Raw genomic sequence first — 56,454 nt, 5'->3', positions numbered from 1 at the left:
GATCGGTGCCGGCCGGCACGTCGTGCTGGTACTCAGCGAAGCCTACTTCAAGTCCGAGTATTGCATGTACGAGTTGTGTCGGATTCATGATCACGGCGACGTCCGCAAGCGGATGAAGCCGCTTGTGCTGACGGGGACGAGCTTCCACAAACCGATCGATCGGGGCCGCTACCTCAAACACTGGGAAACCGAAACGGCCAATCTTGAGAAGGAGCTTGACGGGCTCACGGACCCCAAGTACACGCTGAAGTTACGCCAGGCCCTCGATGGCTACGCGGACTTCCGTCGACGGATGGACGAGCTCCTTTACATGCTCGCCGACATAAACAGCCTGCGTGAGGATGTCCATCTCGATTCAGACTTCGCCGCCCTCCTCGACCGTATCGCGCCACAGTTAACCGGTAAACCGGACGATCTATTTCGCGCCCGAATCACCGACGAAATTCGCGGCATTCTCGCCGCCAACGCCCGCCTGAGCAACGCTCTGCGAGCGGCACTTCGCGAAGCCGGTACGGAGCCATCGTCTGACCTGTCCACGGACCTATGCGCCGAGGACCTCGAACGTGCACTCGAAGACCTGCTGTTTCCGGCAACGAGAAGTTTGCTGGCTGCGCTCGATTCCCGCCAACCGGAGTTCGCCGACACCTGGGAGGCGGCGAAATCCGTGCTCGCCTGGTTGGCCCTGCTCGCCGTGGATAGCGCGTGCCTCGGACAGGCGGAGAGAAGCGCTCTGGCGACAGGCAGACTGGGTTTTGAAATCGTCGTCGAGACCCCTCTCGGTGTTGAACTGGTCAGTTCCCGCTACCGCCAGATCGCCCCCAGGCTGCGCGTGCCGAAGGGCAACTCCGACGTTGTCGGAAAAGAATTGATTCCGGAGCCGTCATACGAAACCGGCTGGGGAGAGGACGCCGCGCTCGCCGCACTGCTGCTCGAGATCTGGGCACACGTTTTCCCCGAAGAGCTGCGCTCGGCGCTATCAGCGCACGACTTGCGCAAGTTGAACAGCGCACTGCGTATTCGCGACAAGCAGAAAACCCACCACCATTACATTCCGGTTCCGGCCGAGCAGGCATCGCGACTTTGCCGGCCTGACTTCTACCGGAAACTCCTGGATAAACTACCGGCGATCAAGGTGATCTTTTTCAGATCCTCGGGCGGCCCTCCGGCCCTCCTGGTGAGTGATGAAATTGATTTGATGATGATCATTCGAGAATTCCTGACCATTCCCGACAACCTGGCCCAAAGACGATGAACACCAAAGCCATACCCGAAATCACCCTCGACTCGATTCCCCTGCCCCAACGCGGTTCGTGGCCGGCGTCAGTTCACTGCTTCGACGCGGAAACAGTATGGGCCGTGCGCGCCGCGCTGGCGGCGCAGCGACCCTTGCTGGTGCGCGGCGAACCCGGCTCGGGCAAGAGCCAGTTGGCGCGCGCGGCGGCCGAGGTGCTGGGCCGGCTGTTCGTTGCCGAGGTGGTGCACGCGCGCAGCGAGAGCCAGGATCTGCAGTGGCGCTTCGACGCGCTCGGCCGGCTCGGCGACGCGCAGGCGATGGGCGCCGGCAGCCACTCGCCCGAGGAAGTCCGGCAACGCCTCGCGCAACGCAACTACCTCAGCCCCGGCGCGCTGTGGTGGGTTTTCGACTGGCAGTCGGCGCTGAAGCAACACCAACTCGGCGGTCAGCAGAGCGTGCAACCGCAGCCACCGCTCCGGCTGGACACCCGAAAACGGCAGCGTGCTGCTGATCGACGAGATCGACAAGGCCGAAGCCGACCTGCCCAACGGCCTTCTCGAAACACTCGGCAACGGCGCCTTCACCGTCCCCTGGCTGGAGCAAGCGGTGAGCGCGCCGCCGGGCATACCGACGCCGCTGGTGGTGATCACCACCAACGAGGAGCGTGAACTGCCGGCGGCCTTCGTGCGCCGTTGCCTGGTGCTGAACCTTCAGATGCCCAGGGAACAGCAACCCTTCATCGCCACGCTGATCGAGCGCGGCAAACTGCATTTCGGCGACCGCTGCGCCGCCGATGTCTACCAGGAAGCCGCCGCGCAGTTGTGGCAAGACCGCCAGGCGGCCGAGGACCAGGGCCTGCAGGGCGCGGGCCAGGCCGAGTACCTCGATCTGCTGCGCGTCGTCGTCACCCTCGCTCCCGAGCCGCAAAAGCAGTCGGAGTTGCTCGCCAAGGTCCGCGACTTCGCCCTCCGCAAACACCCGCCCGCCGCCGGCTAATGAAGCGCGCGACGCTGCAAACGCGGGCGGCGGTCGGCCGCGCCGACCTGCTGCGCGTCTATGCTGAACACGGCGAGCAGGCGCTGGCGCAAGCGGCGCAGGCACTCGGTTACGAAAGGCGGCCCGCTACCGTTACTGCCTTCGCCGATTGCGCCTTTTCGCCAATCGTCGAAGCCTTCGTCGACACCGGCCCACCAACACTCCCCGAGCGCCCGCCAGCCCTTCCCGCCGCGCGCTTCTTCCACGTCACCGAGCACCGGCAGTCCGACCCGCCGCCGGGCAGTGGCCCGCAAGCGCCCGACTGGCTGGCGCGCGCCCGCGTACTCGCCGACGACGCTTGCCCCGCCCCGGGTTCGGTGCGCCTCCCCGCCCGCCAGCCGCTGACCCGCTGGTCGCGGCTATGGCCCTTCCTGCGCCGCGCACTGGGGCAAAACCTCACGTTGCGCCAGCCCGACCTGCCGCGCCTGCTCGATCGCCTAACGCGCGGCGAGGTGCTGCGTGCGATACCGATGGTCAAGCGCCACGGCTGGAGCCCGCGCATCACGCTGCTCACCGACTACAGTCGGGCGACCCCCCCCTTTCACAGCGACTTCAGCGCGCTCGACCGCGCCCTCGAACGGCGCCACGGCAGGCTCGGGCTCGAGCGGCGAATTCTCCATGGCGAACCGGGCGCGCAGATACTGGTACGCAAGCCCTTGCACAGCGCGACGCAGCACTGGCAGGTTCCGGCGGCGGCGGCGCCGCTGCTGATCCTCAGCGACCTCGGCCTGATCGACGGCGAACCCGAAACACTGCGCGGCTGGCAGCAATTCGGCGGTCGCCTGCGCCGCGCAGCGTGCCGAGCACTGGTCCTCTGTCCGGTGCCCGCGCGCCGGCACCCGACCGACCTGCAGCGCAGCTTCGAGATCGTCGAATGGGACCGCCACAGCCTGCTGCGCCGCTCCCTGACGCAAGTCGCCAGCGATGCCGGCGCCACAGGCGGACAGGCGGAGCACTCAGCCGACAAACTGCTTAGCCTGCTCGCACCTGCAGTCCTCGTCGAACCAACGCTGCTGCGCGCCATTCGCCACCTGCTCCCGGCAAGGGAAGCCGACGTGCTCGCCGAGGCGCTGGCTTGGCAGCATCCCGACGTACAGTCCGGCGCGCTGGGCTTCCAGTTTGCCGGCGCCGCCGCAATCGAGAAATACCAGCGCAAGTTCGCCGAGCTGCCGCCGCCACAGCAGGAGGCTGCCGTCCGCCTGATCGTCACCCACCACGCCGGCCTGCCCGAATCGGTCCGCCTCGGCGAACTCGCTACCAGCCAGCGACTGGCGCCGCACTGCGCGCTCGCCCGCGACGCCCGGCTCGTCGAGCGCTGGCAGCACGACATCGCCAGGACCGCGCTCGAACACCCCGACTCAGCAGCCCTGCAACAGTGGCTAAACCGCCATATCGGCCGCCAGACCGGCGCCATGTTCGCCGACAACGAGGCGCTGGCCGCACTCTGGGCGCTCGCGCAGCGCCAGCGGCTGACCGAGGGCGAAGTACTCGAACTGCCACCCGGAGTTCAGCAGCAGGATGTGGCCTTCTTTCTCCAGCCCGAGCCAGCCCGCCATCCGGTCCGCTGCAGGCTGCGCCAGCGCGGCCAGGAGTTGCGACTCGAAGTGCTGACCGATGGCACCGATGGCACCGCAGCGGACAACGCCAGCCCCTACGCCGAGCTGACGCTGGTCGACGGCGGCGTTTTCGTTCGCGTCACGCAGCTTGGCGAGGCCGCGTCAGACGGCAGGAACACCGAAGCCAGCGCCGGCGCCCCGCTGCGCTACATCGCCGCCGAGTCTTTGCCGCAGACCATCGCCCGGCTCGGACGCGACATCGAGCGCGTCGAACTGCGCAGCGAGCACCTCGAACTCTCCATCAGCGCGCTGACCAGGCCAGCCTGGGCGCAGGCGATCGGCCGCGACGCGCGCGGGCTGTTCGCCGAAGTGGACTGGCTGGGGAAACGGTGCCGGCTCGACTGGCAGTCGCCGCAGCCGGCGACAGACCGAACAGTCCGCACAGTCCGAACAACGCGGGCAGTCCGGTGGCTGGAGCAGCGAGCAGCCGCTCGGCGTCGATCACTACGGGCTGTTCGCCGAGATCGCCGTCGCCGGCGTCAGCCAGCGCTTCCGCTGGATGGCGCCTGGGCATTTCCTGATGGGTTCGCCACCCGACGAGCCCGAGCGCGAGGACGACGAAGTGCAGCACGAAGTGACGCTGAGCCGCGGCTTCTGGCTCGCCGACACCGCCTGCACGCAGGCGCTGTGGCAGGCGGTGACCGGCGCCAACCCGAGCGAGTTCCAGGACGACGTTCGCAACCCGGTCGAGAACGTCAGCTGGGACGACGTGCAGACTTTCCTCAGCGAACTGAACCGGCGCGTGCCGGGGCTGCAGGCGCGGCTGCCGAGCGAGGCCGAATGGGAATACGCCTGCCGCGCGGGGACGACAACCCCCTTCTCCTTCGGCGACAACATCACCCCCGAGCAGGTCAACTACGACGGCAACTATCCCTACGCCGGTGGCGAAAAGGGCCTGTATCGGCAGAAGACAGTGCCGGTCGGCTCCCTGCCTGCAAACCCCTGGGGGCTTTACGAAATGCACGGCAACGTCTGGGAGTGGTGCGCCGACTGGTATGGCGATTACCCCAACACGCCGCAGGTCGATCCGACTGGCCCGCAAACTGGCGACTCCCGCGTGTTGCGCGGCGGCTCGTGGAACTTCAACGGCAGGCACGCGCGTTGTGCCCTCCGCTACGGGTACGTGCCCGGCTACCGCTACCTGCTCTTCGGGTTCCGGTTCGCCCCAGGTCAAAGCGGGCCGGCGGAGCCGGCGGGGCGGGTTTCGGAGAAGTCGCTGGCGGAGCCGGCGACTTTGCGGTCGGGGCCGGCGGAGCCGGCCCCGACCGCGCGGCTGGCTGGCAGCGGCGGTACGCCGCCAACGTTGACGGAACGTATCAAGCGCTGGTTCAAGGACCGATGAGATACCATTTCTTCACCATCGAAGCGCTGCAGCCAGCGACCGGCGAAGAAGCGCTGAACGCTTTCTGCGCCGGGCATCGCGTCGTCTCGGTCGACCGGCACTTCGTCGACCAGGGCGCGAGCAGTTTTTGGAGCCTCTGCGTGGCGACCGTCGACGGCGCCGATCCCGCGCGCCGCGCGCCCCCATCGCAAGGCCTCGCCGATCACCTCCCAGCCCGCTCACTCCCCTCGCCCCTTGTGGGAGAGGGGTCGGGGGAGAGGGGAAATCCCACCATCGCCGACCAACACCACGACGCACCGGGAGCGCTCACTTGCCAGGGTCTTGTTGCTACATCTGCACGTGGCCCCCTCTCCCCAACCCCTCTCCAGCGAGGGGCGAGGGGCTTTGTCGCCTGGACGCAACCGGCGCAGGCGGTCGAAAATGACCTTGGCTGCGGCGCCGTGCGACGCGGACGCGAAACGCGGTGCCCGGGCTGCCCGAAACGCTACAATGCAGCCACCGGCCGGTTTTGTGGCAGGTGCAGCAGAAAGGGCGGTCATCGCAGGCGACTCCCGCGTGTTGCGCGGCGGCTCGTGGAACAACAACGGCAGGAACGCGCGTTGTGCCAACCGCAACAGGAACGAGCCCGACAACCGGAACCAGAACATCGGGTTCCGCTTCGCCCCAGCTCAGGCGTCGCAAGTGGCGACTCTTGACCAGATGACTTTCCTGTCCGCCGCTTTGCGGCGGCAAAAAGCCAATGCCCTTCGGCAGGCTGGTAGGCGACGCGCCGAACGCCTGCCGAAGCGGCACCTTGACGGAATCTGCTGATGCCCGGCATCACCCTCGACCCCGCTGTCGCCTTCTTCCCCAACCCTTTCCCGGAACCCTGGGCAAGCGACTGGGGCGAGGATGACCTTGGCCTGTGGATGGGCCTGACCCTCGGCAAAGTGCGCCAGGTCTTCCGCTGGATCGCGCCGGGCCGTTTCCTGATGGGCTCGCCACCCGACGAGCCCGAGCGTCGGGACAACGAAGTGCAGCACGAAGTGAGGCTGAGCCGCGGCTTCTGGCTCGCCGACACCACCTGCACCCAGGCCCTGTGGCAGGCGGTAACCGGCGCCAACCCGAGCCACTTCAAGGACGACGCGCGCAACCCGGTCGAGATCGTCAGCTGGAAAGACGTGCAGACTTTCCTCAGCGAACTGAACCGGCGCGTGCCGGGGCTGCAGGCGCGGCTGCCGAGCGAAGCGGAATGGGAATACGCCTGCCGCGCGGGGACGACAACGCGCTTCTCCTTCGGCGACAACATCACCCCCGAGCAGGTCAACTACGACGGCAACTATCCCTACCCCGGTGGCGAAAAAGGCCTGTATCGGCAGAAGACAGTGCCCGTCGGCTCGCTGCCGGCAAACACCTGGGGGCTTTACGAAATGCACGGCAACGTCTGGGAGTGGTGCGCCGACTGGTATGGCGATTACCCCAACACGCCGCAGGTCGATCCGACTGGGCCGCAAACTGGCGCCTCCCGCGTGTTGCGCGGCGGCTCGTGGGACCTCTCCGGCAGGTACGCGCTTTGTGCCTACCGCACCAGGCTCAAGCCCGGCGACCGCGGCCGGAGCTTCGGGTTCCGGTTCGCCCCAGGTCAAAGCGGGCCGGCGGAGCCGGCGGGGCGGGTTTCGGAGAAGTCGCTGGCGGAGCCGGCCCCGACCGCGCGGCTGGCCGGGCAGCCGAGAAAATAACGGAAATAGGGGACGCACCACGGTTCTCCCGAACCAGGATCGCGTTCATAAAGTGCAAAATCAAGGTCAAAGCCGTGTTCTATCCCGAATCGCACCAGAATGATCTCGTTCTCCAGCCGCGCCAGCGGATGGCGTTTCATCCATTCAACCACCAGATCGTGCCGCATCTCGGGTTGATTGCGTGAACGAGCATCAGGCCAGGGGTCAGGGCGGGAAGGGTCAAATCGGGCTTCGGGAACGGGGATCAGGTAAAGCTCACGCGAGACTCGAAAGATAACTTGGAACGGCAGCGGAAGCTTTGCCTATGGCCACCCTCGAGCGCGTTGCCTTGCCCTGGATTGCGTCGCTTCGCTCGCCATGACCGCTCGCGCCGTAGCCATGCCACCCGTTCGCCCGCGCCACGCCGCAGCCCTTCACACCGTCACTGTTTGCTCTGCTCAGGCTCCAGCGGCGCCACCGATGGCAGGCACAGGCGGCCGAATTCCCGCATCGTCACCTGATCCATCACGCGCGCTCCGTGCAGCCCCTTCGCGGTGTCGTGAACGGATTCAAGAAATGCTGATTTCGTTCTCCGCATCGCCATGCACCTCCATCAATTCCCTGGCACGATCAGCCGAATGGCCAAGACAGTAAGGCCCTGCCCCGCTACGCCTCGAATCCCAACAGGCTCCACCAGTCGCTGGCCGCGTGCAGCACGCGCACGATGCACACGCCGCCAGGGCGCGGCTGGTAGAACACCAGATGATTGTCGAAATCCCTGACCTGCCATTTGCGCATGCCCGCCAGGTCAGGACGCTTGAGCGTTACCGGTGCGCCCATCATAGGCTGCCGCGCCAGGTCGGCGAAGCTGGCTTCGGCGCGGCTCAAGAAGCGTTCGGCCACCTCCAGCCCGGCGTTTTCGGCCAGATAGAGGAGTGCTCCACCAAGTCGTGCCGCGCCGCCGCGCGCTTGCTGACCGGCGGCATCAGCGCGGGTTCTTGCGCGCTTCGACCTTAGCCAAGGCTTCCCTGCGGATCGCGCTCCAGTCCGCCGCGGTCAGTTCACTTTCAGCGCCACTCAAACCTTCCAACAGCTTCGCTTCGAGTTGTTCTTCGGCTTTGCGTTTCTCGTCGGCGCGGATCAGCTCGCGCACATATTCGCTCACGCTGCTGTAACGGCCTTGGGCAATCTGTCCATCCACGAACTGCTTCAAGGGGTCGGGCAGCGAAATATTCCTGCTTTGCATGGCACACCTCCTCTTGCCACTTAAAGTGCCACAAACGACAGGAACTGGCAATAACTGCCATTTCATGGCGCTCTCGATCTTGATCTCGCTCGCGTATGCGCGGCAGCAGGCCAGGCATCGGTGCACGGCGCCCAGAGCTGGGCGATGGGATTGGCGACCGTCTGTAGTCGGATAACTGCCCTTCTCCTTGCCAGGTGTGCCAACCGCGGCAGGGATGAGCCCGACGAGCGCTACGTCAGCATCGGGTTCCGGTTCGCCCCACATCAAAGAGGGCCGGCGGAGCCGGCGGGTCGCGTTGCGGAGAAGCCGCGGGCGGAGCCGGCGACTTTGCGGTCGGGGCCGGCCGGCCGCGGGGGTACGCCGCCGACGCTGAGGGAACATCTCAGGCGCCAGTTCGAGGACCGATGAAATTCCATTTCTTAACCATCGAAACACTGCAGGCAGCGACCCGCGAAGAAGCGCTGAACGCTTTCTGCGCCGGGCATCGCGTCGTCTCGGTCAACCGGCACTTCGTCGACCAGGGCGCGCGCAGTTATTGGAGCCTCTGCGTGGCGACCGTCGACGGCGCCGATCCAGCGCGCCGCGCCGCCCGTCGCAAGGCCTCGCCGATCGCCTCCCAGCCCGCTCACTCCCCTCGCCCCTTTTCCGAGAGGGGTTGGGGGAGAGGGGAAGTCCCACCATCGCCGCCCAACACCACGACGCACCGCGAGCGCTCACTTGCCAGGATGTTGTCGCCACATCTGCACGTGGCCCCCTCTCCCCAACCCCTCTCCCACAAGGGGCGAGGGGCTTTGTCGCCTGGACGCAACTGGCGAAGGCGGTCGGAAATAAGCTTGGCTGCGGCCCGCATCTGATTTGCGCAGCGGTGTTCCCGGCAGCGCGCTTTTCACCCTGGCCCTTGCCGGCAACGCCTCAGTCGCGCGTCCAGATCGTGTGGTCAATGTCGTCGGCGATCTCGGGATAGTCACGAGCGTGGAAGCGCGGTTCAAGCCCGGCATTGCGCTGCTCGAAATAATCCCTGGTCAGCTTGACCACCGTCCCCGACAGCGCCAGGATGGCGATCAGGTTGATCGTTGCCATCAGCCCCATGGCGGCATCCGCGGTGTTGAACACCGTCGCCACGGCCTGCACGGCGCCCCAGACGACCATCAGCAACACGCCGCAGCGCAGGATCAGCAGCCCGGCCGGGTTGCCAATGCCGAGGTAGACCATCGCATTCTCGGAATAAGAGTAGTTGCCGATGATCGACGTAAAAGCGAAGAAGAAGATCGCCACGGCGATGAAATAGCGCCCGGCCGCGCCGATATGCACTTCGAGCGCGTTCTGCGTCAGCTGTGTTCCGGTGATCCCGGACCCCGGCTCGAGCACCCCGGAGAGGAGGATCATGATCGCTGTCGCGGTGCAGATCAGGATGGTGTCGATGAACACTCCCAGGGCCTGTACGAAGCCCTGGCTCGACGGATGGTGCGGCACCGGCGTTGCCATCGCGGCAATGTTCGGTGCCGATCCCATACCGGCCTCGTTCGAGAACAGGCCGCGCTTGACGCCGTTCATCATCGCCGCCATCACCCCCCCGGTCACGCCGCCAGCGGCTTCCTGGAGGCCGAAGGCCGAGCCGATGATATGGCCGAGTACGCCGGGGACGGCGCCGAGGTTGGTGAGCACCACGTAAACCGCCAGCAGCAGATAGCTGACGGCCATGAATGGCACCAGGATTTCGGCCACCTTGGCGATCTGCTTGACGCCACCGAAGATCACCAGTCCGGCGATCGCCGCGACGACCAGGCCGACCGTCAGCTTGGGCACGCCAAAAGCGCCCTGCATCGCGTCGGCAATCGAATTCGCCTGAACGGCGTTGAACACCAGCCCGAAAGACAGGATCAGGCAGACCGAAAAGACCACCCCCAGCCAGGGCATCTTGAGCCCCTTGCGGATATAGAACGCCGGCCCGCCGCGGTACAGCCCGGCCGGACCGTGGGTCTTGTAAAGCTGCGCCAGGGTCGACTCGGAATAGGCCGTCGCCATGCCGACCAGGGCCACCATCCACATCCAGAAAATCGCCCCGGGGCCGCCGAGATAGAGCGCCACCGCGACCCCGGCGAGGTTGCCGGTACCCACGCGGCTGGCCAGCGAAACGGTCAGCGCCTGGAACGGCGAGATCCCGTCCTTATCGGTTTCCCGCGATCCGAGCACGGTCCGGAACATCTCGCCAAAATGCACGATCTGCGGAAACCCCAGCCGGACGGTGAAATACAGGCCCGCCGCCAACAGCCCGTAGATCAGAACGTATCCCCAGAAGATCGTGTTCAGAAAGTCGATGATGGCATCCATGGCGGCCCCCCCGCAGAAGAATGACCGCAGCTTACACAGCTTCGTGCACTTGTCCAATACGCTTTTCGTATGCTCGCCCGTCGCGCAGGGTCGCGATGATCTGCGACAACAGCGCAAGCGAAGCCGATTGCTACCGCAAAGCGCGTGGCCTCGCCCCGGACTGCTTCGCCGCGCTGGCCATGACGGCTGCACCGCGCCAATGCTATCCGCTCGCCGAGCTCGTCGCTGGAATGCTTCTTTGTCGCCGCCGACTATCCTTCGCGAAACGCCGTATCAGCCCGGACCACCTGGCCCGAGCCGCAACTGCGCAGCCGCTGAACAGTGGTTATTTTCGTTTTGATGCAGATCAATACAGACCTGCGCGCTCGCTCCTAGACTCACCGCTGTGAGGGCAGAAACAGGGGGAGCAAACGGTGGCATCCGAAAAGTACAAGCAGTGGTCAGTCGTAGCCTCGAGCACTACTGCATTCACGGTGTGTTTCATGGTGTGGATGATGTTCGCCGTGATTGGTATCCCGATCAAGCAGTCGCTCGGCCTCAACGAAACGGAGTTCGGCATTCTGGTGGCCATGCCCGTGCTCACCGGGTCACTTATCCGTTTGCCGCTGGGCATGTGGACCGACCGCTTCGGCGGTCGCCTGGTGTTCTTCGTACTGATGCTGTCGACGGTGATTCCCATCTGGATGATTTCCTGGGCCACCGAATTCTGGCAGTTCCTGGTCACCGGCCTGTTCGTCGGCATCACGGGGGGTTCCTTCACCGTCGGCATTGCCTATTGCGCACGCTGGTTCCCGAAGAATCGCCAGGGCTTTGCCATGGGCATTTTCGGCGCTGGCAATACCGGTGCCGCGATCACCAAGCTCGTGGCGCCGACGATCGTCGTCGCCTACGGCTGGGAAAGGGTCCCGCAGATCTATGCGATCCTCATGCTGGTCACGACGCTGTTGTTCTGGATGTTCACCTTCACCGACCACGAGCATACCGCCGGAGCGTCGAAAGTCACCATCAAAGAGCAGCTGGAGGCGCTCAAGGACCCGGCCGTCTGGCGCTACAGCCAGTACTACTCGATCGTCTTTGGCGGTTTCGTCGCCTTGTCGCTGTGGATGACCAAGTACTACATCAGCGAGTACGGTTTCGACATTCAGCTGGCGGCCCTGCTGGCCGCCGGTTTCAGCGTCCCCGGCGGCTTGCTGCGGGCCGTCGGCGGCTGGTTCTCCGACAAGTATGGCGCGCACTCGGTCACCTGGTGGGTGCTCTGGGTGGCTTTGGTCTGTCTCTTCTTCCTGTCCTACCCGCAGAGCGACTTCACCATTCACACGGTGTCCGGGCCGAAGACTTTCCATGTCGGGCTCAACGCGACCGTGTTCACGGTCCTCATGTTCACCATGGGCATCGCCTTCGCGATCGGCAAGGCGTCGGTGTTCAAGTACATCTCGGACGACTATCCGCACAACATCGGCGTGGTTTCCGGCGTCGTAGGCCTTGCTGGCGGTATGGGCGGCTTCATCCTGCCGATCCTTTTCGGGGCGCTGGTGGACCTGACCGGTCTGCGTTCGTCGGCGTTCATGCTGCTCTTCGGGATCGTCTGGGTGTCGCTGATGTGGATGTACTTCGCCGAAGTGCGGCCGATGAGCGCGAAGCAGAACAGCAAGCATCCGTTAGCCGTGCCGGCGGCGACCCTCAACTGAGGCCCGACATCCGTCAGCTAGCCATTCCCACTCGTTCAGCGCCGCGGCACGGGCTGCGGTTGCGGCGGACACGCGTGGCTCCGGGCGGCCACCCGACGCAAGATCACTGCACACAGGAACCAAGATGACCACTCAGCAAACAATCGCCTCACAGGCAAGCGCCGGGCACAGTCGGGCAGACATCAGCGACTGGCGACCCGAGGATGAAGCTTTCTGGGAATCCACCGGCAAGCGCGTCGCCTACCGCAACCTGTGGATTTCGATTCCGGCCCTGTTGTGTGGCTTCGCGGTGTGGGGCATGTGGGGAATCATCACGGTGCAGATGCTCAACCTCGGCTTCCCGTTCACGCAGCCCGAGCTGTTCACGCTGACCGCCATCGCCGGCATCGCCGGGGCGACGATGCGCATCCCGGCATCGTTCCTGATTCGTCTGGCTGGCGGTCGCAACACCATCTTCCTGACGACGGCAATGCTGCTCGCGCCGGCCATCGGCACCGGCATCGTGCTGCAGCACAAGGACTGGCCGCTGTGGGCCTTCCAGTTGATGGCGCTGTGGTGCGGCGTCGGCGGCGGCAACTTCGCCTCGTCGATGTCCAACATCAGCGGCTTCTTCCCGAAGCGGCTGCAGGGCACGGGGCTGGGACTGAACGCCGGCCTGGGCAACTTCGGCGTGACGACGATGCAGGTGGTCATTCCGCTGATCATGACCGTCGGCCTTTTCGGCGCCTTCGGTGGTCAGCCGGAGACTTTGCTCAATGACAGCGGCTGGATTTTCGGCAAGATCCCTGCCGGCACGCAGACCTGGATCCAGAACGCCGGTTTTGCCTGGGTGCTGTCGCTGGTGCCGCTGGCCGCCTTGTGCTGGTTCGGGATGAACAACCTGAAGACGATCTCGCCGGCCACCGGTAATCCCATCGTCGCTTTCGCCAAGATCACCTATCTGTACACGCTGGCCTTCGTGCCGTCGATCTTCATGCTCTACCTGTACCTGCCAGCGCCCACCGGACTGGGTCTGCTCAACATGTGGGTCGCCATTCCGCTGGACATCATCATGGCGCTGCTGGTGATGAAGATGGCCGCTTTCGGCCCGATGAAGGAAGGTGTCGCCAAGCAGTTCGAGATCTTCCGCAACAAACATACCTGGGCGATGACCATTCTCTACATCGTCACCTTCGGCTCGTTCATCGGCTTCTCGATGGCCTTGCCGCTGTCGATGAAGGTCATCTTCGGTGTCAGCCACGTGCCCGATGCCGCCGGCGTGATGCAACACACGGCGAGCAATCCGAATGCACCGGCAGTGCTCGCCTACGCCTGGATCGGACCCTTCGTGGGCGCACTGATTCGTCCGGTGGGCGGCTGGATTTCCGACAAGATCGGCGGCTCGATCGTCACGCAGTGGATCTCGGCAGCGATGGTGGTCGCCGCGGTCGCCGTCGGCTACGTGATGATGCTGGCCTATCAGTCGGCGACGCCCGAGCAGTACTTCCTGCCCTTCATGCTGCTGTTCATCGTGCTTTTCGCTGCCAGCGGTATTGGCAACGGCTCGACCTTTCGCAGCATCGGCATCATTTTCGACCGCCAGCAGGCCGGCCCCGTGCTGGGGTGGACCTCGGCCGTCGCCGCCTACGGTGCCTTCATCGCGCCGGTGGTCATCGGTCAGCAGATCAAGGCCGGTACACCGCAGATGGCGATGTACGGTTTCGCGGTCTTCTACGGCCTCTGCCTGCTCCTCAACTGGTGGTTCTACCTGCGCGCCAACGCCTACGTGAAGAACCCATGAGCATTAGCCTGCCTGTATTCCAACGCAACTCGCAAGGGAAAACCTATGAGCCACTTTCTTGATCGACTGAGCTATTTCTCCCAACCACGGGAATCCTTCTCAGACGGCCACGGCGTCGTGACCGGCGAGGACCGTACCTGGGAGGATGCCTACCGCAACCGCTGGGCGCACGACAAGATCGTGCGCTCCACGCACGGCGTGAACTGCACCGGGTCGTGCTCGTGGAAGATCTACGTCAAGGGCGGCATCGTCACCTGGGAGACGCAGCAGACCGACTATCCGCGCACACGCTGGGACATGCCGAATCACGAACCACGCGGTTGCGCCCGTGGTGCCAGCTACAGCTGGTACCTGTACAGCGCCAACCGGGTGAAGTACCCGATGGTTCGCGGTCAGCTGCTCAGGAGCTGGCGCGACGCGCGTGCGAGCAGCAACCCGGTCGAGGCCTGGACATCGATCGTCGAGTCCGACGCCAAACGGCGTGAGTACCAGAGCGTGCGCGGCCTCGGCGGCTTCGTGCGTTCGAGTTGGGACGAGGTCAACGAGATCGTCGCCGCCGCCAACGTGTATACGATCAAGAAGCACGGACCGGATCGGGTGATGGGCTTTTCGCCGATTCCGGCCATGTCGATGGTCAGCTATGCGGCCGGCAGCCGCTACCTGAGCCTGATCGGCGGCGTCTGCTTGAGCTTCTACGACTGGTACTGCGACCTGCCGCCGTCCAGCCCGCAGGTCTGGGGCGAGCAGACCGACGTCCCCGAATCGGCCGACTGGTACAACTCGAGCTTCATCATTGCCTGGGGTTCGAACGTGCCGCAAACCCGGACGCCCGACGCGCACTTCTTTACCGAAGTTCGCTACAAAGGCACCAAGACGGTTGCCGTCACGCCCGACTACTCCGAAGTCGCCAAGCTTTCCGACATCTGGCTGCATCCCAAGCAGGGTACCGACGCCGCGGTCGCCATGGCCATGGGGCACGTAATTTTGAAGGAGTTCTACTTCGACAAGCGCAGTGTCTATTTCGACGACTACGCTCGCCGCTACACCGACCTGCCGATGCTGGTGATGTTGAAAGAGCACGTCCTGCCCGGCGGCGAAACGATTCTGGTGCCCGACCGCTATGTGCGTGCTTCTGATTTCGACGACAAGTTGGGCCAGGCCAACAACCCGGACTGGAAGACCGTCGCTTTCGACGAGTCCGGTCGAGTGGTGCTTCCCAACGGTGCCATCGGCTTTCGCTGGGGCGCTGATGGCCGCGCCGACGAGGGGCAGTGGAACCTGGAAGCGAAGGAAGCGCAGAGTGGTCGCGAGGTTAAACTGAAGCTGTCCTTGCTCGAGGGCGAGGAGCCGGACAAGGACACCGCGAAAGTCGGTTTTCCGTACTTCGGCGGCATCGTCAGCGAACATTTTCCGAACAACCTGCGGCCCGGCGAGAACGGCGATGTACTGGTGCGCACGGTTCCCGTACAACGTATTTCACTCGGCCAGGCAGGCGGCAAACGCACGGCGCTGGTGGCCACGGTGTTCGACCTGCAGGCGGCCAACTACGGCGTCGCACGCGGCCTCCCCGGCGAGCTGGCGGCGAGCAGCTACGACGATGACACGCCCTATACGCCTGCGTGGCAGGAGCGCATCACGGGAACGCCGCGCGACCAGGTAATCACCGTTGCCCGCCAGTTCGCCGAAAATGCCGACAAGACTCACGGCCGCTCGATGGTGATCATCGGCGCGGCGATGAACCACTGGTACCACAGCGACATGAACTACCGCGGCGTCATCAACATGTTGATGATGTGCGGTTGCATCGGCAAGAGCGGCGGTGGCTGGGCGCATTATGTTGGTCAGGAAAAACTCCGGCCGCAGACCGGGTGGACGGCGCTGGCCTTCGCTCTCGACTGGATCCGCCCGCCGCGCCAGCAGAACAGCACCAGCTTCTTCTACGCGCACACCGACCAATGGCGCTACGAGCGCCTTGGTGTCGACGAAGTGCTGTCGCCGCTGGCCGACAAGAAAGCATACGGCGGCAGCATGATCGACTACAACGTGCGTGCCGAGCGCATGGGCTGGCTGCCTTCCGCCCCGCAACTGAAAACCAATCCGATGCAGGTTGTCAGCGACGCGCAGGCGGCCGGCATGGACGCCAGGGATTATGCGGTGAAGAGCCTCAAGGACGGCTCGCTGCAGCTGAGTTGCGAAGACCCGGATCACCCGGACAACTGGCCACGCAACATGTTCGTCTGGCGCTCCAACCTGCTCGGCTCGAGCGGCAAGGGGCACGAGTACTTCCTCAAGCATCTGCTCGGCACCAGTCACGGCGTGCAGGGCAAGGACCTCGGTGCCGACGATGCCAAGCCGCGCGAAGTGGTGTGGCACGACAAGGCGCCGGAGGGCAAACTCGACCTGCTGGTCACGCTCGACTTCCGCATGAGTACCACCTGCCTGTACTCCGATATCGTCTTGCCAACAGCGACCTGGTACGAAAAGAACGATCTCAACACCAGCGACATGCATCCTTTCATCCACCCGCTGTCGACCGCCGTCGACCCGGCTTGGCAGGCGCGTAGCGACTGGGATATCTACAAGGGCTTTGCGAAGAAATTCAGCGAAGTGTGCGTCGGTCACCTCGGCGTCGAGAAGGAACTGGTACTGACGCCGCTGATGCACGACACGCCCGGCGAACTGGCGCAGGCACTGGACGTCAAGGACTGGAAACGTGGCGAGGTCGAGCTGATCCCGGGCAAGACCGCACCGCAGATGGCCGTCGTCGAACGCGACTATCCCAACGTCTATAAGCGCTTTACCGCCCTTGGTCCGTTGCTGGGCAAGGTCGGCAACGGCGGCAAAGGGATCGCCTGGAATACCGAAACCGAAGTCAGGCAGCTCGGCGAACTCAACGGCCTGGTTGGTAGTGAGGGTGCGACGCTCGGCATGGCGAAGATCGAGACCGACATCGACGCCTGCGAGGTGGTGATGATGCTGGCGCCGGAAACCAACGGCCACGTCGCGGTCAAGGCCTGGGAAGCGCTCGGCAAGCAGACCGGCCGCGACCATCGGCACCTGGCGCTGCACCGCGAAGACGAGAAGATCCGTTTCCGGGACATCCAGGCGCAACCGCGCAAGATCATCTCGTCGCCGACCTGGAGCGGCATCGAGAGCGAGACGGTTTCCTACAACGCCGGCTACACCAATGTGCACGAGTTGATTCCCTGGCGCACGCTCACCGGGCGTCAGCAGTTCTACCTCGATCACCCGTGGATGCTGGCGTTTGGCGAAGCCTGCGTCAGCTACCGGCCGCCGGTCGATCTGAAGACCACCGCCGGCATCCACCGCGTGAAGAGCAACGGCAATCGCGAAATCGTGCTCAACTTCATCACACCGCACCAGAAGTGGGGAATCCACTCCACCTACACCGACAATCTGCTGATGCTCACGCTTAGCCGTGGCGGGCCGTGCGTCTGGCTTAGTGAAGACGATGCAAAACGGGCCGGCATCGTCGACAACGACTGGATCGAGCTGTTCAACCTCAACGGCGCGATCGCGGCGCGGGCAGTGGTCAGCCAGCGCGTCAATCCGGGAATGGTGATGATGTACCACGCGCAGGAGAAGATCGTGAACACACCGGGTTCGGAGATCACCGGTGCGCGCGGCGGCATTCACAACTCGGTGACGCGGATTGTCCTCAAGCCCACGCACATGATCGGTGGCTACGCGCAGTTGAGCTACGGCTTCAATTACTACGGCACCATCGGCACCAACCGCGATGAGTTCGTGGTGGTGCGCAAGATGGTCAAGATCGACTGGCTGGATACGCCGGTCGGCGACGAGTTGGTCCGCCCCGTGCAAGCCCAGGGAGAAGTGTCATGAAAGTACGCGCACAAATCGGCATGGTGCTGAATCTCGACAAGTGCATCGGTTGCCATACCTGTTCAGTGACCTGCAAGAACGTGTGGACCAGCCGGCCCGGGGTCGAATACGCCTGGTTCAACAACGTCGAGACCAAACCCGGCATCGGTTATCCCAAGGAATGGGAAAACCAGGACAAGTGGAACGGCGGTTGGGTTCGCCAGGCCGATGGGTCCATCCAGCCGCGCCAGGGGGCCAAGTGGAAGCTGCTGATGCGCATCTTCGCCAACCCCAACCTGCCGGAGATCGACGACTACTACGAACCGTTTACCTTCGACTACGGTCACCTGCAGAATGCGCCGCAGATGAAGGCCACGCCAACGGCGCGGCCGCGCAGCCTGATCACCGGCAAGCAGATGGACAAGATCGTCTGGGGTCCGAACTGGGAAGAGATTCTCGGCGGCGAGTTCAGCAAGCGCTCCAAGGACAGGAACTTCGACGACATCCAGAAGGACATCTACGGCCAGTTCGAGAACACCTTCATGATGTACCTGCCACGGCTGTGCGAGCACTGCCTGAATCCGGCGTGCGTGGCGAGCTGCCCCTCGGGCTCGATCTACAAGCGTGAGGAAGACGGCATTGTGCTGATCGACCAGGACAAATGCCGCGGCTGGCGGATGTGTATCAGCGGTTGCCCGTACAAGAAGATTTACTACAACTGGAAAAGCGGCAAAGCCGAAAAGTGCATCTTCTGCTATCCGCGCATCGAAGCCGGCCAGCCGACCGTCTGTTCCGAAACCTGCGTCGGCCGCATTCGCTACCTCGGCGTCCTGCTCTACGACGCCGACCGTATCGAGCGGGCGGCCAGTGTCGAGCACGATCGCGACCTTTACCACGAGCAACTCAAGATCTTCCTCGACCCCAACGATCCGGCAGTGATCGCGCAGGCGGCAATCGACGGAATTCCCGACAAGTGGATGGAGGCGGCGCGCAACAGCCCGGTCTACAAGATGGCCGTGCAATGGAAAGTGGCGCTACCGTTGCACCCCGAGTACCGCACGCTGCCGATGGTCTGGTACGTGCCGCCGCTGTCACCGATCAGCGCCGCCGCGCATACCGGAGATCTCGGCGCGAACGGTGAAATACCCGACGTCAAGCAATTGCGCATCCCGGTCAAGTATCTGGCCAACCTGCTCACTGCCGGTGACACCCAGCCGGTGGTGCGCGCGCTCGAACGGATGCTGGCGATGCGTGCCTACCAGCGCGAGAAGCACGTCCACCAACGGCTCAACAGCGCAGTCCTGAAACAGGTCGGCATCAGCCAGGCGGAAGTTGAGGAGATGTACCACGTGATGGCAATTGCCAACTACGAGGATCGTTTCGTGATTCCCAGCACACACCGCGAATACGCCGAGAACACTTTCAACGTGCGTGGTGGATGCGGCTTCTCGTTCGGCAACGGCTGCTCGGAAGGGACTGGCGAGACCAGCCTCTTCGGCAGCGAGAAGAAACGCACCATCCCCATCAAACTGGAGGTCTGATCATGCCCAAACCCGTGTCAGCCTCGGGCAGCCTGCGCGTGCTCGCTGCCTTGCTGAGTTATCCCGACGCCAGCATGCGCCGCCATCTCGCCGAGATGCGTGCCATCCTGCGCAGTGAAGCGGCCGTGTCGGCAACGCGTCACGCCGAACTCGAGGCCCTGATTGATGCTCTCGACGGCGGCGACCCCCTGCAGGTGGAAGCCGACTACGTCGAGCTTTTCGACCGTGGTCGCGGCACTTCGCTGCACCTCTTCGAGCATGTACATGGCGATTCGCGCGAGCGTGGCCCGGCGATGATCGACCTCGCGCAGACCTACGAAAAAGCCGGCCTGCTGCTCGCGCCGGGTGAACTGCCCGACTACCTGCCGGTCGTTATCGAGTTCACGTCCACGCAGCCGCCGCGCGAGGCACGTGCTTTTCTCGATGAGATGGCGCATATCCTGAACGCCCTGTTCAATGCCCTGCAGCAACGCCGGAGTGGCTATGCCAGTGTCGTTGGTGCGCTGCTCGACCTGGCGGGCAGCAAGGCGCAGGCCGTCAAAGTCGCAGCTGAACAAGCGCTCGACGAGAGCTGGGAAGAGCCTCCCGTTTTCGCCGGTTGCTCGGCGCAGGGGCAGTCCAGTCCCGGCCAGCCGCAAGCGATACACCTTGTCCGCAAGAACCCCCAAACAGGAGCGGTCGCATGAACGCCTTTCAGTCCTATCTGCACACTTTTTTCTTCGCCTATTACCCGTACATCTGTCTGACGGTTTTTCTGATGGGCAGCCTGGCCCGCTTCGACCGCGACCAGTACACCTGGAAGAGCGACTCGTCGCAGATGCTGCGCACCGGCACGCTGCGCTGGGGCAGCAACCTGTTCCACGTCGGCATCCTGTTTCTCTTCCTTGGCCACGCCGTCGGCCTGCTCACGCCGCACTGGCTCTACGAGCCGTTCATCAGTGCCGCTAACAAGCAAGTGCTGGCCATGTCCGCGGGCGGGATAGCCGGCTTCTTCTGCTTCATCGGACTAAGCCTGCTGATTCATCGCCGCATGTCCGACGACCGCATCCGGCTGACCAGCCATCGCACCGACCTGGCGATCCTGATCATCCTCTGGGTGCAGCTGACGCTCGGCCTGATTACCCTGCCCTTCTCCTTCTCGCATGCCGATGGCAGCGTCATGCTGCTTCTCGCCGACTGGGCGCAGGGCGTATTCACTTTCCGCGTCGGCGACGCGGCCGGTCTGGTCGGAGTTGCCTGGCCGTACAAGGTGCACCTGGTGCTCGGCATGACCATCTTCCTGCTCTTCCCGTTCAGCCGTCTGGTGCATGTGTGGAGCGGTTTCGCCACGCTTGCCTACGCCTTTCGTCCGCATCAGATGGTGCGCAGCCGCCGGCTCAATCTGCCCGCCGGGTACGACCAGCCGCGCCAGCCCGGCACCGGTTTCTGAAACACTCGCGAAGGGTTTGGCATGACTACAAAGACGACGATTGATGGCCAAGTGGCGCGGATCAACGGTGTCGCCCTGAACGCCGCTGGCGAAACACCGAGCGCCGAGGAATTGCGTCAACGCGCATGCACCGAGTTGCTGCGTCAGGCGGCACAGGCGGCCGGCATGCTCGCCGCCAGTGACGCCCCTTCGGGCGACGGAGTGATCAGCGAGGCGGCATCAGCCGCCATCGAGCTGCTGCTCGAGCGTGAGCTTGACTCGCCCGAACCGTCGGAAGAAGCCTGTCGTCGCCACCATGCCGCACACGAAGCCGCCTACAGTACCGGCGAACGCGTGCGGGCGCGGCACATCCTGTTTGCCGTGACGCCGGGAGTCGACGTGGTCGCCCTGCGCAAGCGGGCGGAAACGATCCTGCTCGACGTGCGCTGCCACGATGGCCAGGCGGCCGAGGGCTTTGCCGACGCCGCGCGGCAGTGGTCGAATTGTCCCAGCGGCGCCGAGGGCGGCGATCTCGGCTGGCTCGTCGCCGGCGATTGCGCACCCGAGTTTGCGCGCGAACTTTTCGCGCAGGTCGGCGTCGGCGTGCTCCCCTTGCTGGTGCACAGCCGCTTCGGTCTGCACGTCGTCGAGGTGCAGGAGCGCGAAGCGGGCGTCGCGCAGCCCTTCGAGGCGGTCCGCGGCGCGGTTGCCAATTCGCTGCGCCAACAGGCCTTCGTCACCGCATTGCGCCAATATCTGCGCCTGCTGGCCGGTGCGGCGACCGTCGACGGTGTAGACCTGGACGCTGCCGATACGCCTTTACTGCAGTAACGCCTACTTTCGCCGAGGTTTCCGCTGCCAGCCGCCGGGCAACAAGCCCCAGCCAGCAGCCTCGCCAACTGCCGCCGCTGCGCCAGGGCCGCCGACGCGCTGCCTGAATTCCTCTTCGCCACCCTGCCCGTCCTTCGCCTGCTCGGCATTCGCGCGCTGCTGCCGAAGGCCCTGGAGCGCCTCCTGCGACCACGCCTGTTGCTGCAGATCACAGTTCAGGCAGGCCAGGCTGCTGGCGGTGGCCTCCTCCACGCCGACGACGTTTTCGGTTTCGACTGGCGGGTGGCGGTCGGCGACCAGCTGCTCAGCCGCGAGGATTTCGAGGACCTGGTTCGCGAGGCCACCGGCGTGATCCGGTTCAAGGCCGGCTACGTCTATCTCGACCCGCGCGAGATCGAGCGCCTGCGCGCCCAGCTGGAGCAGCCGCCGTGATGCGCTCGTCGAGCGCTTCCAGAACGATCGCACTGAGCAGGTTTTCCTGCTCTCGCTGAAGGCTGGCGGCACCGGGCTCAAGCTCACCGCCGCTTCGAGCGTCATTCAAAACGACCGGTGGTGGAACCCGGCGGTGGAGGCACAGGCCACCGACCGCGCCTACCGCATCGGCCAGCAGCAGAATGTGCAGGTACATCGACTGATCAAACGTGCCACTTTCGAGAAACGCATCAACGACATGATCGACGCCAAGCGCGAGCTGGCCGAGCTGACCGTCGGCAGCGGCGAACAATGGATCGGAATCTCGGCGCTGCCGAACTGGCGGCGCTGTTCTGCCTGCGTTGAGAGCGGCCAGCGAGCGGAAGCGAGGCAAAGCAGGCGCAGGCACAGCAGCGCCACACACGAGGTAACATGAACGCAGCGCTCGGCGCACTCGGCTGACAAGAGGACAACAAAAACGATGCTCATCTGGCTGCGGAACTATCGACGCGACTTGCTGGCTGGCGATATCGGCGCCGGCATCATCGTCACCCTGATGATGATTCCGCAAAGCATGGCCTACGCCCTGGTCGCCGGCCTGCCGCCGGTCACCGGGCTCTACGCCAGCATCCTGCCACCCGTCGCCTATGCCCTGTTCGGCAGCAGCATGGTGCAGTCGGTGGGGCCAATGGCGATTACCTCGCTGATGATCGGCACCGCGCTGGCGACCCTGGCCCCGCCGGGATCGGCGCTGAGCATGGTGCTCGCCGGCCAGATGGCGCTGATCGCCGGCGCGATCCTGTTTCTCAGCGGCGTTTTCCGCCTCGGTTTCGTCGCCGGCTTTCTCAGTCGGCCGGTGATGAGCGGCTTTACCACCGGCGCCGCATTGTTGATCGCCAGCGGTCAGCTCGGACCGCTGCTGGGCGGACCGCTGGCGAATAGCCATCTGCCGAGCGCGATCATCGGACTGGCTTCGCTGCTTGCCCTGTGGCTGGCGAAGACCTACCTGGCACGCGCCCTGGCCGCGCTTGGCGCCTCCGGAAAAGTAGCGGAAATGCTCACCAAACTGGCGCCGGTGGTGGTTCTGATCGCGGCGACGGCCGCCGTCGCCGTGCTCGACCTGGCAGCGGCCGGGGTCAAAGTCGTCGGCGAAATTCCAGCGGGCCTGCCGGCTCTCGCGCTGGCCGTGTCGGCAGAACATTGGCAGCCCTTGCTGATGCCCTCGCTGCTGATCGCCTTCATGATCTTTCTGTCCAGCCAGTCGGCCGCGCAATCGCTGGCTCACCGGCGCGGCGAACGCATCGTCAGCAACCGCGAGTTGCTCGGACTCGGCGCCGCCAACCTGGCCAGCGCGGTGTCGGGCGGCTTCGCGGTCACCGGCAGCATTTCACGCTCGGCAGTGAATTACGCCGCCGGCGCCAACACGCCGCTGGCCAGCGTCATCTCGGCCGGCCTGATCGTCCTGGCGCTGCTCGTGCCGACCACCTGGATATCCTGGTTGCCACTGCCGGCGCTGGCGGCGACGATCATTCTCGCCGTCCTCGGGATGATTGATTTCGCCACCTTGCGGGACGCCTGGCGCCATGACCGCAGCGACGCCGCCGCGCTGCTGGCGACCACCGCCGGCGTCGTGGTTCTAGGCGTCGAACAAGGGGTGATTCTCGGCGTCGTCCTGTCGCTGGCGACGGTCATCTGGCGCGCCAGCCGGCCGCACATCGCGGTCATCGGCCGCATTCCCGGCAGCGAGCACTTCCGCAACGTCAAACGACATCAGGTCGAAACCCTGCCCGAAGTGCTGATGCTGCGCATCGACGCCGACCTCTTCTTCGGCAATGTCGATGCCATCGTCGACCACCTCGAACAACTGCTCAAGGAGCGGACGGCAAACGGGCAAGCGACGCGCGACGTGCTGCTGGTGATGTCGGCGGTGAGCAGCATTGACACCACCGGCCTCTACGTCCTCAACGAAATCAATCGCAGCCTGCTCGGACAGTCCATCAAGCTGCATCTGAGCGAAGTCAAGGGGCCAGTCATGGACCGCCTGCAGCGCAGCGAGTTGCTCAAACAGCGACTCGGCGGGCAGGTATTTCTGAGTACCGCCGCAGCCTTCAGCTACCTCACCGAGCAGGCTGCGGAGGAAACCTGGTCCATTTGAGGGTGGACAACGAAGGCCAACGAAACCACCCCGGCGTGCCGGACGAGGCGCAGGCAATGACTGATCATCGCAGGAAATTCGTTCTGGTCATCGGCACCGGATGGACCAACGCCGCCAAGCGCCGCGTCGCGCGCATGATTGGCATGACGCTGGCCGATGCTGGCTTCGGCCTCATCGCCGGCAATTCGACCGGAGTCGACTACTGGGTCGCAGACAGCTTCTGTGCCACGCTCAAGCAGCGCGAGGAAGCACCACAGGGCGCTTTCTGGCAGATTTCCCTGGGCTGGAACCGGCTCTTCGAGCGCGGCGGCCTGCCCTTGCCGGGCTACGCGGCTGACAAGGAATGTATCGTTGCCGTGGATGACGTCGAAGCCTGGAAACGCGCAGCGATCGCCCGCTGCGACGCGGCAGTGATGGTCGGCGGCGGGCGCGGCGCACTGGACATCGCGCGGCGCATCATCGATCTCGGAAAACCCGTCTTTCCCCTGCCTTTCATGGGCGGCCTGACCGGCAACTCGGACTTCGTCTTTCAGGAGATCCTCAAGACCTGGGAAGCTCACTCGGTACCGGGCGTGAGCCGCGCGCAGTTTCTCCAACTCAGCGAGCCCTGGGTGAGCGGCACCGGTCAGTTGAGCAATCTCCTGCGCGGCACCCTCGCCGAAACGCCGGATATCTTCATTTCCTATCGCCGCAGCGATGCGCCAGCGGCCGCCGGGCGCATAGACAACGATCTTTCCGAACATTTCGGCGGCCGTCGGGTTTTCCTCGACATCAGCGATATCGCGCCCGGTCATGCCTGGGATAACTCGATCGACGAGGCCCTACAGGCGTCCAAGGCCGGCGTCGTGGTCATCGGCCGCTCCTGGATGCTGGCGGGCAGCGACGGCCACACGCCCCGCCTGCACGCAGCCAAGGATGTCGTCTGCAAGGAGATTGCAGACATGATCCGGCAGGGCAAAGCCATATTTCCGCTACTCGTCGAGGGCGCCCGCCTGCCGGAGGCCCCGGAACTTCCGGAAGAGCTGCACGCGCTCCTGCGCTTCCAGGCGACGACGATCGACAACGCCGGCTGGGAAGCGACGATGCAGTTGCTGATCCGCGAGATCGAAGCGGTCATTCGTCATCAGCGGAACGCTGGCGGCAAGCGGGCAGGTCGAAGCAGCGAGTCGAACGTGCAAGCTTGAAAACACCCCACCGGGTGGGAGCGCGGAAGATCTGTCCGGCCAGGCACGGCCGGTAATCGCAGCCGCTTCAGCCAGAGGCCCGCGGCAATCCTCAGCGACCGGCTGTACTGCGCCAATCCTCTGGATCTGGCCGGAGGGCCTGCACAAGCCTTGCGCTCACGACCGACCCGATGACGTTCGCAACGATGCGTCTAGTAACGACCCTGAGCCGCCTGATGAAAGGATCTAGCCGATGGCGGCTTACTGATCATAAAGCTGCCGGCCGCAGGAATCTGTTGTCGGGCGGCAATTCGGCCGAAGGAGCTATTCGCGTCTCAGCGAACCCGATCACCAAGGTGTCGGCAGCGATATCTGCTTTCCGCAAACCCTGAGCCTACGCAACCGATCGCGAGCAACTGACGGTTGAGACTAACGGACACGTTGACCAACATCGTGGCGCTCAGGGTCACCGGCCCCGCTGTCGGATCGATCGCGTGCGTTGGCGAACAAGCTTTCCCGACGACCGCTTTGCCGGCGGGCGACGGCAGTTGGTAGGTGGTCGGTAGTGCCCAGATCAGAGACCTCGACCACCACAAGGCCCCATCCCCCCACCCGCCTGGGCCCATGCCGCCGCCTCTGGCCGGTGGTTCGGCGGGCAGCGTCACACTAAAGTGGTCCCCTGAGTCAAAACAGATAGCAACCCTGTTTAACTTGTGTATTTGACTTCGCTAGCAGCTGGACGGCGCTGCCCCGGCGCGGCCCTTTATCAAACGGGCCAGAGTGATTTCGGTTTTCAGATCACGCTGGCCCGTTTAGTTCGATGTTCATTCTTCTCCCCCAGACCAAGCGCCACTCATGCACCACCGATACATCTCAGGCCACTTCATGTTGTCACGCGGACAACTCCCACTGAGCTCGCTGCCACCAAACACCGTTCCAAAACACGCGGCAGCATGCCATTGCGGAACGCCGGATGCCGAATCAGTCGCTCTTGCCAGGTGTCTGCAAGGCCTCCAGGGCAGCATCCAGCGCGAAGGTGCCGCCCTTCTGGCTAGGTGGAAACTCCCTGAATGTGCCGAGGAATTTCCCCACGTACTGCTGGGCAGGCACGAGGAGGAAGATGTGTTCGACCCACCAGCGGTTCCAGTCCATGGCCTCCACGTCGCCGATCTCGAACGGATCGCTTCGGATATTAAATATCTTGGGCGCGCGCAGCGTCGTGAACGGCTGGCGCCAGACCGATGCGCCGTGCGCCTTCTGTTCGGCGAAAACAATCTTCCATTGGTCGTAGCGCAGGCCGACCAGTTGGCCGTCGTCGTTGAAGTAGAAGAACTCGTGGCGCGGGCTCGGCGTCTTGCCGGCCAGAGCGTCGGTCACGTTGTAGCCATCGATGTGCACCTTGAACGTCTTGTCGCCGACCTTCATGCCCTTCTTCAATTCTTCGTTCACGTCGGGCACCCCGGCAGCGGCCAGCAGCGTGGGAAGCATGTCCTCGTGCGCAAAGATGTCATTGATCACGGTGCCGGGCGTGATCACGCCGGGCCAGCGAATGGCCGTCGGCACGCGGTAGCCGCCTTCCCAGTTTGTGTTCTTCTCGCCGCGGAACGGTGACGTGCCGCCGTCCGGCCAGGTGAATTTCTCGGCGCCGTTGTCGGTCGAGTACATCACGATGGTGTTCTCTTCGAGTCCGAGTTCCTTCAGCGCATTCAGAAGCTCCCCGACGTGTGCGTCGTGCTCGAGCATCCCGTCGGGGTATATTCCCAGGCCGGACTTACCGCGGGACGACTCCTTCAGCCGTGTCCAGATATGCATGCGGGTCGAATTCCACCAGACGAAGAAGGGTTTGTCGGCCTTCTTCGCGTCGGCCATGAAGCGGATCGTCTCCTTGGTGACTTCGTCGTCGATGGTCTCCATGCGCCTCTTGTTGAGCGCGCCTGTGCTTTCGATGCGCTGTGTGCCGTCGGCGTTTGCCCAAGTGTGGATGACGCCGCGCGTGCCGAAACGCTCGCGCAGCTCGGGGCTCTTGAAATAGTCCTCGTGTTCGGGCTCATCTTCGGCGTTCAAGTGGTAGAGCGAGCCTTTGAATTCCTGGAAGCCATGCGCGGTGGGCAGGTGTTCGTCGAGGTCACCCAAGTGATTCTTTCCGAACTGCCCTGTCATGTAGCCCTGCGCCTTGAGTAGCTCGGCGATGGTCACGTCGCGAGCCTGCAGCCCTTCCTTGGCGCCCGGTAGACCGACCTTCAAGAGGCCGGTGCGGAACGGCGACTGCCCGGTAATGAAGGCGGCACGTCCGGCAGTACAACTTTGCTGGCCGTACCAGTCGGTGAACAGCGCGCCTTCCTTGGCGATACGGTCGATGTTCGGCGTCTTGTAGCCCATCATGCCCTGGTTGTAGGCGCTGACGTTCCAGTAGCCAATGTCGTCGCCCCAGATGACCAGGATATTGGGCTTGGCGCTGGCGGGCGTGCCGGCGGTTGCTGTCGCCGCGGCGGCGGCCAAGGCTGAACCGGCGCCCAGCACCAGAACGGCGAAGAGTGTCGGTAATCTAAAATGGACTATCGAGATAAGCTTCATTTTCCCTCCTTCTATGCTACTTCTGCTGACGTGGCGGTTGGACCGGTTTATTGCCGACGGCCAGCCTAAGAAGTTGTCAGGCTGCGCGTGATTCAACGCTGCCTTGCCTCCTTCGGCACGTCATCATCATAGACGGAAAATCTTGTGGGCTACAAGTCGGTAGAGACGAGCGGCAGCTTTCTGATCAGTAAGCCGCCGTTCGAGCCAGCTGATCTTTCGGTGAGGCTATGACTCCTCTTGGCCGTCAGCGGTCCGTTCCTGCAGGGCATCCCGTCGCTCAGGACAGACTCCTTTTGTCATAGGCGCACGACAATCTAGCGATAACCGGGGACGGAGCACGGTTGATTGAAGTTGCCGACAACGTTCAGAACAGATGATCAAACGGATGTGGCGGTGAACCACCTTCGACGTTTTCGAACCGCGGCTGTCGCCAAAGACCGGTCGGATGACCCCGCGGTGACGGCCTGGACGTCGGCCGCAACAGTCGTTCAGGTTCCGCTGCGCCAACGGCCGCCGAACGCTCCGCCGTTGCCGTGTATCGCACTCGACGGTTGAACGTTGGCAGGCAGCCGACCGTGCACGGTCGTTCGATTTCGACAGCGGGCAGCGGTCGCGCACATCAAGCGCCAGTTTTTGGCGGTGTCGGGTGGATGTTGGGCTTCCTGCGTCAGCCCAACCTACGCTTGCTTCCTCATTGGCGGGCGTCGATTGCACGCCAATTCGATCGGCTGGGGGGACGTCTACGTGTGCTTTTTCACCTTCCTTGAGCAGCGCTGCCGGCATCAAGGGATCGGCTGCGCGGAGTGAAGGCGGCGACTGCCCTGCTCGTCGTCAAGCTCGCGCATACGTTCGTCTGGGCGCTTTTTGCCGGCTTGATCGTTGCTATTCCGCTGGCGTCCTTCTATGGGAGGCACGCAGTTGCCGCCTGGAGCGCGGCGGTTGTCGCTGTCGAGGTGCTCGTCCTGGCGGTGAATGGCTTCCGCTGTCCGTTGACGGCCGTCGCCGCGCGTTACACCGAGGACCGACGCGACAACTTCGACATCTACCTGCCACAGTGGCTCGCCCGGCACAACAAAGTCATTTTTGGCACGCTGTACCTGGCTGGTATTGCTTTCGCTCTCGCACGCTGGGCGCTGGCAGCCGAGTAGTCTGGAGGCGCTGAAGTGGCGGCTCCCAAGGTAGGCGACGTATGGATCGACACCGGTTACCGCCCAGATCGGGACGTTCTCCACAAGGAGCAGACCGAGCTGATCGCATTTGCCTTCGTGCCGATTCGTGCTGATTCGTGCCGAAGTGAGCGATTGGCAGCGCCGCCCGACCGGTGATCACTCGGCTGCGCTTGCGGGCATCGCCTGGCGCACCGCGTCGTCGACGTTGTCGAGAAAAACGAACTGCAGCCGCTCCTTGGCGGCCGCCGGCACTTCCTCGAGGTCACGCCGGTTGCGCGCCGGCAAGAGGACGCGCGTGATGCCGGCGCGCATCGCCGCGAGCACCTTGTCCTTGATGCCGCCGACCGGCAGCACCAGGCCGCGCAGGCTGATCTCGCCGGTCATCGCCGTGTCCTGGCGCACCGCCACGTCGGCGAACAGCGACGCCAGGGCGATGAACATCGCGACGCCGGCGCTCGGGCCGTCCTTGGGGATCGCGCCGGCCGGCACATGCACATGCACGTCGGTCGTCGCGAAGCGGCCGGCGTCTATCCCGAGGCTGGCGGCGCGCGTCTTGACCAGCGTCAGCGCCGCCTGCGCCGACTCCTTCATCACTTCGCCGAGCTGGCCGGTAAGGATCAGCCGGCCGTCGCCGGCGGTGCGGCTGGCTTCAATGAACAGGATGTCGCCGCCCGCCGGCGTCCACGCCAGGCCGGTAGCGACGCCGGCCAGGCCGGTGCGCAGCGCGACTTCGTTGTCGTAGCGACTCGGCCCGAGAATCGCCGCCAGCGCGCCCTCGTCTACGTGCATCGTAAGCATCGTCCCTTCGGCGATGCTCACCGCCGCGCGCCGGCAGACGGCGCCGATCTGCCTTTCGAGCGAACGCACGCCTGCTTCGCGCGTGTAATCGCGGATGATCGCCTGCAGCGCCGCGTCGTCGAAGTCGATCTGGCCCGGCTGCAGGCCGTTCTGCTCGATCTGCCGCGCCAGCAGGTAGCGGCGCGCGATCTCGAGCTTCTCCTCCTGCGTGTAGCCGGGGAGCTCGATGACCTCCATGCGGTCGCGCAACGGCCCGGGGATGGCGTCGACGACGTTGGCGGTGGTGATGAACAGCATCCGCGAGAGGTCGAAGGGCAGCGCCAGGTAGTTGTCGCGAAAGCTGTTGTTCTGCTCGGGATCGAGGACTTCGAGCAGCGCCGCCGACGGGTCGCCCTGGACGCCGCGGCCGAGCTTGTCGATCTCGTCGAGCATCATCACGCAGCCGCGCGAGCCCGCCTTGCGAATCGCCTGGATGACGTTGCCGGGCAGTGCGCCGATGTAGGTGCGGCGATGGCCGCGGATCTCGGCCTCGTCGTGCACGCCGCCGAGCGACGCGCGCACGAACTTGCGACCGAGAGCGCGCGCGATCGACTGCCCCAGCGAGGTCTTGCCGACGCCGGGTGGGCCGACGAAGCACAGGATCGGCGCGTGCCCGTCGGGCTTGAGCTTGCGCACCGCGAGAAACTCGACGATCCGCTTCTTGACGTGTTCGAGGCCGAAGTGGTCGTCGTCGAGGATCTGGCGCGCCGCGGCGACCTCGATGCGGTCGGGATCGGGTTCGCGCCACGGCAGTTCGAGCAGCCAGTCGAGGTAGGTGCGCAGCAGCGAATATTCGGCCGAGCCGTCGGCCATGTGCTGCAGGCGCTGCAACTCCTTGCGCGCCTGCGTCGCGACTTCCTCGGGCATTTGCGCGTCGGCGATCGCCTGGCGCAGCGACTCGATCTCCTGCACGTTGGCCGCGTCGCCCTCGCCGAGTTCGTTCTGGATCGAGCGCAAGCGTTCGCGCAGCAGGTACTCGCGCTGATGTTGGTCGATCTTCGCCTTCGCCCGCTCGTCGATCTCGCGCGACAGGCGCAGCACTTCCAGCCGCTGCAGCAGGCAATCAAGGACGATATCGAGGCGCTGCGCCAGGCTGAGCGCTTCGAGGACGCGCTGCCGATCGATCGGCTTGAACTCGCTGACGCTGGCCACCAGGTCGGCGAGCGCGCCCGCCGGGTTGATGTTGTGCAGCGCCGCCAACAGCTCGGGCGAGACCTGCGGCTGGTAGTTCAGGACTTCGGCGGCGCGCTCCCGGAGGCGGATGACGCGCGCCTCGATCTCGCTGTCGGCGTCGTCGGGCTCTTCGAGGCGAACGACGCGCGCCACCGGGAAGGGGTAGCCCGGCAGGTACTCGGCGACGCGAAAGCGCTGCTCCCCCTGGCAGACGATGACGTGCGAGCTGTCGGGCAGCGTCACGTAGCGCAGGATGCTCGCCACCGTGCCGATCTGGAACAGGTCGTCGGGCCCTGGCTCGTCGATCCCGGCGTTCGGCTGCAGGACGATGCCGACCGCGCTGCCGCTCTTCACCGCCTGCTGCGCCGCCAGAATCGCCGGCTGGCGAGCAATGGTCAGCGGCAGGATCATGCGCGGGAAGAGCACCGCGTTGTCGATCGGCACGATCGCCAGCGCGTCGGCTGGGACGACCGGAAGGGCGCGATTGGCGGCGGCCGCATCGGCTGGCGCCTGGCCTGCTGTCTTGTCGGTATTGGTGGGCATGGCCTGCTCCCTCAGCCGAGCTGCCGCAGCAGCAGCACCAGGCAGCCGTTGTCGAAGAATTGCTGCTGCAGGCCGAAGTCGCCCGCCGGCAGCGCAATGCGCCGCTCGAAGCGCCCGTAGGGAATCTCGAGGCGGTGGATCGCCGCGCGATGACCCGCCGAAGGCATCGCCCGCTCGCCACGGACGAGGACGTCGGCGGCGTCGAGAACGACTTCGACGCGCCGCGGATCGACGCCCGGCAAGGCGACCAGCAGCGTCAATTCGGCGCCGTCCTGGAAGAGATCGACGGCGGGTTGCCAGCACGGCGGCGCATGCGCCGCCTCGACGGCAAAGATCCGCCGCTGCCAGCGCTCCGAAGCCTGCAACAGCTCCAGCGCCTCGGCCCACACCCAGATGTTTCGTTCACCCGATCGCATTGGCGGAATCCTTGTTGTGAAGGTCGCGTCTGCACAGCACGCGAGCCTGAGGGTTGGACTGGGGAAGTATAGCGCTGGCGACGTTTTCCCAGGCCGGTCACCGGGGTCGGACGTTTAGCGGGGAACGCTGCCTCAGCCGCTGGCGAGGCGCTTGAGTTCGGCGAGCTTGGCATCGCGCTTCTATGACCACTCGGCAGCGGGAAGGTCGCCGACGCACAGGTCGATGATTGCGAGCTGGCTGAGGGAAGTGGCTTCGCCGGGCTTGTCGCCCAGCGCTTGCCAGATCCGCAGGCTCGCCTCCACGAAAGCGAGCGCGGCTTCGAATTTGATTTGCACGGCTGCCTCGTCGCCCTGTTCGCGGGCGGCTTCGCCTTCCCGCTGACAGACGACGCCGAGATTCAGGGCGGCTGCTCCAAGCCAGCACTGGTGATTCAAGTCCACCGCCAGTTGCCAGGATTTTTCATACCAAGGGGAAGCCTCGGCCAGCCGGCCTTCATCTGTTCGACCACACCCAGGAGCTTGTAAGTCTGCATCATCGCTGCTCGATCGTCTGCCGCCTGAAAGCGCTGGAGGGCGTGCCGGTAGCGGCTTACGGCAACGGAAAGCTGCTCGGGCGCCGCCAGCAGCCGCTGCAGCGCGGCATCGGTTTCAGGCGCCGAAAAGATCGCCTCGTGCAAGCGGCGCCCCCATTCGGCCAGGTCCGCCTCGACCGCCGCGGCGCGCACGCCGGCGCCGCCGTTGGGCAGGTCCATGTAGTCGTCAATATACCAGCACAGATTTTCGTAATCGGCGTCGCCGAGGAACGGCGCGAACCGCCGCTCGTCACCGTCCGCCGTGAAGACGAGGCGCAGTTCGTGCAGCGGGGGTAAAGTCTGCATGCCATTCACCGGTCACTATAGGGATGCGTGCGCTGCGGCGGGGGGTGTGCGGGTTAATGCGAGTCGATGGCTGATGACAAAAGCGACAACGCCTTTCCGGAGTATAAGAACGTCGATCGAGCGGCGTCAATTCCGGAGCACTCGTCGCCGTCGCCATCGCGCCCGGTGCTAGAGCGGGCGGGCGATTGCTTTTGCTGACCATCGGCCGACTGGAACACGCGGACCGCCAGAACTGCCGGCGCGCAACACATTTTCTTCTATCGGCAGCTCATTCGCCGAACAATACGCGACAGCAAACATTGTTCTTTATTTGTGCAGTTTGCTAGTCTATTCTTGATTCCAGAAAACAAGCCACTGCCCGATGTACGCCAGTGTTTCTGACGATCGGCGCGCGCCATTGCCATTGCTATTGCCATTGCCATTGCTAAAGGATGTGACCAAGAAACAGGAGTGCTTATCGGCGCAGCGCCTATCTCCTCGGAATGCACAATCAAACAGCTGTTTTTCTCAATTATTAATGTACATAGAGGCTGTACCAGATCGCGAAAATCCAGCTCACGAACAGTTGCGTCGGCACGACAGGTGGCAAGAGGGCGACGAAGAAAACGCGAAACCATGGGACAGCCATTATAACCCGTGCTGCTGACTCTACTTCCGCCATACGTCGCGATAATACGGAATCCTTGCTTATGCAAGCAGACCACATGGAGAATAGCCATGGCGCTCACACATATTATTTGCGCCTTCCCCATGCCGGCCGCCGGATTGTATATGGCATTGCTGTCCGGTTGCACCGCTTTCTCCAACCAAGGGGCGACCGATTTTTCAACCGTGGGGGGCATGCACATTTTCACCCTGACACGATTTCTTGGCTAGCAAACTGAACGGAGGCAGAAACAGATGAAGACAGAACTGAGAGTATTTTCCGGTTCACAGTTTGTCGGGAAACCCGCGCTAGTAGACGGCGAGTTCATCCCTTTCCTTCAGAAAGTCAATGACTTCGCCGCTGAGCAACTACTGCAGGTACACGTAACCAGTTCGGCGCGACAACAAGGCGTGGCCGTGGGCAACACCATTGTGCCCCCCGCCACGCGTTCGAATCACCTGACCGGACACGCAATTGACATGAACGTGATCCACGACGGACAACTGTTCAACAGCAGCGCGCTCAAGAAAAGCAACCATGCCAAGCTACCGGCGCAGGTAAGGAAGTTCATCCAGGCCATCCGCGACGAGAAGGAACTGCGCTGGGGTGGCGACTTCGGCACGCAAGATCCGGTCCATATTGATGACGGACTCAACATTAGAGACGCTTTGGCCTGGGACATGAAGTTTCCGATAATCCAGGCGGCGCTGATCGCGTTGACCAGGCCCGAGGCGGAAGCGGGTCAAGCTCGCCTGTTGTTCCTGGAGCGTCCGTTCATTAGCGGCCCGGACGTTCTCGCGGTCCAGGAAAGACTCGTCGCGCTCGGTTTTGCAATGAATCCGGATGGCATTTTTGGTGCGGTGACCGATCGCGCACTGACGATGTTTCAGGAGCGGGAAGGGTTGATTGCCGATGGCATCGTCGGCAGCGGTACGCGAAAAGCGCTCAAGCTGACGTAAGCGCCTTCCGGGGCCAAGGCGCTTCGCGCGGCCGCCCGCGGGGGGCTGCCTGGCCGACAGGCATCGGAACATTCCGCCAATAAGATGTAAACTCGATCCGTCAAGCGGGTAAGCTTGCTCGCATGAGGAGCGCTGGAAGCCCCGTGCGGAGTGCCGCGATGATGCTGTCGTTCAGCGCTCGGTCGCTCCCCTGGCGCGAAAACAAATACATCCGTGGGAGGAAAGCAGCATGCGCAGCAAGATCGTTACGGCCGACGAAGCCATCGCCCTGATCCGCGATGGCGATACCCTGGCCAGCACCGGCTTCGTGCAGACCGGCTTCGCCGAGGCCTTGCTATCGGCGCTGGAACGACGCTTCGTCGCTACCGGCTCGCCAAACAACCTGACCTTGTTCGCCGCCGCCGGCCAGGGCGACGGCAAGACCCTGGGGCTCAATCACCTCGGCCACGAAGGCTTGCTGCGCCGGGTGGTGGCCGGCCATTGGGGGCGCATGCCGAAAGTCGCGCAGCTGGCACTCGACAACCGCATCCAGGCCTACAACCTGCCGCAAGGCATCATCTGTCAGTTGTTCCGCGACCTCGCCGCCGGCAAGCCGGGGTCCTTTTCGAAAGTCGGACTGCACACCTTCGTCGACCCGCGCTACGGCGGCAGCCGCATCAATGCCGCGACCACCAGGGACATCGTCAGCCTGGTCGAAGTCGATGAGGAAGAATGGCTGTTCTACAAAGTCGGCGAAGTCAATGTTGCTTTCATACGCGGCACCACCGCCGATACCTTCGGCAATATCACCATGGAACGTGAAGCACTGACGCTCAACAACCTGGCCATGGCCATGGCCGCCAAGAACAGTAACGGCATCGTGATCGCCCAGGTCGAGCGAATCGCCGAACGCAGCGGGCTGCCGCCGCGGCAGGTCAAGATTCCGGGGATTCTGGTGGACTGCGTGGTCATCGCCGAACCGGCCCAGCACATGCAGACGCTGGCGACGCAGTACAATGCCGCCTATGCTGGCGAATTTCGCGTTCCCGCGGCCAGCGTGGTGTCGACCCCACTCACCGAGCGCAAAATCATCGCCCGTCGTGCGGCCTTCGAACTGCCGCCGAACGGAATTATCAACCTGGGCGTCGGCATGCCCGAAGGAGTGGCGGCGGTCGCCAACGAGGAGCGCATCTCGCACCTGCTGACGCTGACCGTGGAATCGGGCCTGATCGGTGGCATCCCCTCGAGCGGGGGAAACTTCGGGACCGGTGTCAACATGGATGCGGTGATCGACGAGAACCAGCAGTTCGATTTCTACGACGGTGGCGGCCTCGATATGGCCTGTCTCGGCATGGCCGAGTGCGACGCCGCTGGCAACGTCAACGTCAGCCGCTTTGGCGGCCGCCTGACCGGCGCCGGCGGCTTCATCAACATCAGCCAGAACGCCCGCCTGGTGGTCTTCGTCGGCACCTTCACCGGCAAGGGTCTCGAAGTCGAGGTCAAGGACGGCAAACTGCGCATCGTTCAGGAGGGTGAGCAGCGAAAGTTCCTCCAGCAGGTCGAACAGATCACCTTCAATGGCCAGTACGCCTACGATCGTGGCAAGCCGGTCTACTACGTCACCGAACGCTGCGTCTTCCGGCGGGTGCGGGGCGGCCTGGCGCTGATCGAGGTGGCGCCCGGCATCGACGTCGATCGGGATATTCTGCCGAACATGGACTTCGAACCGATCATCGGCGAATACGGGGTCATGGATGCGCGCATTTTCAATGCCAATCCGATGGGGCTGGAGGTCGAACTGCTCAATCTCTCCCTGCCGGAACGGGTCATTTACGATCCGGAGCGCAACATCCTGTTCCTCAATTTCGAGGGTATGCATGTGCGCGTCGAGGAGGACGTGAAGGCGATCTGGGATATTTGCGAGCTGCGCTGCCGGGCAGCCGGCCAGCGGGTCGGCGTGATCATCAACTACGATCGCTTTCGCATCAACCAGGACATGTACGACGCCTACGCCGAAATGGACCGCTACTTCCTGGACAGGTATTTCAGTCAAATCACGCGCTACGCCACCAGCGCCTTTCTACGCGCCAAACTCGGCGAGGCCTTCGCGGCGCGCAGCATCGCGCCGCACGTCTTCGAGCGCCGCGAGGAAGCGCAGGCCTTCCTGGCCGGGCGCCACGGCGACCCCAGCCCTGTGAACTAGGCCAGGCTCATCAGGAGCAGCGGCCGGGAAGGATTGGCAGCGCCGCAGCAATACGCCCTTTACCGTGACGCAGTTTTCCACAAACACATAACGGAGTCCGATCATGAATGTACACAACGCTTACCGCACCGCCACCGCGATCCTGATCGCCGCTTTCCTGCCTTTCTCGGCAACGCAGGCGCAGCTTGGCGACCTGATCAAACAGGGGGGGAGTGCAGCATCCGGTGCATCCGGCAGCCTCGGCGGCCTCGGTGATCTGGGTGGAGCACTGTCGGTGCAGTCCGTCACCTCGGGCAGCGCCGGCAACATCGCCGGCCTGCTGGAGTTCTGCATCAAGAACAATTATCTCAGTGGCGACAAAGCGGCCGAGGTCAAGAACTCCCTGACCAGCAAGCTCCCCGGCGGCTCATCCTCATCGGACAGTGATTACAAGAGCGGCAAGAAAGGTATTCTGAACAGCAGCGACGGCAGCGCGCTCGACCTCAGCGGCGGCGGCCTGAAGAAACAGGTCACCAAGCAGATCTGCGACACGGTTCTTGATCAGGGCAAATCGTTTTTGTGAGTGGGCGGCGGCGGGTATAGCCGAAACCCCTGTCTGTCAGCGGCAAATGGCCTTGCCGTTGGCGAAGAGCGCCACCCGGTCCCGGCCAGCGTTCTTGGCGACGTAGAGAGCCTTGTCGGCAGCACTGAGCATCTCATCTTCCTTTTGCATGCTGGCTTCGATGCTCGCCACTCCGATACTGACCGTGGTCTGGATGTCCACCCCGGCGACGTTGATGGCGAGCGCCTTTATCATCCGGCGCAGGCGCTCGGCGGCCAGTAGTGCAGTCCTGGCGTCGGCGTCGTGGCAGACCAGCAGGAACTCTTCGCCGCCGATCCGACTCACGCTGTCGTCCTTGCGGGCTGCTGTCTGGATGGCCTTGGCCACTTCCTGCAAGACGCGATCACCGACGGCGTGACCATAGCGGTCGTTGATCGACTTGAAATGGTCGACGTCGATCATCAGCGCGGCCACCGCGCGACCGGTGCGCCGGGACGAGCTCCAGAAGCGGGCGAGCGCCTCCATGCCCGCGCGCCTGTTCGGCAACTCGGTGAGCATGTCGGTCATTGCGCTGTGTTCGAGGCGACGGTTGCTGATCGCCAGCTCGGCGGCGAACTGCTTGAGTTGCGCTCTATCGTTCTCCCAGGCCTCGAGCAGTTTCACGTAGTGCAGGGCCGCCCGCATGCGCGCGCTCAGGGCCCGGGCATGCACGGGCTTGGTCAGGTAATCATCGACCCCCGCCTCGAAGGCCTCGATGATGTTCTCGTCGTCGTCCTCGCCGGTCAGCATCACGACATACATCGACTGGCCCCAGTCGGTCGCGCGCAGCGCACGGCAGAACTCGAGCCCATCCATCACCGGCATGCGCCAATCGGTGATGACGATCTGCGGCATGACCTCCAGCGCCAAAGCCAGCGCCTGCTGGCCATTATTGGCGGTGTGCAGGATACACCCGAGCATGTCGCCCAGCAAACCCTGTGTCACCAGGCGTGCCCCGTGGTCGTCATCAACCAGTAGAACCACCTTGCCGGTACGCGTCTCGGCGGACTCCTCCTCCGGCCGGGGAACCGGAGCGCTGCTCATGGCGCTGAACGACGGCAATTGGCCCGCCGGCACCTTGAGAAGCTCGGCCCAGGCATGCCACTGCGTGACCACCCGGTCGAAGACGTCGCCCAAGGCTGTCGCATCGAGACCGATCTTGCCGCCCAGGAGCATGAGTTCCGGGATGCTGCGCTGGCGCTCGGCGACCGGCGAGCTGCCGAGATCTGCCATTCGCCGTGCGTGGAAGAGCAGATGAACCAGTTGGTAAGGCCGCGAGCCCTCGGCAAAGCCCGAGCTCTGCGGAAACTCGTGGTAGCGGACCGGCTCGGCGAGTGCCTTGGGCATGCCGCAATCGGCCATTATGCCGGCGGTGAATTCGGTGTGATCGACGCCCAGGTGCTCGCGTTCACGTTCCAGAAGTGCCAGGCCTTCGCTCGGCTCGGCGAGAACGGCACCGTAATCGCCGGGGTAGGCGGTGGCCAGAGCCAGGCGACCAATCTGCGCCATCAGACCGCAGGCGAACAATTCCTCAAGTGGCGCGGTACGCACCTGTCGGCCCAACTCCTGGCTGGCGACGGCCATGAACAATGAATGCGACCAGAAGCCGGGATAGTCGAAAGCTGGGCAACTGCCATGCAGATATTGATCGACCAGGGAAAAACCCATCGCCAGTTGGCGCACAGTGGACATGCCCAACTGCAACACCGCCTCCCTGATCGAGGCCACCGGCCGACCGCCGGCGGCTGCGGCATTGGCCAGGCGCAGCAGGCGACTCGACAGGGCCGGATCGCTCTGCACGATCTTGGCCACGGCATCCAGCGTCGCATCGTCGCGCCTGCAGATGTCCATGACCGCCAAGGCCACCCCTTTCGGGCTGGGAAGCTGTCCACTGAGACGGAGCTCTTCAATCTTGGTCATAGTTCCTTGCTCGTTCCTGCCGACTTGCACGACACGCTGAGTGCCGATCCGCCCTGGCAGTTGATCTCGGCGCGCCGATTCAGCGGCCGCCCGGTTTCGTCGTCGCTGGCTGCCATCGACCGGGCGTCTCCGACGCCGCTGCTAGCGGGCCGCACAGCGGTCACACCGGCGATGTGCGCGCCCCCGCACGTCACAGGCCAGCGCCCCAGCGATACTGCCAGGCGACCCCGAGCAGATCGAAGTTGTTGCCGGTGCGCGCCGAAACGCCGCTGCTGCCGTAGAGTTTGATCGAGTTTTTCCGGTCGACGGGAAACGCGAGAGTGGCGCCGAAGCGCCAGTTCTGCTGCAGGTCGCTGCCCTGAGTGCCGTCAAGCGTCGTACGGCCGCCGGCAAAGTAGGTGCTGTCGAGCGAACCCCAGACACCACCACTGAAGCTGTAGATGGCATGCCCTTCGAGCGAGTAGAGGGGATCCTGCGAGCGGGTCTGGCCATGAAAGAAATCCTTGTTGTCGGTGAACAGTGTCGCCGCCGCAGTGCCCTCCAGCGTCCACCGTCCGAGCGCCTTGGAAACACCGAGCTCGGGCTTGAAGGACCAGCGGTTGGTGCCGAGATTGACCACTCTACTGTCGTCGTACTGACCCAGCGGAGCGGTCACGCGCAGGCTCGCGCCGACGATCAGGTCCTGCTGGTAGGCCGCGAACTCCGGCAGCGAAAGGGCCGGCGCACCGTAGAGGTTGACCGCCAGCTTGAACACTGGATCGGCCGCCCCGGAGACGTCGCGGGTCACGGTTTCGCCCGCCAGGTCCACCGATCCACCGAGGTCGGTGATCGGGACAATGATGCTGAATTTCGCCGACGTTCCCCACCAGTCGAGCACCCGTGCGTAGGCGAGGAGCGCACTGGAAGTCGTCAGCTGCGGGTTGCTCACCGGCAAGGCGCCATCGAATGCCAGGCCGCCGCGCGTATAGCCGTAGCCAGCTATCAGGAAATTCAAGCCCACGGGTGCGTTGGCGTAGGAGCGCGGCTCCATCTCCTGTGCATGCGAAAGGGAGGTTAGAAAGATGCCAGCGACGGCCAGCCCGGTGGCGGCAAGCAGTGCACGCAGGGCGCGACCAGGCCGAGCAGTGAAACGACGCCGGGATGCCGGTAAAAGGCGTGCGAGGATGCCCACTAATCTGAGGCAAGGGGTCTGCAGGCGCATCACGACCATCGTGGCAGCGCACTCGGTGCCGGCGATGGCGGCCCTGCCGGTGGTGCAGCGGCCCCATCGCCGGGACCCGGGACGCTTCCCTGCCCGCCGACGAGCGCTGACCCCGAACGAAGGTGCAGATCGCGCTGCGGGAACGGAATCTCGATACCGTTCTCGCTGAGCACGGCGTCGATGGCGAAGTTCAGTTCGTGCGTTACGCGCAGCCGCTTGTCGAAGGAACCAACGAAGGCGCGGACCTCGAAGTCGAGTGAGCTGTCGCCAAAGTCCATGAAATACACCGACGGCGACGGCTCCTGCAGCACGTCGGCGTTGCCCTGCACCACCGCCAGCAGCAGCCGCTGGACGAGCGCGATGTCACTCCCGTAGGCGACGCCGACCTTGAGCAGCAGCCTGGTGGTCTGGTTGGAGAGCGTCCAGTTGACAACGCTGCCCGTGATGAAGGCCTTGTTCGGGATGATCACTTCCTTGCCATCGAAATCGAGCACCGCGGTGGCGCGCGCGCGAATGCGTGCGACGGTGCCGGTGACATCGCCAACGGTAACGATGTCACCGATGCGGATCGGACGCTCGGCGAGGACGATCAGCCCGGACACGAAATTGGCGACAATCTCCTGCAGACCGAAGCCCAGGCCAACACCCATGGCGGCGATCAGCCAGTGCACGTCGTCCCAGGCGATGCCGAGGATGCTGAAGGCGCTGACCATGCCGACGGCGGCGAGCGCATAGCGGGTGATGACCTTGATGGCGTAGGTGGCGTCGGCCTGAACCTCGAAGCGCTGCAGCAGGACGATGTCGAGCAGAGCGCCGACATTACGCACGGCGACCGCAGTGACCACGGCAACGACGATCGCCAGGAACAGGTTGCCGACGGTCAGCGGCAGCGTCGTGCTCTGACCGTCTACCGTGGCATGGTAAGTCCACAAGGGATGGTCGATGATCACCGACAGCGCCGGCAGGCCCCCTTTCCACACCCACCAGATGCCGCCAAGCAGCAACAGCGTGATGAACAGGTCGAGCAAGGATCGCGTCTGCTCGCTGATCGCGGCGATGTCGAGCCTGGTTATCGGCGGCTCGGCCACCTCGCTCCCTTCCTCGTCGCCCTCCACCGCGGCCTCCCGGGCCAGTCGCAAGGCCTCCAGTGCCTGGCGATGGCGCAGGCGTCGGCGCTCGACCTGCACCCATAGCGCAATCAGACCGTAGAGCGCCACCGCGCCAAGGACCATGAACAGCGACATCAGGGTATGGCCAAAGAAATAAGCCGCGGCGACCGAGTAACCGGCGGCACTGAGCCCGGCGATCGCCAGTGGCACAGCCAGCGCAGCGCCGAACCAGAGGGCATAAAGCCGCACCGCCCAACTGCGCGGGGCGCGTGCGTACAGGCGCTGAATCAGGGGGCTCCGGCGGCGCAGCAGGCGGAACAGGAAAAGGGCGAAAAGGAGCATCGCCAGGGTGAAGCCCATCCGTCCAATGCTTTCCCGGTTGGCAAACGGCGCATGGTCCAGTCCGTTCAGCGCGACGACGAATAACAGCGGTACGAACATCAGGGTGAAGCGGCGTAGCGCCTGCCCGCAAAAGCTCAGCAATGACTCGTCCCAGCCAAAGTGGCCGCCAGCAACGCCGCGGCGGTCGAGCAGCCCGGCAAAGGCAGACAGCGCCAGTAGCAGCTTGGCACTCACGACCAGAGCCGCGGCAAGCGCCAGCGCGAAGCGCTGCGCGTCGGGGGCCGCCGCCAGCAGCTTCGCTGCCGTCCACAACAGCAGCGGGCCGGGCAGGGCCAGCGCCATGGTGATGGCCAGCGCAGTAACCGTGTAGCCAATCCAGTAGCGCTCGGCATTCCCCGCCCCCGGAGCAAGTGCGACGAGCTTGGCTTGCAGGCGCTCGCGGGCGAGAAATAGCGCCAGCGCCAGCAGCAGGGCCAGCGTCGGCCAGAACGGTCGCCACGCCAGCTGCTCACCGAGGGTAAGAACTGCCGCACGCCAGTTGGCGACTGAAGTCATCCACGCCCACGACGGAGGGAGCTCGCTGAGGGTCTGCTGGCTTGGCCGTGCGGGCACCCAGAATAACAGCCGGGTCAGTTCCGCACGCACCGCCTGCGTGCGCTGCAACAGCGCGAGAGCGGCGGCATCACTGGCCTGCAAGGCTTGCACCAATTCCTGCTGCAGCTCGTCGAGGCTGGCCAGCAGGACTTGCTGCTGGCGGAGCAGCGGCCGCGCGACGGCCGCGAACTGCGGCCATAGGGTATCAGGGAGGGCTGGCTGCGCCGTCCCGAAACGCAACACGACGGCTGTCTCCATGTCCGCGAGTTCGTCCAGCGCATGTTCCGCCTTAAGGCTGGTATCGCTCGCCGCTTCCAGCAGCTCTTTGCGCGCGTGCCGCGCGGCGTCGAAACCCTCGACACTGGGCAGCAAGCTCAGTTGCTCGATAACCGTCTGCGAAAAAATCTGGCCCAGCGCATGCACCTGCGCGTGCCGCTCGATGCGCTGCATGCGTTGCTCGAGTTGCTGCTGACTGTTGCGCTGCTGCACGAGATCGCTGCGCGCCTGCTCGAGTGCCGTCTTCGTTTCAGCAATCTGGGTTGACAGGCGGGCATTCTCCACGGCGATGGCATGTGCCAGATCGGCCGGCGGGGCCGTTTCCGCGCGCACCGGGAACGCCACGAACAGCGCCATGCCGACCAGCACGGCGAATGCCCGCCAGCTGATCTTGGCGCTGCCGTAGCACACAGCGTGGCCGCCCAGCGCCCGCAGGAATCCGTTCACGGCGCCCGAATCGCGACCGCAATTTCACCGCTGACGCGCGCCAGCGCGCGGCTGTGCGCGGCGACCAGGGCATCGAAATCGCCGCCGACAGTTGCCTCACGTACCAGCGATCGCCCGCTCCTGGAAGTGTCGTCGGCGACCCGGCGAACGGTCCATAAGGCCTCGATCACCACCCCATTGCCAAGCGTCGATTCGAACTTCTGGATATCGATACGCACCTGGTAATCGGTCGCGGTTTGCGTGCTCTGTCCATAGGGCCAGACGCGCTCCGTCGCCAGCTCCTGCGCCAGGTTTGCCGCGATCACGCGCGTAATGTCTTCGGGGAGCGGCGACGCCCAGCGGTTGAATTCGTCGAGGCGCACCTCGTTTGCGCCCGTCTGCACGACGATTTGCGGACGGTCGACCACCGTCGGCAGCGCCACCGGACCGACGGCGACCGACGGACCCGATGCCTTGCCGCCCGTAGGGCTCGGGGCACTCAGCGTGTAGAAGCGTGACGTCGGCGAAGCGCAACCGCTGGCGATGGCCAGCAGCAGGAAGGCGATGACAGCCAGATAACGCATCAGGTTTTCTCCTCGGTCTCAGTTCTTGCCGCGAAGCAGGGCTTCGGGATGGCGATCGAGATAGTCGGTCAGCACGCGCAGCGAACGTGCCGCACGGGCGACTTCACGCATCGCTTCGCGCAACTCCTGCTGGCCCGGTGAATCCGGTGCCAGAAGCCCCTTGTCCGTATTCTTGATCATCCGGTCTGCGGACGCGGTGGCACGACGGATCTCGTCAAGCGTCTTCTTGAGATCCGGCGTGATGTCCGAGTCCAGGCGCTTCACCGCCGTGTCCGTATCCTTCAGCGTCTGGTTGAAGGTGGCCAGCACTTTTCGGGTATCGGCACCGAGCGCCTCGTACGGCAGCTTGTCGAGTTTGGCGAGAATACTGCCGATCTTCGCCTCGAAGTTCGGCAGAGTGCTCGGAATCGTCGGCACAAGCGCCTTTTCCGCGCTCCAGTCCACCTTCGCTTTCGGCGCGTCGGGGTGGAAATCAAAAGAGATGTAACGCTGCCCGGTCAGCAGGTTGCCGCTCTGAATCTGGGCACGCAAGCCGAAGTCTTCGACCATCCGCTCGAAGAAGGCCTCGCGTCTGGGACTGACGCGCGCCAGCATTTCGCCGCGGACTGGCTGCGCGTCGTGCATTTGTGCAATCAAGCGCTCGGGATAGACGACGAACTCGACGCGGCCGCGCAGGCGCTTGCTCTTCGGTTCGATGTCGAGTCCGACACTGGTCACTTCGCCGCCTGCCAGTCCGAGCAGAGTGACCGGTGCGCCGACCGACAGCCCCCGAAGTGACTCGTCGAAATGAAGGACGTAACGCCTGGCCATTGGCTCCGGCTGCTTCATCGCCGTTGCCTGATCGCCGTGCAGGATGAACTCGGCTTCGGCGGCGGCCGGTTCCATTTGCGGCGAAAACGGCGGCGTCTCGAAGGCCAGCCCGCCGGCGATCAGCGCCACCATCGACTGCGTGCGCACGTCCAGACCGTTGGCGCCGAGCGAGAGGTCGAAGCCGCTGGCGTTCCAGAAACGTGTGCCGGGGTTGACGTACTGGTCGTAGGGTGCATTCACGAAAATCTTGACATCGACCGCCTGGCCGTCCTTCGCCAATTCGTAGGCGACCACCTGGCCGGCCGGCAAGCGTCGATAGTAGACCGGCGAGCCGATACCCAGCGAACCCAGGTCGTTGGCCTTGAGCAGAAACTGCCGCCCGGGCTGATCGCCGGTGATGATCGGCGGCACTGCCAGTCCGGTGAAGCTGCGTTTGCCGCTCTCCGACCTGCCGGCCTCAAAGCCAATGTAGTTACCGGAGAGAAGCGTACCGAGTCCCGAAACACCGCTCAGCGTGATGCGTGGCTCGACGACCCAGAATTTCGCGTCCTCGACCATCAGGTTAGCGGCGCTCTTGGCAATCTTGGCGGTCACCGTGACGCTGCTGTAATCGTCGGAAAGCTGCACCGCCGCCACCTGACCAATGTTGACGTCCTTGTACTTGACGGCCGTCTTGCCAGCTTCGATCCCCTGCGCATTCTTGAAGACGATGGTGATCGTCGGGCCTTCGCTGAGCACCCGCTGCACCGCGATGCCGACGGCGACCACGGCAGCAAGGATCGGGATCACCCACACCGTCGATATCCGCGTCCGCTTCTTCGGCACCACCGTCGCTTGTGGAAGCTGGTCGTGTTCGCCGCCGTCAGTCATCCTGTTTCTCCATATGGGTTGCGGAATCCCAGATCAGGCGGGGATCGAAGGTCTCCGCCGCGAGCATGGTGAGCACCACCACCGCCGCAAAGAACAGCACGCCCGGACCCGGGAGCACCGACATCAGGGGTTGCAACTGCACCAGGGCGACGGTGAAAGTGTCGACGAAAACGTCGAGCATCGACCAGCGACCAATGAAGGTGACGATCCGGAAGAGACGCGCTCGCTCGTGGTGGCGGCCTGCCATCCCTCGCTGAACGCTGACCAGAAGGTAAGCAAGCGCCAGCAGCTTGCCAAGCGGCACCATGACGCTCGCCACAAGCACGATCAGCGCCAGCGGCCAGGAGCCGGAAGTATACAAGAAGACCACACCGCCCATGATCGTTTCGGCGTCAGAAGTGGCAAAGGTGTTGCTGACCATTACCGGCAACAGATTGGCCGGGATGTAACAGATCGCCGCGGCGATAAGCAGCGCCCAGGTGCGCTGCAGCGACTGAAAGCGGCGAACTTCGAGCGCCGCGCCGCAGCGCGGGCAGTGGCCGGCATGCTCGGCGTCAAGCGGCCGCGTCAGGAGCTTGCACGTTTCGCAGGAGATCAGTCCCGCCTGCGCCCCGGTGACCGCCGCACGACTCATCGTCCGCGCTCCGCGGAATTCTCCTCGGCAAATGCTGCCGCCGCCAGATCGTCGCCATGCTTCCAGGCGACCCGTTTCCAGACTTCTCGCGCGTCGAAAGTGACCGCAATGGCGGGCAGCAGAACAGCCAGCAGGCCCATCGCGTACATCCCGACGCCGGGATTTACGGTTGCCAGTTCGGCGATCTTGATCAGCGCCACGAGGATGCCCAGCAACATCACGTCGTACATCGCCCACGGTTGCATGTGCAGGCCCCAGCGCAGCAACTCGCCGCTCCAGTGCGGCAGCGGGGGCCGCCGCGCAGCGAGCAGCACCACCAGCATCAGGAGCAGGTGGCAAGCGGGCGCAATCACCGCGCAGAAAACGACGACCACGGCCGTGATCCGTTCGCCGTCCAGCCACATCTGGCGAGCGCCACCGAGGATGGTCGTGCTCGCGTATCGCCCAACCGCGGCAAGGTCCATCAGCGGCATGGCATTGGCGACGATGAAGACGATCAGTGCCGTCAGCGTGAGGATCAGAGGCAGTTGCAGCGGATCGGTCGGCCTTGCCGCGAGCACGAAGTTGCAGCGCGCGCAACGCGCCTTGCCGCCCACCGGAAGCGGCGGAATGCGCTGCAGCAGATCGCACTCCTGGCAAGCCATCAGTGGCTGCGCAGAAGCGGCTGGAGCCGCAGGGGCCTGATTATTCACCGGCGCGCGCCACAGTCCTAGAACTTCCAGTTGTAATAGGCAGCAAGGAAAATCGTCCCGGTGTTTTTATACGAACCGACGAGGTCGCCGCGTCCGAACTCTGCCGGCACCGAACTCTGCAGTTTGGTGTCCAGCGTCCCGCCGTACATGTATTCTGCAGCGACTCCCCAGGCGGCGCTCTTGCTCAGTTGCTGCTCGCCGCCGACGCCAAAGCGCCACGCCGAGTTCACCGGGAGCAGCGGCGAGACGTCGCCCGACTGCATTCCCGAATCGTAGGCAACGCCGAAATTGAGCAACCAGGGCTCACTCAGGCGATGCTGCGCGCCGAGCGCGATGTGCCAGGTATCCTTGAACCCCAGGTCGCTGGTCAGACTGACGGGATTCCGAATATCGTCGATACCAAGCTGGACCTGGCCGAACTGCGACCACTGCTGCCAGCCAAGGCTGGCAAGCAGCGCCCAGTGATCGTTGAGCTGCGTAAACACGCTGGCCATCGCCTGCTGCGGGACGTCAATGCCGACCTTGATGTCTGCGTCGAGCCCGCCGCGGTTGCGCAGAAGTGTGCTCAGACCCGGGCCGAGATTCGAGAATTTTGCCGGCCCCTTGAAATCCAGATCGACCTGCGAATTCCAGGTGAGCCCCAGACGCGTACCCGGGTCGATCTCGTAGAGCAGGCCGAGATTGAGTCCCCAGCCCCAGGTGTTGTCGTCGAGCTTGAGCCGGCCATCCCCAAGTCCGGGGGCCTTGTTATTGATCGCCACCTGGTTGGTGTACTTCCCGTACATGGCGTTCACGCTGGCACCGAGAGAAAGCTTGTCGGTCACCTTGTAAGCGATCGACGGCAGGAAAGATACGCCTAGCAGGGTGGTTTGTTGCACGTAGTAACGACCGACCCAGTCGTTGTCGTAGCTCAAGGCCGCGCCAAAGTTGCCGGTAAGTGCGAAACCGAGTTTCAGGTCGGGCGATACGCTGTAGCTCAGGAAACCTCCTCCGCCGGGGAACCAGCCGTTCGAACCAACAACGTAGCCGCCGTCTTCGTGGCCGAGCACCGGCGAGGTACCCGAGCCAGCCGAGAACTGGGTGTTACCCCACAATAACTGCCCCGCCGCGAGGAACTGCGTTCCCTCCAGGCGCGTCATTCCGGCAGGATTGCTAAGCACCGTCGAGGCGTCCTGTGCGCGCGCGCCATAGCCCGCCGAGGCGAGGCCGACATCGGCAGTTCCGACCTCGTAGAGAATCAAGCCGCCAGCCAGCACCTGCCCCGCGGCCAGGGCGCCGGCGCACAACGCCAGCCTCGCCGCCCCGCGGCACGCCCTACCCATGCCAACTTGCGATGTATTCATTCCACCCGTCCTCAATTCACCAGCCGTCAAGGTCTTCGCGACAGCTCTTGCCTTCGACAAGCTTGTAACTGTACACCAGGTCCTTGCCGTCGACGACCGGTTTGCTGATCTCGACGACGGTCAGCGTGATGTGGTCCGCGACGCGCACCGGCCGATCCGAAAAGTAGATCGTTTGCGGCGCCGCACGCTGAGCGACGTCGCCCGGGAGCTGGCGATGAACCCGCGCCAGCTGAATTGCCTGCTCGAACGCGAACGGTGCACCTACCGCGAAATACTTGACGAAGCTCGCTACGCCCTTGCGCTGCGGCTGATTTGCCTTACCGATCTGTCGCTCGGGCAGATCGCGACGGTCCTCGACTATGCAAGTGTCAGCGCCTTCACGACCGCTGCAAACATGCACGATTCACGCTAGACTAAGCGGAGCATCACGCCCCCAAACACGGAGTCCCCACTCAGAAAGGTAGCCTTCAATGAATCCAGATATACGAAAACCAGTCAGTTTCGCAGCGCGGAGTATTTCCGCACTTGCGCTTTCGGTAGCGCTTGGCTTGGGAATATCGACCACTGCGAGCGCCGATGAACTAGATGCCAAGCGATTGGTGAAGACCATGTCGGAGTTCCTGGCCGCGCAACAGGCGCTATCGTTCAGCTACGACGCCACTCTTGAAGTGGTCACCCCGGAAGATCAGATTCTCGCACTGGCGAGTTCGGGCAAGGTCGAGCTCAAACGACCCGACAAGCTGCGCGCGACGCGCGCCGGAGGCTTTGCCGATGTCGACATGTCCTTCGACGGAAAAAAACTCACCATCCTGGGCAAGAATCTGAATATATATACCCAGGTCGAGATACCCGGCTCGATCGATCATCTGGTTGATGTGATGCGCGACAAATACGACCGCCCCCTCCCCGCCGCTGATCTGCTGCTGTCGAACTCCTACGATGCGCTGATGGAAGGGGTCGAAGACATCAAAGATCTCGGCAGTGGCGTGATTGGTGGCGTCGAGTGTGATTCGCTGGCTTTTCGAGCCAAAGACGTCGACTGGCAGATCTGGATTGCGCACGGCGACAAGCCTTATCCCTGCCGTTACGTGATCACCTCCAAGCGCGTACCGAATGGCCCGAGTTACAGCATCCAGTTCAGTAATTGGAAGAGCGGGAAAGCGGTCGCGGCGAGTGGTTTCGAGTTCAAGAATACGAGCAAGGCCACCGCGGTCAAACTTGAGGATCTTAAAGGCGCGGGTGACTTGCCCGAGCACTTCACCAAAGGAGAAAGCAAATGAGCATGCTGAAACCGGTTGCAGTTTTCGTGATCGCCACGGCGATCATTGTTCTCGGAGCTGAAGTTGGCGAGCAGCTCTCAATTCCGGGGATTAACAGCGTCATTCCTCGTGCCGAAGCCATCGTTGGCCGGCCTCTCACGCCGGTAAGCTACGCTGGCGTGGCACGGCGCACCGCACGGCGTTACTAAGCAGCCGCTTGTTATCACTGTTGGCCCGGCAATGAGCTAAGGGAAGCGGGCATGGGCGATGATGACGAGCACTTGCCAGCGCCCCTGCCTTCGCAGCTCAAGAACCACCGTCTCGCGCCGACAGCTCGTTTGGCGAAAGCCGGTCAGAGTCCTGGACGATGCCGAAGTCGCGAAGCCCGGCGATGAAGGCATCGGCAGCGCTGTCATGGCCGTGGCTGCGCACCAGGCCCAGCAATTCCGACGCCAGTTCGGCAAGCTCTTCGAGACTTTGCGCCGACTTGATGCTGGCGGAAGGATAATCCGCATCCGCTCCCAGAGTGGCGAGCATGCTGCTTGCCATGAACTGCCTTGCGGCCCGCAATGAATCGGCCGATGTGCTAGCGCCAGCCTCAGCAGCGACTTCGATAAAACCGCAAGCGAGCAGGCCGGCAATACCGGCGGCCGCCTGCGCTGGCGAGGAGAAGCTGCGAACCAGCGCTGCGGCGGTAGACTTCCCGTCAATGGTGATCAGCAGAGCGCGCAAGCGGGCCGGCAGCTTGTGTCTGCGCCACTTGATCTCGTCGAGCCCCCTGGCCGTCTTGGTGTAAACGATGTCCGGATCCATCGCCACTCCTCTGCTTCCTGGGTACGAATATAACACCATTTTTTTTTGGTGGTGGTCACACGGGCATCGCGAAAACCCTGGAATGTGGCCGCAGGGGGCGCGTTCCGGCCAGTGCCGTTTGACTATTCCGCGCGCGGAAACGCCGACCGTCATGTTTTCGACACAAGGGCGACGTACCATCTGCCGATTGCGTGCCCAGCACGCACGGGCACGGACGACACACTGGCGGGCTGACTTTTGCCCCTACGCGCCCGGACTAACGGTTATGACTGTCGAGATACCCCGGATGATGAAAGTAATGACCGTCCCCCTTCCCCGGCCCTTCTCCCGCAGGGGGCGAAGGGAGGTTCGTAAGTCGCATACGCGACTTTCACATTAAGCGATAAGCCAAGGAGGCAGGGATGGACAGGTTCTTCAGCAGACTACGCATCGGTGAAAAAATCGGCCTCGGCTTCGTCGTCATCGGCCTGCTTTTTGTCGGCGTCGCCTGGCACTACCAGCAGACGCTGGCTACTGTGCTCGGCGACTACCGCCAACTCCAGGTTTTTGAAGTGCGGAAATCGCTGGCGCTGGAAATCGAGATCGAACTGGCGGCCGTACGTGACGCCGAGAAACGCTTCCTCATCGAGCACCGGGAAGCCTTGGTCGAAGAAACCGACAAGCACTTGCAGGCGCTGAACGACAAAGTGGCGGCGCTGGCCGCGGTCGACCCGCAGTCCCGACAAACCGCGGCCTCCCTGCAGGGCCTGCTGAGCACCTATCAGGAAAATTTCCACGCCGTCGCCGACGCCTGGCGGATCATGGGACTGGACGAGAACTCCGGGCTGCAGGGCAGCTTCCGCGACAAAGTGCATCACCTGCAGGAGCTTGCGGCCAATTACAACGTCGACCGTCTGTACACCCTGCTACTGCAAATTCGCCGCAGCGAGAAGGATCTCGCCTTGCGGCAGGACCCTGTCTACCGCGACCAGGTGCGCCGGCTGATCGCCGAGTTTCGCCAGTTGCTGGAGACGTCCGAACGCCAGGACGCGGTCAGCCAGAAACTGCTGGCCGAGCTCACGATATACGCGACGAGCTTCGAACCCTACGCCGAGAGCGCCCTCAAGGGCGGCAACGTCAGCGACGGCAAGGGGCCCTTCCGCGACGCCGCGCACCGCATCGAAGCCGTCCTGAATGCCTATCACGTACCCAAGCTTGAAACCAGCGTCCTGCAGCTCCGACGACGCGAGAAGGATTTCCTGCTGCGCGGCGATGCGTCTTACCCGCCGATGGTCGTCGAAATCGCCGACGCCATTCGCGCGCAGATCACCGCTTCGGTGATCGCCGAGAGCGACAAGTCGCTGCTGCTCGGGCTGCTGCAAGATTATCAAGTGGACTTTCTGGCCCTGGTCGCGCAAAGCGCCAGCATCGCTACCCTGAGCCGCGAGATGAGTGCCGCCGCCGACCTTGTCGCGCCGCTGGTGAAGCAGAACGTGGACCAGGCCAATCAGATGATGGCCCGCCGCGTCGTGGAAATTACCGAATCGTCGGAAGCCAGCGCGCAGCTCAGTCTGATCGTCGTCGGCTGCGCCATCGCTCTCGGCGCACTCTTGGCGGTGCTGATCACCCGGCGTATCGTGCGCCGCATTCAGTTGATGGCCGGACTGCTCGACGACCTGGCCTACGGCAGTCCCAGCCACCGCGTCCCGACGGTGAAGGGTGGACGCGACGAAATCAACGCCATGGGGGAATCACTGAACTCACTGGTCGAACACCGGGCGACCTTCATGCGCTGGTGGAAGGAATCAATGGCCGAGGTCAACGCGCGGCGCGAGTTGGCTGGCGCGAACAGCGACGAGGAAAAGGACGAAGCGATGCACGATCTACGCAGTGCCGGCATCGCCAAACTACAACTCCTCAACGCCATTCGCAGCCGGCTGCTGCAGCATGGCGAGCGTGTTCTCGACATTTCACAAGGTCTCCAGGCGGCCCCTGGCAGCGTCACCGAACAGGATGCGAAAGCCCTCGAACATGCCGCCAAAGGGATGGCGACCTTGTTCGAAGTGCTCGCCACCGAGGACACACCCAGCACACCCAGCACACCCAGCACACCCCGCAGTCGAACAGCGGCGAGTACCAACGGCGGCGATCCCGCCTAGCGGCAAACGCGCGCCCGAGCCCGTTCGGTTCGGCAAGCCTTACCCCTGCCGAAACATCACTCGCTGCAAGGCTCGGTCATGAATCCTGGCGGAGGGACTTCGTCACCTGGCGCCGGGAAGCGGGCCCCCTCCTCCGGGTGCTGCTTCCGGTCAGGCGGCGACGCGCCAGCCAGAAAGGCCTGCATCGCCAGCGCAAGCCGACTTCGCTGTAGTGCCAAAGCGGCGTCAACCTGCCTGCCCGCGGCGGCCCTGTCGCCGCCAACCAGCAAACACGCGGCTTGCGCGAGGCGGCGAGCCGCCGCAAGCTCGGCTTGCCGCAGCAGCGAAAAATCACAGCCACAACGGGGACAGGTGGCGGCCTCAGTCAGGCGCGCACGGCACGCCGGACAGCGCTCGAGATGTTCAGGCATCAAGGTAATAGAGGAGATCGGCCAGCGCATCGGTAGGCGTTTTCAGCTCGTCCGCGGATCCGCCAAGACCATCCTTGACCGCCTCGATGGCGTTCACCAGGTCCTCGGCATCTTCGGCGGTCGCCGTGGTCAGCAGGCGCTCGGCTTTTTCGATTAGCGCCGTTGCTTCAATGCGCAGTCGCCGACCATCGGCAGTGCCCGCAGCATCGGCCCCGCCGGGGCGCTCCGCCGCCTCCTGCTCACCAAACAGCTCGTCGATCCGCTCGCGTGCGGCCAGCAACTTGTCGCCAGAGAAGGCGCTGATGGCGTTGTCGATGGTAATCGAATGCACCAGGCCGCTTTCCTTCTCGCGCGAAGTCACCTGCAGGATGCCGTTCACATCCAGCGAGAAGGTGGTAATCAGCGGATTACCGGCGGGGGCGTCGCGTAGCCCCTCGATCATGAAGCGCCCGATCGCGATATTGTTCAGCGCATCGGGATCTTCGCCCTGGTAGACGTTGATCTCGGCCCTGGTCTGGCCATCGAAAAGGGTGCCGAAGCCCTCGCTCCGCGAGACGGGAATCGGCGTGTTCTTGCGGATCAAGGGCACGAAGCAGTAGGGATACATTTCACCGTTGAAAGGCCCCATGGCACTGGTGCCGAAGGTGTAAGGAGTGACGTCGACGAGCACCGTCGGTGCCTGCGCACCAGCAATCACCGCCGCCTGAATGGCGGCGCCCATGGCGACGCAGAGATCGGGATCCACCTCTGCGCGAGGCTGCAGACCCAGCTCCTCTTCCAGTCGGCGCTGCACCAGTGGCGTGCGAGTAGCGCCGCCGACGAGCAGGATCTCGTTGATCTCGCTGACCGTCAATCCGGCACCACTGAGCGCCACATGCACCGCGGCGAGGGTCTCGGCGACAAAAGGCTCGATCATGTCCTCGTATTCGGGGCGGGAAATCTCGAGCGACAAGTGAACCGGCACGCCGTCCTTCTCGCACAGATACTCCTCGCTCAAGCTGGCATACGGCTGCTCCGACAAGGTGATCTTGGCCGTTTCGGCGGCGCGCTGCAGGCGAGCCATGGCCACCGCGTTGTCACGAACATCGATCGTGTTCGTCGTGCGCAGGTGCTCGACCGCAAAGCTGACGAGTTTCTGATCGAAATCGTCGCCACCCAGGTGATTGTTGCCGTGACTGGCGAGCACCTCGACGACATCGCTTTCCAGATTCACCACCGAGACGTCGAAAGTGCCGCCACCGAGGTCATAGACCAGCGCCTTGCGCGCGCCGCTGTGACAGCTTTCGTAGGCCAGCGCGGCGGCGGTCGGCTCGTTGATGATGCGCATCACCTCCAGGCCGGCAATCTCGCCCGCCTCGCGCGTCGCCTGGCGCTGCGCATCGGAGAAATACGCGGGCACCGTAATCACCGCCCTGGTGAGCGTTTCGCCGGTATGGGCTTCGGCAATCTCGCGCAAGCGGCGCAGGATCATCGCCGAGATTTCCTGCGCACTGTAGTCCTTGCCAGCCATTTGCACCGCGCCCAATTCGCCCATACGGCGCTTGATTGAACGTACGCTGCGCTCGGGATGCAAGACGTACTGGTTGCGCGCGGCTTCGCCAACCAGCAGAGTCCCGTCATCGGCGACACCGACCACGGAAGGGAGAATACGGACCCCCGGAGCCACCTCGATGACCTCGACGCGCCCGTCGCGGACGACGGCCACCTCGGAGTTGGTGGTCCCCAGATCAATGCCGATAATGGTTTCTGTCATGTTCTGTTCGCTTTCTTGCTGACAATGACTTCGGCGATGCGCAGCAGCTCGCCGTCGTGGAAAAATCCGCGTTGAACTTCACGCAGAACGCTACCGTCGGGGATCGCGGCCGACGCCGCAGCGGCTTCGAGACCGACAACGCGCATCCGTTGCGGATCAAGCCTTTCGCCGACGACCCGGATGGGCCGTACGCGATGGGCGGCAAGCAGCTCGTCGAGGCGTTGCAGGGTCAGGCGCTGCCCCTCGGCCAGGCTGGCGGCAAGACGCGTCGGGCCAGGAAGCAGGCGTTCGAGAAACGATGACGGCGGTCGCCGCGCGGCGTCCACGCCACTCTGCAGGCGGTCGCGCAGGTCGAGCAAAGCGAGCAGGAACTGCCGTGTGGTCTGCCCCTGGATCGATGCCGCCTGCTCGCGGGCACGCTCGAGCTCCTCTTGCAGCCGCTCGCTGTGCGCGCGCAGATCGTTGCCGAAGCAGCGCAACTCATCGAGGGTATTCTTGAACTGACGCGATTGCAGACGCAGTTCGCTCTTGAGCACCGCCATTTCGGCGAGCAGAGTGCTCAGGTCGACTGCCGGCAATGGGCTCTCGAGCGGTTCACCGTCCCACGCATCGCCCGGCTCAGACAGCTGCGCGGCGTCCTCCAGGTAGGCACGGAACTCCTCGACCAGACGCTCCACGCGCTCTCTTTCCTCGGCAGGGAAGGCCGTTGGCGCTAGCGTCTGCATTTCCGTGAACACTGGCGTCATTTCCGTCATTTCGCCCCCAGCACGCGCAGCACACGCTGCTCACTAGGGAGAGCCGGCGCGAAGTCGCTGCTCAGCGCATACAGCAAGTCGTCTACGCTTGGCAATGAACGGTCGAAGAGCTGGTGTGCCAGGCGTCGGCGATGGTCGGAAATCGCCTCGTAGGCTGCGCGTACGCTCTCGAAGCGCTCGCGGTCGCGCTCGGGAGGCGATTCACGAATCGCTGCCAGGTACTTAGCTCGAATCGTCTCGTCGTTGGCGCCCATCTCGACGCCAAGAATGCGGTAGGGATCAATCATCGAACAGGTCTCTCTGCCGGTCATCGTGAACCGGCGGTTTCGCTTTCGGGGCAACGCGGGAAGGTGGTGAGGGCGGAGGCTGCGGCAGCGGCTGCGGCTGCGGCAGCGGGTCAGGCTGAGCACTCCCGGCGACAGGCCGAATTTCTTCGGCGACGCACTCGATCAGCAAGCGGGCCAGTTTCTTGCGATTCCCCCCCGCGGCACGCTCCATTTTACTAAACTCACCAGCCGGGAAAACTTCGCGGGCCATGTTGATGGTTGCTTCTTCGCCAGCCATATCGAACAGCATTTCCAGGGCGGCGCGTGGATTGGTGAACAACATCTCTTCCACCTTGGCGAAGGCTTCGCCAAACTCGTCCAGATCTCCGAAATCGTCAAAATCGTCTGCATCCTCGTCGTCGAACTTCGCCGGCGGCGGTGACAGCAACTCGCGAATGCGCAGCGCGGTGCGTTGATCGCCTTCTTCGCGCGCCTTGTCCAGGGCTTCCTCGAGCGCCATGCCTTCGTCTAAGGATATCAACAGGTAGGCCGCAGAACCGTGGCGGGCGAAAACGTGGAAATAAACGAAGATCGGCCGCTCGGGCCAGCGCTTCCGGCCGGCGTCAGCGTAGGCCTGCAGCAAGGAGCGCTCGTTCCGGCGCAGCAGTGCTTCGCAAATCGAAATCCTTTCGGATTCGCTGAAGTCATGACGCGCAGCACCCCGCAACGGTGCGCGCAACTCGTCCAGAACGGTGGCCAAAGTCCGCGGCCCGACTTCACACAAGGCGTTGATGGCGTGCACCACGGCCAGCACTTCGCGCGCCGTCGTCGCCGCCGACAGTTTGATACCGGCACGACGCAGCGTAGGTGTCAGCTGAGCACCGAGGCGAGCGCCTTCGAGCAAGACGTGGAAAGCCGCCAGGAGATTGCCGCCGAATTCGGCCACCGCTTCGTGCAGCAGTGCGCTTGCCTGCGCATCGG

52 protein-coding genes and 3 pseudogenes (2 of these 55 cut by a window edge) are annotated in these 56,454 nt (G+C 64.0%); 26 read left to right on the top strand and 29 right to left on the bottom strand.

Annotation, left to right across the window (positions count from 1 at the left end; all coding sequences use genetic code 11):
* From V5B40_RS11025 to V5B40_RS11015, 3 genes and pseudogenes are all read left to right on the top strand, one after another.
* Positions 1–1,252: the 3' portion of a toll/interleukin-1 receptor domain-containing protein gene (locus V5B40_RS11025; RefSeq protein ID WP_332354532.1), read on the top strand. 155 nt of this gene lie to the left of the window's left edge; only the last 1,252 of its 1,407 coding nucleotides appear in the window; the start codon falls outside the window, past its left edge; the stop codon is at positions 1,250–1,252.
* Positions 1,249–1,464: pseudogene (locus V5B40_RS11020) on the top strand (hypothetical protein); the annotation flags it as partial. The gene V5B40_RS11025 and the pseudogene V5B40_RS11020, both read left to right, overlap by 4 nt.
* Before the next feature lie 265 nt (positions 1,465–1,729).
* Positions 1,730–2,230: pseudogene (locus V5B40_RS11015) on the top strand (AAA family ATPase); the annotation flags it as partial.
* Here the strand turns inward: V5B40_RS11015 and V5B40_RS11010 are convergent.
* The 5 genes from V5B40_RS11010 to V5B40_RS10990 form a co-directional block, all read right to left on the bottom strand.
* Positions 2,227–2,523, bottom strand: coding sequence for a hypothetical protein (locus tag V5B40_RS11010; protein WP_332354531.1), 297 nt, complete (start codon positions 2,521–2,523; stop codon positions 2,227–2,229). The pseudogene V5B40_RS11015 and the gene V5B40_RS11010 overlap by 4 nt on opposite strands.
* A 183-nt stretch (positions 2,524–2,706) precedes the next feature.
* Positions 2,707–3,225: a hypothetical protein gene (locus V5B40_RS11005; protein WP_332354530.1), complete on the bottom strand. Its 519-nt coding sequence runs from the start codon at positions 3,223–3,225 to the stop codon at positions 2,707–2,709.
* Entirely contained in the window at positions 3,226–3,621 is a 396-nt protein-coding gene (locus V5B40_RS11000; protein ID WP_332354529.1) for a hypothetical protein, read from the bottom strand.
* 27 nt (positions 3,622–3,648) lie between these two features.
* Entirely contained in the window at positions 3,649–3,825 is a 177-nt protein-coding gene (locus V5B40_RS10995; protein WP_332354528.1) for a hypothetical protein, read from the bottom strand.
* Between the two features lie 162 nt (positions 3,826–3,987).
* Positions 3,988–4,113: a hypothetical protein gene (locus V5B40_RS10990; protein WP_332354527.1), complete on the bottom strand. Its 126-nt coding sequence runs from the start codon at positions 4,111–4,113 to the stop codon at positions 3,988–3,990.
* Positions 4,114–4,384: 271 nt separating this feature from the next.
* Between V5B40_RS10990 and V5B40_RS10985 the strand changes: the two genes are divergently transcribed.
* From V5B40_RS10985 to V5B40_RS10975, 3 genes are all read left to right on the top strand, one after another.
* Positions 4,385–5,227: a formylglycine-generating enzyme family protein gene (locus tag V5B40_RS10985; RefSeq protein WP_332354526.1), complete on the top strand. Its 843-nt coding sequence runs from the start codon at positions 4,385–4,387 to the stop codon at positions 5,225–5,227.
* A 489-nt stretch (positions 5,228–5,716) separates the two neighbouring features.
* The gene (locus V5B40_RS10980; RefSeq protein ID WP_332354525.1) at positions 5,717–6,037 is read left to right on the top strand and encodes an SUMF1/EgtB/PvdO family nonheme iron enzyme; all 321 of its coding nucleotides are present in this window, start codon (positions 5,717–5,719) and stop codon (positions 6,035–6,037) included.
* Complete coding sequence (locus tag V5B40_RS10975; RefSeq protein ID WP_332354524.1) at positions 6,037–6,945, top strand: formylglycine-generating enzyme family protein; 909 nt, start codon at positions 6,037–6,039, stop codon at positions 6,943–6,945. Before V5B40_RS10980 ends, V5B40_RS10975 begins: the two co-directional genes overlap by 1 nt.
* Positions 6,946–7,366: 421 nt before the next feature.
* On the opposite strand, the gene V5B40_RS10970 is transcribed toward V5B40_RS10975, so the two are convergent.
* The 4 genes from V5B40_RS10970 to V5B40_RS10955 form a co-directional block, all read right to left on the bottom strand.
* Positions 7,367–7,522, bottom strand: a complete 156-nt coding sequence (locus V5B40_RS10970; RefSeq protein ID WP_332354523.1) for a hypothetical protein — start codon at positions 7,520–7,522, stop codon at positions 7,367–7,369.
* Positions 7,523–7,590: 68 nt separating this feature from the next.
* The gene (locus V5B40_RS10965; RefSeq protein WP_332354522.1) at positions 7,591–7,827 is read right to left on the bottom strand and encodes a type II toxin-antitoxin system RelE/ParE family toxin; all 237 of its coding nucleotides are present in this window, start codon (positions 7,825–7,827) and stop codon (positions 7,591–7,593) included.
* A gap of 82 nt (positions 7,828–7,909) precedes the next feature.
* Entirely contained in the window at positions 7,910–8,170 is a 261-nt protein-coding gene (locus tag V5B40_RS10960) for a type II toxin-antitoxin system ParD family antitoxin (RefSeq protein ID WP_332354560.1), read from the bottom strand.
* A 912-nt stretch (positions 8,171–9,082) separates the two neighbouring features.
* On the bottom strand, positions 9,083–10,501 hold the full coding sequence (locus tag V5B40_RS10955; RefSeq protein ID WP_332354521.1) for an alanine/glycine:cation symporter family protein: 1,419 nt from the start codon (positions 10,499–10,501) through the stop codon (positions 9,083–9,085).
* Positions 10,502–10,596: 95 nt separating this feature from the next.
* On the opposite strand from V5B40_RS10955, the gene V5B40_RS10950 reads away from it, so the two are divergent.
* The 12 genes and pseudogenes from V5B40_RS10950 (at position 10,597) to V5B40_RS10895 (ending at position 25,342) form a co-directional block, all read left to right on the top strand.
* A complete protein-coding gene (locus V5B40_RS10950; protein ID WP_332354520.1) occupies positions 10,597–10,890 on the top strand; it encodes a hypothetical protein in 294 nt (97 codons plus the stop codon).
* Positions 10,891–10,914: 24 nt separating this feature from the next.
* A complete protein-coding gene (locus V5B40_RS10945; protein ID WP_332354519.1) occupies positions 10,915–12,189 on the top strand; it encodes an MFS transporter in 1,275 nt (424 codons plus the stop codon).
* Between the two features lie 124 nt (positions 12,190–12,313).
* Positions 12,314–13,969, top strand: a complete 1,656-nt coding sequence (locus tag V5B40_RS10940; protein WP_332354518.1) for an antiporter — start codon at positions 12,314–12,316, stop codon at positions 13,967–13,969.
* 45 nt (positions 13,970–14,014) lie between these two features.
* Positions 14,015–17,833 (top strand): nitrate reductase subunit alpha, encoded by a 3,819-nt coding sequence (locus V5B40_RS10935; protein WP_332354517.1) that lies wholly within the window; start codon positions 14,015–14,017, stop codon positions 17,831–17,833.
* Positions 17,830–19,353, top strand: coding sequence for a nitrate reductase subunit beta (narH, locus tag V5B40_RS10930; RefSeq protein ID WP_332354516.1), 1,524 nt, complete (start codon positions 17,830–17,832; stop codon positions 19,351–19,353). Before V5B40_RS10935 ends, narH begins: the two co-directional genes overlap by 4 nt.
* A gap of 2 nt (positions 19,354–19,355) precedes the next feature.
* Complete coding sequence (gene narJ / locus V5B40_RS10925) at positions 19,356–20,039, top strand: nitrate reductase molybdenum cofactor assembly chaperone (protein ID WP_332354515.1); 684 nt, start codon at positions 19,356–19,358, stop codon at positions 20,037–20,039.
* Positions 20,036–20,782 carry a respiratory nitrate reductase subunit gamma gene (narI, locus tag V5B40_RS10920; RefSeq protein WP_332354514.1) on the top strand — a complete coding sequence of 249 codons (747 nt, stop codon included), beginning with the start codon at positions 20,036–20,038 and terminating at the stop codon, positions 20,780–20,782. The genes narJ and narI overlap by 4 nt, the downstream gene beginning before the upstream one ends.
* Before the next feature lie 21 nt (positions 20,783–20,803).
* Positions 20,804–21,592, top strand: coding sequence for a peptidylprolyl isomerase (locus tag V5B40_RS10915; RefSeq protein WP_332354513.1), 789 nt, complete (start codon positions 20,804–20,806; stop codon positions 21,590–21,592).
* A 24-nt stretch (positions 21,593–21,616) separates the two neighbouring features.
* Positions 21,617–22,024 carry an SNF2 helicase-associated domain-containing protein gene (locus V5B40_RS25250; protein WP_434735867.1) on the top strand — a complete coding sequence of 136 codons (408 nt, stop codon included), beginning with the start codon at positions 21,617–21,619 and terminating at the stop codon, positions 22,022–22,024.
* Positions 22,020–22,439, top strand: a pseudogene (locus tag V5B40_RS10905) (helicase-related protein); the annotation flags it as partial. The gene V5B40_RS25250 and the pseudogene V5B40_RS10905, both read left to right, overlap by 5 nt.
* A gap of 45 nt (positions 22,440–22,484) precedes the next feature.
* Complete coding sequence (locus V5B40_RS10900) at positions 22,485–24,158, top strand: SulP family inorganic anion transporter (protein ID WP_332354511.1); 1,674 nt, start codon at positions 22,485–22,487, stop codon at positions 24,156–24,158.
* 56 nt (positions 24,159–24,214) lie between these two features.
* Entirely contained in the window at positions 24,215–25,342 is a 1,128-nt protein-coding gene (locus V5B40_RS10895) for a toll/interleukin-1 receptor domain-containing protein (protein WP_332354510.1), read from the top strand.
* A gap of 960 nt (positions 25,343–26,302) precedes the next feature.
* Here the strand turns inward: V5B40_RS10895 and V5B40_RS10890 are convergent.
* The gene (locus V5B40_RS10890; RefSeq protein ID WP_332354509.1) at positions 26,303–27,895 is read right to left on the bottom strand and encodes an arylsulfatase; all 1,593 of its coding nucleotides are present in this window, start codon (positions 27,893–27,895) and stop codon (positions 26,303–26,305) included.
* Positions 27,896–28,698: 803 nt separating this feature from the next.
* Here V5B40_RS10890 and V5B40_RS10885 point away from each other — a divergent pair.
* The gene (locus V5B40_RS10885; protein ID WP_332354508.1) at positions 28,699–29,043 is read left to right on the top strand and encodes a hypothetical protein; all 345 of its coding nucleotides are present in this window, start codon (positions 28,699–28,701) and stop codon (positions 29,041–29,043) included.
* Positions 29,044–29,220: 177 nt separating this feature from the next.
* Here V5B40_RS10885 and lon read toward each other — a convergent pair whose 3' ends face one another.
* The 5 genes from lon to V5B40_RS10860 form a co-directional block, all read right to left on the bottom strand.
* Complete coding sequence (gene lon / locus V5B40_RS10880) at positions 29,221–31,617, bottom strand: endopeptidase La (RefSeq protein WP_332354507.1); 2,397 nt, start codon at positions 31,615–31,617, stop codon at positions 29,221–29,223.
* 11 nt (positions 31,618–31,628) lie between these two features.
* Positions 31,629–32,033 carry an Hsp20/alpha crystallin family protein gene (locus V5B40_RS10875; protein WP_332354506.1) on the bottom strand — a complete coding sequence of 135 codons (405 nt, stop codon included), beginning with the start codon at positions 32,031–32,033 and terminating at the stop codon, positions 31,629–31,631.
* Between the two features lie 180 nt (positions 32,034–32,213).
* Positions 32,214–32,474: a tetratricopeptide repeat protein gene (locus V5B40_RS10870; protein ID WP_332354505.1), complete on the bottom strand. Its 261-nt coding sequence runs from the start codon at positions 32,472–32,474 to the stop codon at positions 32,214–32,216.
* Complete coding sequence (locus V5B40_RS10865) at positions 32,465–32,920, bottom strand: hypothetical protein (RefSeq protein WP_332354504.1); 456 nt, start codon at positions 32,918–32,920, stop codon at positions 32,465–32,467. Before V5B40_RS10865 ends, V5B40_RS10870 begins: the two co-directional genes overlap by 10 nt.
* Before the next feature lie 248 nt (positions 32,921–33,168).
* Complete coding sequence (locus tag V5B40_RS10860) at positions 33,169–33,753, bottom strand: hypothetical protein (protein WP_332354503.1); 585 nt, start codon at positions 33,751–33,753, stop codon at positions 33,169–33,171.
* 58 nt (positions 33,754–33,811) lie between these two features.
* On the opposite strand from V5B40_RS10860, the gene V5B40_RS10855 reads away from it, so the two are divergent.
* The 3 genes from V5B40_RS10855 to V5B40_RS10845 all read left to right on the top strand — a co-directional run bounded on the left by V5B40_RS10855 (position 33,812) and on the right by V5B40_RS10845 (position 37,260).
* Positions 33,812–34,516: a peptidoglycan-binding protein gene (locus V5B40_RS10855; protein ID WP_332354502.1), complete on the top strand. Its 705-nt coding sequence runs from the start codon at positions 33,812–33,814 to the stop codon at positions 34,514–34,516.
* Between the two features lie 229 nt (positions 34,517–34,745).
* Complete coding sequence (locus tag V5B40_RS10850; RefSeq protein WP_332354501.1) at positions 34,746–36,698, top strand: acyl CoA:acetate/3-ketoacid CoA transferase; 1,953 nt, start codon at positions 34,746–34,748, stop codon at positions 36,696–36,698.
* Between the two features lie 103 nt (positions 36,699–36,801).
* Positions 36,802–37,260 carry a DUF2501 domain-containing protein gene (locus V5B40_RS10845; protein ID WP_332354500.1) on the top strand — a complete coding sequence of 153 codons (459 nt, stop codon included), beginning with the start codon at positions 36,802–36,804 and terminating at the stop codon, positions 37,258–37,260.
* A 36-nt stretch (positions 37,261–37,296) separates the two neighbouring features.
* On the opposite strand, the gene V5B40_RS10840 is transcribed toward V5B40_RS10845, so the two are convergent.
* From V5B40_RS10840 to V5B40_RS10800, 9 genes are all read right to left on the bottom strand, one after another.
* Entirely contained in the window at positions 37,297–39,198 is a 1,902-nt protein-coding gene (locus tag V5B40_RS10840; protein WP_332354499.1) for a GGDEF domain-containing response regulator, read from the bottom strand.
* A gap of 190 nt (positions 39,199–39,388) precedes the next feature.
* Positions 39,389–40,228, bottom strand: coding sequence for a transporter (locus tag V5B40_RS10835; RefSeq protein ID WP_332354498.1), 840 nt, complete (start codon positions 40,226–40,228; stop codon positions 39,389–39,391).
* Positions 40,229–40,398: 170 nt separating this feature from the next.
* Positions 40,399–43,167: a mechanosensitive ion channel domain-containing protein gene (locus V5B40_RS10830; RefSeq protein ID WP_332354497.1), complete on the bottom strand. Its 2,769-nt coding sequence runs from the start codon at positions 43,165–43,167 to the stop codon at positions 40,399–40,401.
* Entirely contained in the window at positions 43,164–43,730 is a 567-nt protein-coding gene (locus tag V5B40_RS10825) for a PqiC family protein (protein ID WP_332354496.1), read from the bottom strand. The genes V5B40_RS10830 and V5B40_RS10825 overlap by 4 nt, the downstream gene beginning before the upstream one ends.
* A gap of 18 nt (positions 43,731–43,748) precedes the next feature.
* The gene (locus V5B40_RS10820; RefSeq protein WP_332354495.1) at positions 43,749–45,410 is read right to left on the bottom strand and encodes an intermembrane transport protein PqiB; all 1,662 of its coding nucleotides are present in this window, start codon (positions 45,408–45,410) and stop codon (positions 43,749–43,751) included.
* Positions 45,403–46,044 (bottom strand): paraquat-inducible protein A, encoded by a 642-nt coding sequence (locus V5B40_RS10815; protein ID WP_332354494.1) that lies wholly within the window; start codon positions 46,042–46,044, stop codon positions 45,403–45,405. The genes V5B40_RS10820 and V5B40_RS10815 overlap by 8 nt, the downstream gene beginning before the upstream one ends.
* Entirely contained in the window at positions 46,041–46,736 is a 696-nt protein-coding gene (locus tag V5B40_RS10810; RefSeq protein WP_332354493.1) for a paraquat-inducible protein A, read from the bottom strand. Before V5B40_RS10810 ends, V5B40_RS10815 begins: the two co-directional genes overlap by 4 nt.
* A gap of 17 nt (positions 46,737–46,753) precedes the next feature.
* Complete coding sequence (locus V5B40_RS10805; protein WP_332354492.1) at positions 46,754–48,079, bottom strand: OmpP1/FadL family transporter; 1,326 nt, start codon at positions 48,077–48,079, stop codon at positions 46,754–46,756.
* A gap of 16 nt (positions 48,080–48,095) precedes the next feature.
* A complete protein-coding gene (locus tag V5B40_RS10800; protein WP_332354564.1) occupies positions 48,096–48,227 on the bottom strand; it encodes a hypothetical protein in 132 nt (43 codons plus the stop codon).
* Between V5B40_RS10800 and V5B40_RS10795 the strand changes: the two genes are divergently transcribed.
* Genes V5B40_RS10795 through V5B40_RS10785 form a run of 3 tightly spaced genes read left to right on the top strand, consistent with a single transcriptional unit; the run spans position 48,210 to position 49,547 of the window.
* Positions 48,210–48,491: a helix-turn-helix domain-containing protein gene (locus V5B40_RS10795; RefSeq protein ID WP_332354559.1), complete on the top strand. Its 282-nt coding sequence runs from the start codon at positions 48,210–48,212 to the stop codon at positions 48,489–48,491. The two genes, V5B40_RS10800 and V5B40_RS10795, sit on opposite strands and share 18 nt — an antisense overlap.
* Before the next feature lie 58 nt (positions 48,492–48,549).
* Positions 48,550–49,359: a DUF2092 domain-containing protein gene (locus tag V5B40_RS10790; RefSeq protein ID WP_332354491.1), complete on the top strand. Its 810-nt coding sequence runs from the start codon at positions 48,550–48,552 to the stop codon at positions 49,357–49,359.
* Positions 49,356–49,547: a hypothetical protein gene (locus V5B40_RS10785; protein WP_332354490.1), complete on the top strand. Its 192-nt coding sequence runs from the start codon at positions 49,356–49,358 to the stop codon at positions 49,545–49,547. The genes V5B40_RS10790 and V5B40_RS10785 overlap by 4 nt, the downstream gene beginning before the upstream one ends.
* A 97-nt stretch (positions 49,548–49,644) precedes the next feature.
* On the opposite strand, the gene V5B40_RS10780 is transcribed toward V5B40_RS10785, so the two are convergent.
* A complete protein-coding gene (locus V5B40_RS10780) occupies positions 49,645–50,151 on the bottom strand; it encodes a hypothetical protein (protein WP_332354489.1) in 507 nt (168 codons plus the stop codon).
* A 401-nt stretch (positions 50,152–50,552) separates the two neighbouring features.
* On the opposite strand from V5B40_RS10780, the gene V5B40_RS10775 reads away from it, so the two are divergent.
* On the top strand, positions 50,553–52,289 hold the full coding sequence (locus tag V5B40_RS10775; protein WP_332354488.1) for a methyl-accepting chemotaxis protein: 1,737 nt from the start codon (positions 50,553–50,555) through the stop codon (positions 52,287–52,289).
* Between the two features lie 402 nt (positions 52,290–52,691).
* Here V5B40_RS10775 and V5B40_RS10770 read toward each other — a convergent pair whose 3' ends face one another.
* The 4 genes in view from V5B40_RS10770 to V5B40_RS10755 are tightly spaced (at most 5 nt apart) and all read right to left on the bottom strand, a layout consistent with a single transcriptional unit that may run on beyond the window.
* Positions 52,692–54,452, bottom strand: a complete 1,761-nt coding sequence (locus V5B40_RS10770; protein ID WP_332354487.1) for an Hsp70 family protein — start codon at positions 54,450–54,452, stop codon at positions 52,692–52,694.
* Positions 54,449–55,198: a nucleotide exchange factor GrpE gene (grpE, locus tag V5B40_RS10765; protein WP_332354486.1), complete on the bottom strand. Its 750-nt coding sequence runs from the start codon at positions 55,196–55,198 to the stop codon at positions 54,449–54,451. The genes V5B40_RS10770 and grpE overlap by 4 nt, the downstream gene beginning before the upstream one ends.
* Before the next feature lie 5 nt (positions 55,199–55,203).
* Positions 55,204–55,494, bottom strand: a complete 291-nt coding sequence (locus V5B40_RS10760) for a DnaJ domain-containing protein (RefSeq protein ID WP_332354485.1) — start codon at positions 55,492–55,494, stop codon at positions 55,204–55,206.
* A protein-coding gene (locus V5B40_RS10755; RefSeq protein ID WP_332354484.1) for a tetratricopeptide repeat protein crosses the window boundary here: on the bottom strand, positions 55,487–56,454 show its 3' portion. Its footprint extends 1,603 nt past the window's final position; 968 of the gene's 2,571 nt are visible here — the last part of the coding sequence; the start codon falls outside the window, past its right edge; the stop codon is at positions 55,487–55,489. The genes V5B40_RS10760 and V5B40_RS10755 overlap by 8 nt, the downstream gene beginning before the upstream one ends.

This window comes from Candidatus Accumulibacter meliphilus (assembly GCF_036625345.1).
GTDB lineage: Bacteria > Pseudomonadota > Gammaproteobacteria > Burkholderiales > Rhodocyclaceae > Accumulibacter > Accumulibacter meliphilus.
This window is presented reverse-complemented; position numbering and strand designations above follow the sequence as displayed.

Coding starts and splice junctions, on each gene's coding strand:
- V5B40_RS10815 (WP_332354494.1), bottom strand. CDS start 46,044: ATGAGTCGTGCGGCGGTCACCGGGGCGCAGGCGGGACTGATCTCCTGC.
- grpE (WP_332354486.1), bottom strand. CDS start 55,198: ATGACGCCAGTGTTCACGGAAATGCAGACGCTAGCGCCAACGGCCTTC.
- V5B40_RS10840 (WP_332354499.1), bottom strand. CDS start 39,198: ATGACCAAGATTGAAGAGCTCCGTCTCAGTGGACAGCTTCCCAGCCCG.
- V5B40_RS10875 (WP_332354506.1), bottom strand. CDS start 32,033: ATGCGATCGGGTGAACGAAACATCTGGGTGTGGGCCGAGGCGCTGGAG.
- V5B40_RS10985 (WP_332354526.1), top strand. CDS start 4,385: ATGGCGCCTGGGCATTTCCTGATGGGTTCGCCACCCGACGAGCCCGAG.
- V5B40_RS10820 (WP_332354495.1), bottom strand. CDS start 45,410: ATGACTGACGGCGGCGAACACGACCAGCTTCCACAAGCGACGGTGGTG.
- V5B40_RS10850 (WP_332354501.1), top strand. CDS start 34,746: ATGCGCAGCAAGATCGTTACGGCCGACGAAGCCATCGCCCTGATCCGC.
- V5B40_RS10995 (WP_332354528.1), bottom strand. CDS start 3,825: ATGGCGGGCTGGCTCGGGCTGGAGAAAGAAGGCCACATCCTGCTGCTG.
- V5B40_RS10785 (WP_332354490.1), top strand. CDS start 49,356: ATGAGCATGCTGAAACCGGTTGCAGTTTTCGTGATCGCCACGGCGATC.
- V5B40_RS10935 (WP_332354517.1), top strand. CDS start 14,015: ATGAGCCACTTTCTTGATCGACTGAGCTATTTCTCCCAACCACGGGAA.
- V5B40_RS10890 (WP_332354509.1), bottom strand. CDS start 27,895: ATGAAGCTTATCTCGATAGTCCATTTTAGATTACCGACACTCTTCGCC.
- narH (WP_332354516.1), top strand. CDS start 17,830: ATGAAAGTACGCGCACAAATCGGCATGGTGCTGAATCTCGACAAGTGC.
- V5B40_RS10790 (WP_332354491.1), top strand. CDS start 48,550: ATGAATCCAGATATACGAAAACCAGTCAGTTTCGCAGCGCGGAGTATT.
- V5B40_RS10825 (WP_332354496.1), bottom strand. CDS start 43,730: ATGCGTTATCTGGCTGTCATCGCCTTCCTGCTGCTGGCCATCGCCAGC.
- V5B40_RS10900 (WP_332354511.1), top strand. CDS start 22,485: ATGCTCATCTGGCTGCGGAACTATCGACGCGACTTGCTGGCTGGCGAT.
- V5B40_RS10805 (WP_332354492.1), bottom strand. CDS start 48,079: ATGAATACATCGCAAGTTGGCATGGGTAGGGCGTGCCGCGGGGCGGCG.
- V5B40_RS10950 (WP_332354520.1), top strand. CDS start 10,597: ATGATCTGCGACAACAGCGCAAGCGAAGCCGATTGCTACCGCAAAGCG.
- V5B40_RS10770 (WP_332354487.1), bottom strand. CDS start 54,452: ATGACAGAAACCATTATCGGCATTGATCTGGGGACCACCAACTCCGAG.
- V5B40_RS10970 (WP_332354523.1), bottom strand. CDS start 7,522: ATGCGGAGAACGAAATCAGCATTTCTTGAATCCGTTCACGACACCGCG.
- V5B40_RS10895 (WP_332354510.1), top strand. CDS start 24,215: ATGACTGATCATCGCAGGAAATTCGTTCTGGTCATCGGCACCGGATGG.
- V5B40_RS10780 (WP_332354489.1), bottom strand. CDS start 50,151: ATGGATCCGGACATCGTTTACACCAAGACGGCCAGGGGGCTCGACGAG.
- V5B40_RS10775 (WP_332354488.1), top strand. CDS start 50,553: ATGGACAGGTTCTTCAGCAGACTACGCATCGGTGAAAAAATCGGCCTC.
- narI (WP_332354514.1), top strand. CDS start 20,036: ATGAACGCCTTTCAGTCCTATCTGCACACTTTTTTCTTCGCCTATTAC.
- V5B40_RS10760 (WP_332354485.1), bottom strand. CDS start 55,494: ATGATTGATCCCTACCGCATTCTTGGCGTCGAGATGGGCGCCAACGAC.
- V5B40_RS10915 (WP_332354513.1), top strand. CDS start 20,804: ATGACTACAAAGACGACGATTGATGGCCAAGTGGCGCGGATCAACGGT.
- V5B40_RS10855 (WP_332354502.1), top strand. CDS start 33,812: ATGAAGACAGAACTGAGAGTATTTTCCGGTTCACAGTTTGTCGGGAAA.
- V5B40_RS10860 (WP_332354503.1), bottom strand. CDS start 33,753: ATGCCCCCCACGGTTGAAAAATCGGTCGCCCCTTGGTTGGAGAAAGCG.
- narJ (WP_332354515.1), top strand. CDS start 19,356: ATGCCCAAACCCGTGTCAGCCTCGGGCAGCCTGCGCGTGCTCGCTGCC.
- V5B40_RS10845 (WP_332354500.1), top strand. CDS start 36,802: ATGAATGTACACAACGCTTACCGCACCGCCACCGCGATCCTGATCGCC.
- V5B40_RS10940 (WP_332354518.1), top strand. CDS start 12,314: ATGACCACTCAGCAAACAATCGCCTCACAGGCAAGCGCCGGGCACAGT.
- V5B40_RS10960 (WP_332354560.1), bottom strand. CDS start 8,170: ATGCAAAGCAGGAATATTTCGCTGCCCGACCCCTTGAAGCAGTTCGTG.
- V5B40_RS10955 (WP_332354521.1), bottom strand. CDS start 10,501: ATGGATGCCATCATCGACTTTCTGAACACGATCTTCTGGGGATACGTT.
- lon (WP_332354507.1), bottom strand. CDS start 31,617: ATGCCCACCAATACCGACAAGACAGCAGGCCAGGCGCCAGCCGATGCG.
- V5B40_RS10975 (WP_332354524.1), top strand. CDS start 6,037: ATGCCCGGCATCACCCTCGACCCCGCTGTCGCCTTCTTCCCCAACCCT.
- V5B40_RS10980 (WP_332354525.1), top strand. CDS start 5,717: ATGCAGCCACCGGCCGGTTTTGTGGCAGGTGCAGCAGAAAGGGCGGTC.
- V5B40_RS10835 (WP_332354498.1), bottom strand. CDS start 40,228: ATGGAGCCGCGCTCCTACGCCAACGCACCCGTGGGCTTGAATTTCCTG.